At 75.0% G+C, this 57,247-nt stretch carries 47 protein-coding genes and 2 tRNA genes (2 of these 49 running past the window's edge); 32 read left to right on the top strand and 17 right to left on the bottom strand.

What is annotated here, in order from left to right; genetic code table 11:
- The 3 genes from ACH4SE_RS27305 to ACH4SE_RS27295 form a co-directional block, all read right to left on the bottom strand.
- On the bottom strand, nt 1-68 hold the start of the coding sequence (locus ACH4SE_RS27305) for a hypothetical protein (protein ID WP_398183456.1). The gene continues 70 nt to the left of window position 1, outside the view; the window shows 68 of its 138 coding nt (coding positions 1-68); the start codon lies at nt 66-68; the stop codon falls past the left edge of the window.
- A 114-nt stretch (nt 69-182) separates the two neighbouring features.
- A complete protein-coding gene (locus ACH4SE_RS27300; protein WP_398546128.1) occupies nt 183-1,106 on the bottom strand; it encodes an alpha/beta fold hydrolase in 924 nt (307 codons plus the stop codon).
- 104 nt (nt 1,107-1,210) lie between these two features.
- Nucleotides 1,211-3,424 carry a DEAD/DEAH box helicase gene (locus tag ACH4SE_RS27295; protein ID WP_398546127.1) on the bottom strand — a complete coding sequence of 738 codons (2,214 nt, stop codon included), beginning with the start codon at nt 3,422-3,424 and terminating at the stop codon, nt 1,211-1,213.
- Nucleotides 3,425-3,811: 387 nt separating this feature from the next.
- Between ACH4SE_RS27295 and ACH4SE_RS27290 the strand changes: the two genes are divergently transcribed.
- Nucleotides 3,812-4,603: a ferritin-like fold-containing protein gene (locus ACH4SE_RS27290; RefSeq protein WP_398546126.1), complete on the top strand. Its 792-nt coding sequence runs from the start codon at nt 3,812-3,814 to the stop codon at nt 4,601-4,603.
- A 106-nt stretch (nt 4,604-4,709) separates the two neighbouring features.
- On the opposite strand, the gene ACH4SE_RS27285 is transcribed toward ACH4SE_RS27290, so the two are convergent.
- The 4 genes from ACH4SE_RS27285 to ACH4SE_RS27270 form a co-directional block, all read right to left on the bottom strand.
- Entirely contained in the window at nt 4,710-4,991 is a 282-nt protein-coding gene (locus ACH4SE_RS27285) for a hypothetical protein (protein WP_398546125.1), read from the bottom strand.
- Between the two features lie 124 nt (nt 4,992-5,115).
- Complete coding sequence (locus tag ACH4SE_RS27280) at nt 5,116-5,346, bottom strand: DUF3107 domain-containing protein (protein ID WP_398546124.1); 231 nt, start codon at nt 5,344-5,346, stop codon at nt 5,116-5,118.
- A gap of 164 nt (nt 5,347-5,510) precedes the next feature.
- Nucleotides 5,511-6,176, bottom strand: a complete 666-nt coding sequence (locus ACH4SE_RS27275; protein ID WP_398546123.1) for a TetR/AcrR family transcriptional regulator — start codon at nt 6,174-6,176, stop codon at nt 5,511-5,513.
- A 155-nt stretch (nt 6,177-6,331) separates the two neighbouring features.
- On the bottom strand, nt 6,332-6,598 hold the full coding sequence (locus tag ACH4SE_RS27270; RefSeq protein WP_398546122.1) for a hypothetical protein: 267 nt from the start codon (nt 6,596-6,598) through the stop codon (nt 6,332-6,334).
- Between the two features lie 286 nt (nt 6,599-6,884).
- On the opposite strand from ACH4SE_RS27270, the gene ACH4SE_RS27265 reads away from it, so the two are divergent.
- The 7 genes from ACH4SE_RS27265 (at nt 6,885) to moeZ (ending at nt 16,845) form a co-directional block, all read left to right on the top strand.
- Complete coding sequence (locus ACH4SE_RS27265; RefSeq protein ID WP_398546121.1) at nt 6,885-8,063, top strand: alpha/beta fold hydrolase; 1,179 nt, start codon at nt 6,885-6,887, stop codon at nt 8,061-8,063.
- 8 nt (nt 8,064-8,071) lie between these two features.
- Entirely contained in the window at nt 8,072-9,685 is a 1,614-nt protein-coding gene (locus ACH4SE_RS27260) for a DUF3152 domain-containing protein (protein ID WP_398546120.1), read from the top strand.
- A 1,097-nt stretch (nt 9,686-10,782) separates the two neighbouring features.
- Nucleotides 10,783-12,486 (top strand): DUF3492 domain-containing protein, encoded by a 1,704-nt coding sequence (locus tag ACH4SE_RS27255; protein WP_398546202.1) that lies wholly within the window; start codon nt 10,783-10,785, stop codon nt 12,484-12,486.
- Nucleotides 12,487-12,731: 245 nt separating this feature from the next.
- Nucleotides 12,732-13,688: a hypothetical protein gene (locus ACH4SE_RS27250; protein ID WP_398546119.1), complete on the top strand. Its 957-nt coding sequence runs from the start codon at nt 12,732-12,734 to the stop codon at nt 13,686-13,688.
- Between the two features lie 158 nt (nt 13,689-13,846).
- Nucleotides 13,847-14,761 carry an NAD-dependent epimerase/dehydratase family protein gene (locus ACH4SE_RS27245; RefSeq protein ID WP_398546118.1) on the top strand — a complete coding sequence of 305 codons (915 nt, stop codon included), beginning with the start codon at nt 13,847-13,849 and terminating at the stop codon, nt 14,759-14,761.
- Entirely contained in the window at nt 14,749-15,537 is a 789-nt protein-coding gene (locus ACH4SE_RS27240) for a spherulation-specific family 4 protein (RefSeq protein ID WP_398546117.1), read from the top strand. The genes ACH4SE_RS27245 and ACH4SE_RS27240 overlap by 13 nt, the downstream gene beginning before the upstream one ends.
- A 129-nt stretch (nt 15,538-15,666) precedes the next feature.
- Nucleotides 15,667-16,845 (top strand): adenylyltransferase/sulfurtransferase MoeZ, encoded by a 1,179-nt coding sequence (gene moeZ / locus ACH4SE_RS27235; RefSeq protein ID WP_398546116.1) that lies wholly within the window; start codon nt 15,667-15,669, stop codon nt 16,843-16,845.
- 93 nt (nt 16,846-16,938) lie between these two features.
- Here moeZ and ACH4SE_RS27230 read toward each other — a convergent pair whose 3' ends face one another.
- The 3 genes from ACH4SE_RS27230 to ACH4SE_RS27220 all read right to left on the bottom strand — a co-directional run bounded on the left by ACH4SE_RS27230 (nt 16,939) and on the right by ACH4SE_RS27220 (nt 21,996).
- Complete coding sequence (locus ACH4SE_RS27230; protein ID WP_398546115.1) at nt 16,939-18,006, bottom strand: hypothetical protein; 1,068 nt, start codon at nt 18,004-18,006, stop codon at nt 16,939-16,941.
- Complete coding sequence (locus tag ACH4SE_RS27225; protein ID WP_398546114.1) at nt 18,003-18,698, bottom strand: hypothetical protein; 696 nt, start codon at nt 18,696-18,698, stop codon at nt 18,003-18,005. Before ACH4SE_RS27225 ends, ACH4SE_RS27230 begins: the two co-directional genes overlap by 4 nt.
- Before the next feature lie 187 nt (nt 18,699-18,885).
- A complete protein-coding gene (locus tag ACH4SE_RS27220; RefSeq protein ID WP_398546113.1) occupies nt 18,886-21,996 on the bottom strand; it encodes a lysylphosphatidylglycerol synthase domain-containing protein in 3,111 nt (1,036 codons plus the stop codon).
- Nucleotides 21,997-22,085: 89 nt separating this feature from the next.
- Here ACH4SE_RS27220 and ACH4SE_RS27215 point away from each other — a divergent pair, with 89 nt between their 5' ends.
- The 5 genes from ACH4SE_RS27215 (at nt 22,086) to nudC (ending at nt 32,232) form a co-directional block, all read left to right on the top strand.
- Nucleotides 22,086-22,466: an MGMT family protein gene (locus tag ACH4SE_RS27215; RefSeq protein ID WP_398546112.1), complete on the top strand. Its 381-nt coding sequence runs from the start codon at nt 22,086-22,088 to the stop codon at nt 22,464-22,466.
- A 447-nt stretch (nt 22,467-22,913) separates the two neighbouring features.
- Complete coding sequence (locus tag ACH4SE_RS27210) at nt 22,914-26,621, top strand: UvrD-helicase domain-containing protein (RefSeq protein ID WP_398546111.1); 3,708 nt, start codon at nt 22,914-22,916, stop codon at nt 26,619-26,621.
- A 194-nt stretch (nt 26,622-26,815) separates the two neighbouring features.
- On the top strand, nt 26,816-27,622 hold the full coding sequence (locus tag ACH4SE_RS27205) for a hypothetical protein (RefSeq protein ID WP_398546110.1): 807 nt from the start codon (nt 26,816-26,818) through the stop codon (nt 27,620-27,622).
- A gap of 84 nt (nt 27,623-27,706) precedes the next feature.
- Entirely contained in the window at nt 27,707-31,093 is a 3,387-nt protein-coding gene (locus ACH4SE_RS27200) for an ATP-dependent DNA helicase (RefSeq protein WP_398546109.1), read from the top strand.
- A 197-nt stretch (nt 31,094-31,290) separates the two neighbouring features.
- A complete protein-coding gene (nudC, locus tag ACH4SE_RS27195; protein WP_398546201.1) occupies nt 31,291-32,232 on the top strand; it encodes an NAD(+) diphosphatase in 942 nt (313 codons plus the stop codon).
- A gap of 45 nt (nt 32,233-32,277) precedes the next feature.
- Here the strand turns inward: nudC and ACH4SE_RS27190 are convergent, their stop codons facing one another.
- Nucleotides 32,278-32,535, bottom strand: a complete 258-nt coding sequence (locus tag ACH4SE_RS27190; RefSeq protein ID WP_398546108.1) for a mycoredoxin — start codon at nt 32,533-32,535, stop codon at nt 32,278-32,280.
- A gap of 135 nt (nt 32,536-32,670) precedes the next feature.
- Here ACH4SE_RS27190 and ACH4SE_RS27185 point away from each other — a divergent pair, with 135 nt between their 5' ends.
- The 5 genes from ACH4SE_RS27185 to ACH4SE_RS27165 all read left to right on the top strand — a co-directional run bounded on the left by ACH4SE_RS27185 (nt 32,671) and on the right by ACH4SE_RS27165 (nt 36,566).
- On the top strand, nt 32,671-34,902 hold the full coding sequence (locus ACH4SE_RS27185) for an ATP-dependent DNA helicase UvrD2 (RefSeq protein ID WP_398546107.1): 2,232 nt from the start codon (nt 32,671-32,673) through the stop codon (nt 34,900-34,902).
- A gap of 137 nt (nt 34,903-35,039) precedes the next feature.
- Nucleotides 35,040-35,381 (top strand): hypothetical protein, encoded by a 342-nt coding sequence (locus ACH4SE_RS27180; protein WP_398546106.1) that lies wholly within the window; start codon nt 35,040-35,042, stop codon nt 35,379-35,381.
- A gap of 160 nt (nt 35,382-35,541) precedes the next feature.
- Nucleotides 35,542-35,901, top strand: coding sequence for a WhiB family transcriptional regulator (locus ACH4SE_RS27175; RefSeq protein ID WP_398546105.1), 360 nt, complete (start codon nt 35,542-35,544; stop codon nt 35,899-35,901).
- On the top strand, nt 35,898-36,218 hold the full coding sequence (locus tag ACH4SE_RS27170; RefSeq protein ID WP_398546104.1) for a hypothetical protein: 321 nt from the start codon (nt 35,898-35,900) through the stop codon (nt 36,216-36,218). Before ACH4SE_RS27175 ends, ACH4SE_RS27170 begins: the two co-directional genes overlap by 4 nt.
- Nucleotides 36,219-36,389: 171 nt before the next feature.
- On the top strand, nt 36,390-36,566 hold the full coding sequence (locus ACH4SE_RS27165) for a hypothetical protein (protein ID WP_398546103.1): 177 nt from the start codon (nt 36,390-36,392) through the stop codon (nt 36,564-36,566).
- Nucleotides 36,567-36,602: 36 nt separating this feature from the next.
- On the opposite strand, the gene ACH4SE_RS27160 is transcribed toward ACH4SE_RS27165, so the two are convergent.
- The gene (locus ACH4SE_RS27160; RefSeq protein WP_398546102.1) at nt 36,603-37,976 is read right to left on the bottom strand and encodes an ABC1 kinase family protein; all 1,374 of its coding nucleotides are present in this window, start codon (nt 37,974-37,976) and stop codon (nt 36,603-36,605) included.
- A gap of 259 nt (nt 37,977-38,235) precedes the next feature.
- On the opposite strand from ACH4SE_RS27160, the gene ACH4SE_RS27155 reads away from it, so the two are divergent.
- The 4 genes from ACH4SE_RS27155 (at nt 38,236) to ACH4SE_RS27140 (ending at nt 42,049) form a co-directional block, all read left to right on the top strand.
- A complete protein-coding gene (locus ACH4SE_RS27155) occupies nt 38,236-38,838 on the top strand; it encodes a M48 family metallopeptidase (protein ID WP_398546101.1) in 603 nt (200 codons plus the stop codon).
- A 72-nt stretch (nt 38,839-38,910) separates the two neighbouring features.
- Nucleotides 38,911-40,578 carry a TerD family protein gene (locus tag ACH4SE_RS27150; protein WP_398546100.1) on the top strand — a complete coding sequence of 556 codons (1,668 nt, stop codon included), beginning with the start codon at nt 38,911-38,913 and terminating at the stop codon, nt 40,576-40,578.
- Between the two features lie 6 nt (nt 40,579-40,584).
- Nucleotides 40,585-41,268 (top strand): AIM24 family protein, encoded by a 684-nt coding sequence (locus ACH4SE_RS27145; RefSeq protein ID WP_398546099.1) that lies wholly within the window; start codon nt 40,585-40,587, stop codon nt 41,266-41,268.
- 16 nt (nt 41,269-41,284) lie between these two features.
- Nucleotides 41,285-42,049, top strand: coding sequence for an AIM24 family protein (locus tag ACH4SE_RS27140; RefSeq protein WP_398546098.1), 765 nt, complete (start codon nt 41,285-41,287; stop codon nt 42,047-42,049).
- 71 nt (nt 42,050-42,120) lie between these two features.
- On the opposite strand, the gene ACH4SE_RS27135 is transcribed toward ACH4SE_RS27140, so the two are convergent.
- Together ACH4SE_RS27135 and ACH4SE_RS27130 are read right to left on the bottom strand one after the other, a co-directional pair.
- A complete protein-coding gene (locus tag ACH4SE_RS27135) occupies nt 42,121-42,654 on the bottom strand; it encodes an NUDIX hydrolase (RefSeq protein ID WP_398546097.1) in 534 nt (177 codons plus the stop codon).
- Nucleotides 42,651-44,201 carry a zinc-dependent metalloprotease gene (locus ACH4SE_RS27130; protein ID WP_398546096.1) on the bottom strand — a complete coding sequence of 517 codons (1,551 nt, stop codon included), beginning with the start codon at nt 44,199-44,201 and terminating at the stop codon, nt 42,651-42,653. The genes ACH4SE_RS27135 and ACH4SE_RS27130 overlap by 4 nt, the downstream gene beginning before the upstream one ends.
- Before the next feature lie 167 nt (nt 44,202-44,368).
- On the opposite strand from ACH4SE_RS27130, the gene ACH4SE_RS27125 reads away from it, so the two are divergent.
- The 4 genes from ACH4SE_RS27125 to ACH4SE_RS27110 all read left to right on the top strand — a co-directional run bounded on the left by ACH4SE_RS27125 (nt 44,369) and on the right by ACH4SE_RS27110 (nt 47,595).
- Nucleotides 44,369-45,472 carry an SDR family oxidoreductase gene (locus tag ACH4SE_RS27125; protein ID WP_398546095.1) on the top strand — a complete coding sequence of 368 codons (1,104 nt, stop codon included), beginning with the start codon at nt 44,369-44,371 and terminating at the stop codon, nt 45,470-45,472.
- Nucleotides 45,473-45,561: 89 nt separating this feature from the next.
- Nucleotides 45,562-46,005, top strand: a complete 444-nt coding sequence (locus ACH4SE_RS27120) for a molybdenum cofactor biosynthesis protein MoaE (RefSeq protein ID WP_398546094.1) — start codon at nt 45,562-45,564, stop codon at nt 46,003-46,005.
- A gap of 155 nt (nt 46,006-46,160) precedes the next feature.
- A complete protein-coding gene (locus ACH4SE_RS27115) occupies nt 46,161-46,370 on the top strand; it encodes a hypothetical protein (RefSeq protein WP_398546093.1) in 210 nt (69 codons plus the stop codon).
- Nucleotides 46,371-46,509: 139 nt separating this feature from the next.
- Nucleotides 46,510-47,595 carry a PDZ domain-containing protein gene (locus tag ACH4SE_RS27110; RefSeq protein ID WP_398546092.1) on the top strand — a complete coding sequence of 362 codons (1,086 nt, stop codon included), beginning with the start codon at nt 46,510-46,512 and terminating at the stop codon, nt 47,593-47,595.
- 25 nt (nt 47,596-47,620) lie between these two features.
- Here the strand turns inward: ACH4SE_RS27110 and ACH4SE_RS27105 are convergent, their stop codons facing one another.
- Entirely contained in the window at nt 47,621-48,187 is a 567-nt protein-coding gene (locus ACH4SE_RS27105; RefSeq protein WP_398546091.1) for a PPA1309 family protein, read from the bottom strand.
- 144 nt (nt 48,188-48,331) lie between these two features.
- On the opposite strand from ACH4SE_RS27105, the gene ACH4SE_RS27100 reads away from it, so the two are divergent.
- The 5 genes from ACH4SE_RS27100 to ACH4SE_RS27080 all read left to right on the top strand — a co-directional run bounded on the left by ACH4SE_RS27100 (nt 48,332) and on the right by ACH4SE_RS27080 (nt 55,562).
- Entirely contained in the window at nt 48,332-51,307 is a 2,976-nt protein-coding gene (locus ACH4SE_RS27100; protein WP_398546200.1) for a UPF0182 family protein, read from the top strand.
- A gap of 42 nt (nt 51,308-51,349) precedes the next feature.
- A tRNA-Met gene (locus tag ACH4SE_RS27095) sits at nt 51,350-51,423 on the top strand.
- 519 nt (nt 51,424-51,942) lie between these two features.
- A complete protein-coding gene (locus ACH4SE_RS27090; RefSeq protein ID WP_398546090.1) occupies nt 51,943-53,862 on the top strand; it encodes a tetratricopeptide repeat protein in 1,920 nt (639 codons plus the stop codon).
- 196 nt (nt 53,863-54,058) lie between these two features.
- A tRNA-Met gene (locus ACH4SE_RS27085) sits at nt 54,059-54,135 on the top strand.
- A 230-nt stretch (nt 54,136-54,365) separates the two neighbouring features.
- On the top strand, nt 54,366-55,562 hold the full coding sequence (locus tag ACH4SE_RS27080; RefSeq protein WP_398546089.1) for a hypothetical protein: 1,197 nt from the start codon (nt 54,366-54,368) through the stop codon (nt 55,560-55,562).
- A 113-nt stretch (nt 55,563-55,675) separates the two neighbouring features.
- On the opposite strand, the gene ACH4SE_RS27075 is transcribed toward ACH4SE_RS27080, so the two are convergent.
- Complete coding sequence (locus ACH4SE_RS27075) at nt 55,676-56,074, bottom strand: cyclic nucleotide-binding/CBS domain-containing protein (RefSeq protein WP_398546088.1); 399 nt, start codon at nt 56,072-56,074, stop codon at nt 55,676-55,678.
- Between the two features lie 204 nt (nt 56,075-56,278).
- Nucleotides 56,279-57,082 carry a histidinol-phosphatase gene (gene hisN / locus ACH4SE_RS27070; RefSeq protein WP_398546087.1) on the bottom strand — a complete coding sequence of 268 codons (804 nt, stop codon included), beginning with the start codon at nt 57,080-57,082 and terminating at the stop codon, nt 56,279-56,281.
- Nucleotides 57,083-57,241: 159 nt separating this feature from the next.
- Between hisN and ACH4SE_RS27065 the strand changes: the two genes are divergently transcribed.
- Nucleotides 57,242-57,247 carry the 5' end (the start) of a TetR/AcrR family transcriptional regulator gene (locus tag ACH4SE_RS27065; protein WP_398546086.1) on the top strand. The gene runs 561 nt beyond the window's last position, so the window shows 6 of its 567 coding nt (coding positions 1-6); the start codon lies at nt 57,242-57,244; its stop codon lies off the right edge, out of view.

Genomic DNA, 57,247 nt, shown 5'->3' with positions numbered 1-57,247 from the left:
TTGTTGACCGCGGAGGCGTCGACCACGGTGCTGTCCACTGCGTCGCCGTTCCGATCGTCAAGTCGCATGATCTCGAAGCGCATGGGGCTTCTCCCTTCGTCCCTCGTTACATGTGTGGTCAACGAACACCCCCTTCAAAACATTCCCTACCCTAAATAAAAACCTGCGCGGTGCCGACTGCTTTATCCGCGCGCGGCACCCTCGCCCGTCCAGAAGGCCGTGAGCGCGGCGGCCGTCTCGGCCGGCCGCTCGGCGTTGGGGGAGTGCTCCGCGCCCTTGACGACGACGCGCCGGGCGCCCAGCCGCTCCGCCATCGCGTCCAGCAGGGGGACCGGCCAGGCGTAGTCCACCTCTCCGGACAGTACGAGCTTCGGCAGGGGGACGGCGGCGAGTTCGGCCACCCGATCCCGTTCTGTCATCAACTGGCGTGCCGTGGCGATCAGCTGTTCGGGCACGGTGGCCACCCAGCGGCGGTGCAGGAAGTCGTCGAGCCATGACGTGCCGGGGTCCGCGGGGGTCTCGACGACGCTGCCGGCCTGCGCGCCGGAGCCCTCCGCGTCCAGCGAGCGCATCGCCCACCAGGCCGTCTCCATGTCCATCGACGGCAGGTGGTCGATCAGCAGCTGCGTCCTGACCTGCTGCGCCGCGGTGATCGCGGCCGGGCCCGAACTCATCAGGGTGAGCGACGAGAAGGGGCCGGGGCCGTCCGCCAGCAGCGCCGCCCGGACGATGTGGCCGCCGAGGGAGTGGCCCAGGACGTGCAGCGGGCCGCCGCCGGAGCCCTCGGCGAGCGCGGCGCCCTGCGCGGTGACGTCGGCCGCCAGCTCGGCCTGCGCGTACGCGGCCTCGTCGCGCGGGCCGCCCGACTCGTACTGGCCGCGCCCGTCCACCGCGACGACCCGGAACCCGGCCGCGGACAGCGGGGCGAGCAGGTCGAGGAAGTCCTCCTTGCTGCCCGTGAACCCGGGGACGAGCAGCGCCGTGCCGCGGTGCGCGGGAGCCTCCGGCGCGGGGGCCGCGTCGAGGGCGGCGAAGGAACCGCGGGAGGTCTCCAGCCGGCGCGCCGAGGCGTGCGCCGGCAGATCCAAGGTGGTCGGTCGGCTCATGCAGCGAGACTACGCGGTGCATATGTCCCACAGGTTGCCGCTCGGCACGAAAACACCCCCGGCCGGGTGGGGCCGGGGGTGCTCGGTGTTACGTGGCCGGGCCGTCAGGCGTCCTGCTCGGCGGCAGCCGCCGCCGTCTTGCGCGTCGTCCGGCGGCGCGGGGCTTTGGGAGCCGCCTCCTCGCCCTCCGGCGCCGCGGCGGGCGCGGGCACCTCCGCGACGGTCTCGGCGGCCTTGCGCGTCCGGCGGCGGGGGGCCTTGGGGGCCTCCGCGTCGGGCGCCTCCGCCGGGGCGGGGACCTCGGCGGCGGCCTTGCGCGTCCGGCGCCGGGGAGCGGCGGGCGCCTCCTCGGCGGCGGGCGTGACCGGCTCGGCCACGGTCTCGGCGACGGTCTCGGCGGCCTTCCGCGTCCGGCGGCGGGGGGCCTTCGGCGCGGCGTCGCCCTCGGGTGCCTCCCCGGCGGCGGGCGTGACCGGCTCGGGGGCGACCTCGGCGGCCTTGCGCGTCCGGCGCCGCTTCGGAGCCTCCTCCGTCGCGGGCTCGACCGGCGTCACCGGAGCGGCGGCCACGGCCTCGGCCTCGGCGACCGGTGCGGCGGCCTTGCGCGTCCGGCGGCGCGGAGCCTTCGGCGCCTCGTCGGGAGCGGGAGCCGGAGCGGCGGGCGCCTCCTCGGCGGCCGGCGCCGCGGGCACCTCGACCGTCTCGGCCGCGGGCGCCACCGGCGTCACGGCCGACCCGGCGGCACCGCTGCGGGTACGGCGCCGGCGGCGCGGAGTACGCACTCCTCCGGCAGCCTGCTCGGCGGCTTCGGCGGGCGCCTCCGGCGCGGCGACGGCGTTGTCGGTGCCTTCCGGCACGGACTGGCCGCCACGCGTCCGGCGGCGCTGCCGCGGGGTGCGGGGGGCGCGGGGCTGGCGCTCCTCGGCGGCGGGCGCGGGGCCCGTACGTCCGCCGCGGCCCCGGCCGCCGCTGCGGCCACCGCCGCGGCCGCCGGTCTCGCCCAGGTCCTCGACCTCCTCGGCGTCCAGACCCGCCCGGGTGCGTTCGGCCCGGGGCAGTATGCCCTTGGTGCCGGCCGGGATGCCCAGCAGCTCGTAGAGGTGCGGCGACGTCGAGTAGGTCTCCTCCGGGTCGTTGAAGGAGAGGTCGAGCGCCTTGTTGATCAGCTGCCAGCGCGGGATGTCGTCCCAGTCGACGAGGGTGATCGCCGTACCCGAAGCGCCCGCGCGGCCGGTGCGGCCGATGCGGTGCAGATAGGTTTTCTCGTCCTCGGGCGTCTGGTAGTTGATGACGTGCGTGACGCCCTCGACGTCGATGCCGCGCGCGGCCACGTCGGTGCAGACCAGCACGTCGACCTTGCCGTTGCGGAAGGCCCGCAGCGCCTGCTCGCGGGCGCCCTGGCCGAGGTCGCCGTGCACGGCGCCGGAGGCGAAGCCGCGCGCCTCCAGCTGCTCGGCCACGTCGGCCGCGGTCCGCTTGGTGCGGCAGAAGATCATCGCCAGGCCGCGGCCCTCGGCCTGGAGGACCCGGGCGACGAGCTCGACCTTGTCCAGCGAGTGGGCGCGGAAGACGTGCTGCGTGGTGTTGGCCACCGTCGCGCCCTCGTCGTCCGGCGCGGTCGCGCTGATATGCGTGGGCTGCGACATGTAGCGGCGGGCCAGGTTGATGACCGCGCCCGGCATGGTGGCCGAGAACAGCATCGTCTGCCGCTTGGCGGGCAGCATCGCCATGATCTTCTCGACGTCCGGCAGGAAGCCGAGGTCCAGCATCTCGTCCGCCTCGTCCAGCACGAGGGTGCGGACCTGGCGCAGGCTGAGCTTCTTCTGGCCCGCGAGGTCGAGCAGCCGGCCCGGGGTGCCGACGATGACGTCGACGCCCTTCTTCAGGGCCTCGACCTGCGGCTCGTACGCGCGGCCGCCGTAGATCGCCTGCACGCGGACCGCGCGGACCTTGCCGGCGGTGAGCAGGTCGTTGGTCACCTGCTGGCACAGCTCACGGGTCGGGACGACGATGAGCGCCTGCGGCAGGTCGGTCAGCTGCTCGGGCGTGGCGCGGCCGGCCTCGACGTCGGCGGCGACGGTGACCCGCTCCAGCAGCGGGAGGCCGAAGCCGAGGGTCTTGCCCGTACCGGTCTTGGCCTGTCCGATGACGTCGCTGCCCGCGAGGGCGACCGGGAGCGTCATCTCCTGGATCGGGAAGGGTGTGGTGATGCCGACGGCTTCGAGGGCCTCGGCCGTCTCGGGGAGGATGCCGAGACTGCGGAACGTCGTGGGGGTCGTGGTGGTCAGGATGCTTGCCTCTTCTGTGAGACGCGGCACTGTCCGGCAAGGGGGGTCGAGTGGCCGGGCGCACCGGCGGAACCGGTGCGGGTCACTGACCGCGCAGATGTGTCGTACAGCCTGGGGCTGCGAAGCGCGGGACCGCTGCCCTCGCCGTGCCGCGAGTGGGCCCCTCCCGATGACGGGAGGGCGGTCGGGGCGGAGCCGATCGGGCCACCGACCGGGCATCCAGGTGTTGCACACGTCGCCCGCCGAGGAGAGATTCCGGACCGGAACCGGACAGGAACCAGGCCGGTGAACGGCGGGTGCATTACCACTCTACCCCGGAAACACGTAGCTGCACCCGTTCAAATGTTTCGTTCGGGACATCATCGGGTCACGCGGAGGGTGTCGGCCCGTGCCCGCGACTTGGTTATTGTGCCCCGCATGGAGACGCCTGACGACACCACCAAGCCCGCCGGCACCGCCGAGCCGGCCGAGCCCGCCACACCCGCAGAGCAGACCGGGCCGGAGGCGAAGCCGACCGGGGTCGCCGCGCAGGACTGGACCGCGGCCGCCGCGGACCCGCGCTACCGCGCCGCGGTCGTCGACCTGCTGGGGGCGCTGGCGTACGGCGAGCTGGCAGCGTTCGAACGGCTCGCGGAGGACGCGAAGCTCGCACCGACGCTGGAGGACAAGGCGGAACTGGCCGCGATGGCCGCCGCCGAGTTCCACCACTTCGCGCGGCTGCGCGACCGGCTCACCGAGATCGGCGAGGCCGCGCACGAGGCGATGGCCCCCTTCGCGACGGCGCTGGACGACTTCCACCGCCAGACCGCGCCGTCCGACTGGCTGGAGGGCCTGGTGAAGGCGTACGTCGGCGACTCGATCGCGTCCGACTTCTACCGCGAGGTCGCCGTCCGCCTCGACAGCGACACCCGCACCCTGGTCCTCGCCGTCCTCGACGACACCGGGCACGCCAGCTTCGCCGTGGAGAAGGTGCGCGCCGCGATCGACGCCGAGCCGCGCGTCGGCGGCCGGCTCGCGCTGTGGGCGCGGCGGCTGATGGGCGAGGCGCTGTCGCAGGCGCAGCGGGTGGTCGCCGACCGGGACGCACTGTCCACGATGCTGGTCGGCGGGGTCGCCGACGGCTTCGACCTGGCGGAGGTCGGCCGGATGTTCTCCCGCATCACCGAGGCGCACACCAAGCGCATGGCGGCGCTGGGCCTGGCCGCCTGACCGCCCCTCGGCTGACGGACGCACCGCGACTGCGGGCCCGGGCGGACCTCGGCCCCGTCACCTCCCGGACCCCGGGGCGGTCCGGTGGTGTTCCGGCGTCGGGGGCTCACGCCCCCGGCGACGTGACCTTCGCGTGCCGCCCGCGCCTGGCGGGGTGGGCGAGCACGCTCAGGCCCGCGGCGGCCGTCGCGAAGGCAGCCGTGAAGCTCGCCTCGGGGTGGCCGCCCCCGAAGACCGTGTAGCCCACCAGGCCGCCGGTCAGGGCCGCGACCACGCCGGTGAGCAGCAGCAGGCCGGCGTCGGGGAGCCGGGCGGGGAAGAGCCGGGCGGCGGCCAGGGCCGCGAGCAGCCCGAGCACGGCATAGCCGGTGATCTGCAGGATGATCACAATCCCCTCCAGCGGCGCGGTGAGACGGACCTGCGTGCACACAGGTCCTACCCGGTGGGGTGGCCGCGCGAAACGGCGGGGCGGCAACCGGACACCCGGTTGCCGCCCCGCCGTTGACCGCTCGTCAGAGCGCGGCGCCGAATCCCACCCTGCGGGCGGCAGGCTCGCCGATCTCGACATAGGCCAGCCGGTCCGAGGGAACGAGCACCTTGCGCCCGTGCTCGTCGACCAGGCTGAGCAGCTTCGCGTCACCCGTCAGCGCACCGGCGACGGCCTGCTCGACCTCGTCCACCGACTGCGCGCTCTCGATGACGATCTCGCGCGGCGCGTGCAGCACGCCGATCTTGACCTCCACGGCTTGGTTACCTCCGATGGTCTGGCGGTGTGCGCGTTGGCCGCGCCGTTACGCTGCTCAGCGTAGCCCGGCCGGACGGTGCGCGATCCGCGCCCCGTGCACGCCGTGAGCGAACACCCGCCGCGGAGGCCGGGCGGTGCCGCCCGGCGCCGGACGGCCGGGGCTCAGGAGTGCGCCCCGCCCTCGGGGGCGTGGTGGCCCTCCGCGCCGTGCAGCGGGAAGCCGGCGATGCCGCGCCAGGCCAGCGACGTCAGGAGCTGCACCGCGGTGTCCCGCGGCACCTCGCTGCGGCTGGCCAGCCAGTAGCGCGCCACCACCTGGGAGACCCCGCCGAGCCCGACGGCCAGCAGCATCGACTGCTCGCGCGCCAGCCCGGTGTCCTCCGCGATGACCTCGCTGATCGCCTCCGCGCACTGCAGCGAGACCTTGTCCACCCGCTCCCGGACCGCCGGCTCGTTCGTCAGGTCGGACTCGAAGACCAGCCGGAAGGCACCGCCCTCGTCCTCGACGTAGGCGAAGTACGCGTCCATCGTCGCCTCGACGCGCTTCTTGTTGTCCGTCGTGGACTCCAGCGCCCCGCGCACCGACTGCAGCAGTGACTCGCAGTGCTGGTCCAGCAGTGCCAGATAGAGCTCCAGTTTGCCCGGGAAGTGCTGGTAGAGCACCGGTTTGCTGACGCCGGCCCGCTCGGCGATGTCATCCATCGCGGCCGAGTGGTAGCCCTGTGCGACGAAGACCTCCTGGGCGGCGCCCAGCAGCTGCTCGCGCCGGGCCCTGCGGGGCAGGCGGGTGCCGCGCGGCCGTGCCTGGGTCTGCTCGATGGCTGTCACGCCGCCTCCCAATTCTGCGGAACGAACGGATGAACGAAGGAACGTACGCTGCGCTGGCCATCGTACTTTTCGGTAACGAGACTGCGCGCCGTACGACGGCACATTCTCACGTACTGGAACCGCGCCGGTCGCGCCCGGTGACCGGACGCGCACGGTCACCGGCGGTCCTCGTCCTCGTCCTCGTCCATCGCGACCACCCGGCGCTGCTCGGCGGTGTCCGCGGGGTTGGCCTCGCCGTCCCGGTCCGCGGGCCGGGAGGTCACCGGCTCGTCGCGGTGCTGGAGCAGGTCGATGCGCTGCTCGGCGCCGTCGGCCTCCGGGACCTCAAGGTCCAGATCGCCGCGCGCGTCCTCCACCGCCTCGTTGTCGTCCGCGTCGGCCTCCTGCTCGATCCGGTCGATCTTCGGGATCTCGTCGGACATCACACCCACCTTCCTCGCCTCCGGCTCCCGCCGGCTCCGCCGGCCGTCCCCGGTACGTGCCCGGCGCGTCCCCGCGGCCCTCCGCGCGCCCCGCCCGGCTCTCTTCTGGAGCCTAGGAGCACAAGGGTGCGCGCGCAGCGCGGGCGCGCGCCCCCGCCGGGCGGCGGCGCGCTCACCCGTCGGCTACCCGCTCACAGCGTGGCAACCACCCCCCGTGGCCGGTTCTGCTCGGTTGTGTGCGGACGAACACACGACCGTTCACGTGATCGTCTCGTAACATCGGTCCATGGCCTCGACGGACTACTCCCGAACCGGCGCCCCTCCGGCGTCCGTACCCCCGGCGGGCCCCGTGCTCGCCGACGGGGAGACGTCCAGGACCGTGCGGCTCCCCGGTCTCAGCCTGCTCGTCCGCTCCCGCAGACCCGCCCCGGGCGGCCACGGCGACCGCGCCGCCGCCGAACCGGCGCTCTTCGTGCACGGCCTCGGCGGATCGTCGCAGAACTGGTCCGCGCTCATGGCCTCGCTGGACGACATCCTCGACGTGCAGGCACCGGACCTGCCGGGCTTCGGCCACTCCCCGCCACCCGACGACGGCAACTACTCCGTCGCCGCGCACGCCCGCGCCGTCGTACGGCTGCTGGACGCCGAGGGCCGCGGGCCCGTGCACCTGTTCGGCAACTCGATGGGCGGCGCCGTCGCCGTCAAGGTCGCCGCCGCCCGCCCCGACCTCGTCCGCACCCTCACACTCGTCTCGCCCGCGCTCCCCGAGCTGCGCGTGCAGCCCACCGCGCTGCCCACCGCGCTCGCGGCCCTGCCCGGCACCCCCGCGCTCTACCTGCGCGCCACCCGCCGCTGGTCCGCGGAGCGCCGCACGCAGGCGCTGCTGTCGCTGTGCTACGCCGACCCCTCCGTCGTCGGGCCCGCCGAGCGCGCCGCCGCCGCGGCCGAGTACCAGCGCCGTGTCGACCTGCCGTACTTCTGGGACGTCACCATCCGCTCCACCCGCGGCATCGTCAACGCCTACACGCTCGGCGGCCAGCACGCCCTGTGGCGGCAGGCCGAACGCGTCCTCGCGCCGACGCTGCTGGTCTACGGCGTACGCGACAAGCTGGTGTCCTACCGCATGGCGCGCCGCGCCTACCGGGCCTTCCGCGACGCGCGGCTGCTGACCATCCCCGGCAGCGGGCACGTCGCCATGATGGAGCACCCCCTGCTCGTGGACCGCGCCTTCCGCGATCTGCGCCGGGAAACCGCCGCCCGGCCCCACGGCGCCACCGCCGCGGGTAGCGTCTCGGCGACGGCGGACACGAGGGAAGACGATCCGGACGGCGTTCACGGGGCGGACGGCGTTCCGGGCGCGGACGGTGCTTCGGGCGCGGACCGCGTCTCCGGGGCGGACGGCGCTTCGGGCGCCGGGGCGCCGGACACGGCGACGGGCATGAGCACTGCGGCAAGCGGGAGCTGATCGAGGGCGTGGGCAAACACAGCGCACGGGACGGCCAGGACGGCCCCGGCAACGGCGCCGCGTACACCGGGGGTGTCCCGCGAGCGGGCCACGGCACCCCGCCGGCGGGCGGTGGCCCGCGCGGTGCCGGCTTCCCGCCGCAGGACGGCGACTTCCCGCCGCTGGGCGGGCTCCCGCACTCCGGGGAAGGGCTGCAGGACGGTACCGCCTTCCCGCCGGCGGGCGGTGGCCCGGCCGGCGGTGTGATCGGCGGCACGGTCGGCGGTGCGGGCGGTGGCCCGGCGGGCGGCACGGTCGGCGGGCGCGTCCCGCAGGCGGGCTCGGGGACCTTCGCGCCCCCCGGCACCGCGCTGGGCACCCCCGGCAGCGGCCGGCGCAGGCGCACGCCGGTCGGCCCGTACACCGAGCCGTTCGACCCCTTCGTCGACTCCGGGGCCTTCGCCGCCGTACGCCCGCGGCACCCGGAGAACCGCCCCCCGAACCACCCCGAGCACCGCGAGCACGGTGCCTGGGGTGCGCCCGACACATGGGCCGACGACACCGTACGGCGCCGCGACCTGCCCTTCGACCCCGTCGAGGAATGGGCCGAGGGCTGGGCCGCGCAGGACGCCGCCACCGCCGCCGAGCTGCGCGGGCCGCGCGTCCACCCGCCGGGCCGGACCGTGCCGCGGCCCCGGCAGGAGTTCCTCGACGCCTTCGAACCGCCCGCCCCCGCGGCCGGCCCCGCCGCCGGGGGGGAGGAGCCACCGGCCCCGCCCGCCGAGGCAGCCGCCCAGAGCGCGCCCCGCCGCAGACCCGGCCGGGTCTGGACCGTCACGGGCATCACCGGGATCGCCGCCGCGGCCGTCGTGACCGTCGCCGCCGTCACCACCGGCAGCCCGCTCGGCGGCCTCGGCCGCAAGCACCCCGGGCCCGACCCCGCCGGCCCGGACACCACCTCGACGACACCCGCGCCCTCGCACACCGCCGCACCCGGCGCCGCCCGCGCGCCCAAGGCGTCGGCCGCACCCGCCGCGCCCCTGCCCAGCTACGACCAGCAGATGGACCTGCAATACCCGCTGGCCGCCGACCTCCAGCTCTCCGGCGCCTTCGACACCGTCCCCGGCCACCAGGCCGCGCCCGGCAAGGGCAGGGTCATGACCTTCCGCGTCGACGTCGAACGCGGACTCCCGCTGGACGCGCAGCTCTTCAGCGACACCGTCTTCCGCACCCTCAACGACGACCGCAGCTGGGGCCACGGCGGCACCATGACCTTCGAACGCGTCGGCTCCGGCGACGCCGACATCGTCGTCACCCTTGCCAGCCCCGGCACGACGGCCAAGTGGTGCGCGAAGTCGGGGCTCGACACGACGATCGACAACGTGTCGTGCGATGCGGCTTCGACGCCGCGGACGATGATCAACGCGTACCGGTGGGCGCAGGGGGCGGACACGTTCGGGCCGGAGCTGATGCACGCGTATCGGCAGATGCTCATCAATCACGAGGTGGGGCACCGTTTGGGGCACCACCACGTGGGGTGCCCCACGGCCGGGGCGCCCGCGCCGGTGATGATGCAGCAGACGAAATTCCTGTCCCTCAACGGAGGGCCGGCCTGCAGGCCGAACGCCTGGCCCTACCCGTAGGGGCGTGCGCTGCGCGAGCTTTTGCCCCTGAGGGGGTGGGGGCCGCGTGCCTGCGGGGGCTTTTGCCCTGAGGGGGTGGGGCCGCGTGCCTGCGGGGGCTGTGCGCGGCGGGGGGTGTCTGTTGCGGTCGGCCGCGCGATCTTCTGTGGGTGGGTGATTGCTCGCGCCGTTCCCCGCGCCCCTGGGGGGGTGCCACTTGCGGTGGGTGGTTTGGCGTTCTGCCGGTGGGGGCTGGTCGCGCCGTTCCTCGCGCCCCTGAGGGGCTGCGGCTTGCGGTGGGGGTTCGCCGTTCCGCCGGTGGTGGGTTGCTCGCGCAGTTCCCCGCGCCCCTGAGGGGGTGCCACTTGCGGTGGGCGGTCCGCCCTCCGCCTGGTGGGGGCTGGTCGCGCAGTTCCTCGCGCCCCTGGGGTCATCCGGCGGGGCATCGCGCACTCCGTGCGGGGGTGGGGTCGGGCGCCACTCCGGGGGTACCTCCTCGGAATGCGCGTCTGGCGTCATGACGTGTTCGTGGGGCGGTGGGGTGCGCATTCCTGCGGGGGCACCCCCGGATCGTCCCCCTCCCGGGCCGGTGCGGCGGCTGCCTGCCGGTGGGGGTGAATGTGGTTCGGGGACTGCGGTTCGCCCCCGACGGCGGCGCACCCCCACAAGAAGGCCGTCAGCCGACGTCGAATCTGCACGGGTGGTGGGGGTGGGAACACCCCGCGCCGCCAGGCGCGGGAAACCCCCACGGCGGGTCAGCCGCCCACGCACCCCGGGCGGGCACCGCCCGAAGCGGCGCCGTCAGGCGCGGGGACCCCCGTGGCGGGTCAGCCGCCTCCGTACGCCAGGCGGCCGCCGGCCGAGCGCGGCACCCCCGCGGCGGGGCAGCCGGCCTCGTACGCCAGGCGGCCAGCGGCCGAGCACGGCACCCTGCGGCGGGGCAGCCGCGAGCCCCACTGCGCCCGCCGTCGCACCGCCGGAGGCGCCGGCGTCAACGCCCGGGGTTGGGAGAGGTTACGCGCGTTCACCCCTTTTGATGGCGTCGCGGACAACCGTCCGCCGCCATGACCGGACGGCGCAATACGGTCGTCGCGCCGGGCGGGACACGACCCCGCCGGGTGTGGCGGACGAGAAGGGCCGGATCCGTGCGGATTGGATTACTTACCGAGGGTGGTTACCCGTACGCGAGGAGTGAGGGAAGCGCCTGGTGCGAGCGCCTCGTGAGCGGCCTGCCCCGTCACGAATTCGACGTGTACGCCCTGAGCCGTTCCGCGCGGACCGAGGCGGCGGGCCTGGTCAGGACTCCGTCGCATGTGTGCCGGGTGCGGCAGGAGCGGTTGTGGGGTGCGCCTGCCGGGGAGCCGTTCCGGGGTGGGCGGGCGGCGCGGGGTGCCTTCCGTGAGGGGTTCCGCGAGTTCGCCGGGGCGCTGGCCGGCGGGGGGACGGAGCGGCGGGCGGACCGTTTCGCCTGCGGGCTGTACGCGCTGGCGGATCTCGCGCAGGAGTGTCCGGGGGCGCTCCCCGCGCTGTTGCGGGGGGACGAGGCGCTGGGGGAGCTGGAGGCGGCGTGCCGGGCGCCCGGTGTGCGTCCGGTGCTCGCGGACATCGTGGTGACGGAGCTGCTCGCCGTCGTCGACGAGCTGGAGCGTGTGCTGCGCCCGCTGTCCGCGCGGTGGTACGGGCCCGCGGAGCTGGGCGCCGTGGACGTGTGCCATGCGGTGTCCGGTGGGCCCGCCGCGCTGCCGGGTCTGCTGGCCAAACGGTTCTGCGGGACGCCGCTCATCGTCACCGAGTACACCGTGCGCGCGCGGGAGGCGCTGCTCGCGCACCGGGCCGCCGGGCTGCCCCCCGCCGTACGGGCGCTGCTCGGTGACCTGCACCGGCTGCTGTCCGGCGAGGCCTACCGCCGGGCCGCGCTCGTCACGCCCGGATCCGCGCACGTGCGCCGCTGGCAGGAGCGGTGCGGGGCGCCGAAGGAGCGGATGCGCACGATCCATCCCGGTATCGACGCGGGGCGCTTCGCGCGGGCCGGGGCGGCGGCGGAGGCCGCGGCCGACGCGGAGGAGCAGGCGGCGCACGCGGAACCCACCATCGCGTGGGTGGGCCGGGCCGATCCCGCGAAGGACCTCGTCGCGCTGCTGCACGCCTTCCACGCGATACGCCGTGAGGAGCCCCGGGCGCGGCTGCGGATCTTCCACGCCCGGCCCGCGGACGAGCGCGCCGCCGGCTACCTCGGCCACTGCCGGATGCTGGCCGCCCAGCTCTTCCCGGACGAGGCGGCGGACGCGCACGCGGTCGGCGAGAGCCCGGTGAGTTTCGAGGAGATCGGCTCGCCGGGTGCGCCGGAGGCCGCCGACGCCTACGCGGCGGGCGACGTCGTGGTGCTGTCGAGCTGCGCGGAGGGCTTTCCGCTGAGCCTGGTCGAGGCGATGTTCTGCGGGCGGCCGACCGTGTCGACGGACGTCGGCGCGGTGCGCGAGGTCATCGGCGGCACGGGGCTCGTGGTGCCGCCGCGCAATCCGAAGGCGCTCGCCGGGGCGGCCCTCGACCTGCTGCGCGGCCCCGGGCGTGCCGCCCGGCTCGGAGCCGCGGCGCGCGAGCGGGCACTCGCCCTCTTCACCGTCTCCGCGTCCGTGGACGCCTTCCGCGAGAGCTACCTCGGTGTGGTGGCCCACCACCCCGCCCGCCGCCCGGCCCTCCTCGACGCGCAGGGCGACCCGCGCCCGTTCACCACCCCCGCGGAATTCCTCGCTCCCGGCCGCCTGGCCCCCACCCCGGCCCACCCCGTGTGGGCCCCCGTCCCCGAAACGGCCCGCCCATGACCACGCACCCCACCCCGATACCGCCCCGCGGCACCGCCGAGGAGGTCCCCGGCTCCGGAGGGGCGCGCGGACGTCCCGCTTCGGCCGCGCCGGTCTCCGGCGAGGGGGCCGCCGGGGGAGACGCTCCGGGCGGGAGCGGGGGGCGCCCGGCCGGGGCGCGGGCGGCGCGCGGGGGCGGCGAATCGATTACGCACGCCCCGCGCGGTGTGCGGAGGCGGGGGCCCGCGGATCCGGTGCGGGCGGTGATGCACCGGTACCGGGGCATGCTCGCCGGGGCCGTCGACGCGTGGGAGATCGCCGCGGGGCTGGAGGCGTACGGCGTCGGCGACGGGGAGGCCCGGCGGCTGCGGCACCGGGACGTCTTCGGCCTCGCCGAGGAGCTGTACGCCCGGGTGCCGCGTGCGGCGCGGGTGGCGGCCGCGCCGCAGCGCCCTGCGGCGGGCAGTGTGCGGCTGGGCGGGCGGGCCGTCGCGGCGCACCTGCTGCCGGGCGCGGGCTGCGTCCTGGCCGCGGGGCTGCCCGCGGCGGCCGGACCGGTCGCGGCGCTGGTCGCCGTCGCGCTGTGGGCGGCGCTGCGCCGCGGCCCGCTGCGGGTGGCGTACGGGGCCGGCGCGGCCCTCTGGACGTACGGCCTGTTCGCCTTCGCGCTGTACGGGCCGCAGGCCGTCGCCGTCCTGGCCGGGCGCGGGCGGTTCGACGCGGGCGCGGGCACGGCGGCTTTCGCGGCGCTGGCGCTGAGCGTGCTGCCGGCGGCGCTGCTGGCCCGCTGGTTCGCGGTCGCCGCCCGCGCCCAGCTCGCCCCGAGCCACGGCCTCGCCGAGTTCGCCGACGCCGTACGGCCCCGGCTCGCGGCCGCCCTCGCCGGGTACGGCGCCGCGCTCGCGGGGCTGCTGCTGCTCGCCGCCGCGATGGCCGGGTCGGCCCCGCTCGCCGGGCCTGCGGCGCTCGGCGCGCTGCTCTTCACCGCCCGGCTGCTGGCCGTCCACGGCCACCCGGGGCCCGCGGCGGCGGGCCTTGCCGCGGCGTGCGCGGCCGAGGCACTGGCCCTCGCGCTCGCCGCCGCCCCCGGCCACGCCGTGCCCGCGGGCGGCACGGCGGAAGCCGCGGTGTGCGGCGCCGCTGCCCTCGTCCTGGCCGTCCAGGCCTTCCGTCTCCTCGGCCGCGCGGCCGCACACCGCCCGCTGCCGTACGCCCGCGACTGACCCTGTCACAACCCACCAGGAGAACGACCCGTGACCACGCACACCGCCCGACCGGCCCCCCCGTCCCCCCTGCCTCCGCCCCGTCCCTTCGCCGACCGCGAGCCGTCCGCGTGCCCGCCCCGCGCCACCGCCCGGCGGGGCGAGCGGGGAGGTGCCCGATGAGAGCGCTCCTGCTCGGGGCCGACGGTTTCCTGGGGCGGCATGTCGCGGAGCGGCTGCTGGCGGATCCGGCGGTGCAGCTCACGGCGTTGGGGCGCAGCGACGACGCCGACGTGCGCTTCGACCTGTCCAGCGGGGCGCCGGGGGTGCTCGCGCGCTTTCTGGACGCGGTGCATCCGGGGGTGGTGGTCAACTGCGCCGGGACGACGCGGGGAGGCGCGCGGGAGCTGACGCGGCAGAACACCGTCGCCGTCGCGACCGTGTGCGAGGCGATGCGGCGCAGCGGGACCGGGGCGCGGCTGGTGCAGGTCGGGTGCGGCTCGGAGTACGGGCCGTCGCCCGCCGGGTCGTCGACCGGGGAGGACGCCGTACCCCGGCCCGGCGGGCCGTACGGGGTGAGCAAGCTCGCCGCGACGGAGCTGGTGCTCGGCTCGGGGCTGGACGCCGTGGTGCTGCGGGTGTTCAGCCCGGTGGGGCCGGGTACGCCGACCGGGGCGCCGCTCGGGCGGATCGCGGAGGCGCTGCGGCGCGCGATGCAGAACGGCGAGCCCGAGCTGCGGCTCGGCGGGCTCGCGGTGCAGCGCGACTTCGTCGACGCGCGGGACGTCGCCCGGGCGGTGCACGCCGCGTCGCTGTCGGCCGCGCAGGGCGTGGTCAACATCGGCAGCGGCCGCGCGGTGCGGATGCGCGACATGGCCGCGGCCCTCGCGCACGTCGCGGGCTACGAGGGCGCGGTGCGGGAGCTGGACGAGCCGCCGGGGGGCGGCGCGGTGGCGCCGCCGTACCCGGACGGCTGCGGCCTGTGGCAGCAGGCGGACGTCCGCACCGCCCGCGACCGGCTCGGCTGGCGGCCGCGGATCGGGCTGGAGGAGTCGCTGGCCGACGTGTGGATGGAGGCGGCATGCCGCGTGTGACCGGGTCGCCCCGCGCCAGGAGTACGGGGACCGGGCTCGCCGTGCCGGGGCTGGCGCATCCGCTCATGGCCCCGGCGGAGTGGGCCGAGCTGGGCCGGCCGGGGGCCGGCCTGCGGTGGGCGGCGTTCGACGTGGGCCGCGGGCCGGGGAGCCGGCCGGACCCGCTGTACGCGGAGGTGACCGCGCGCGTGCGTGAGAACGGCGTCCCACTGCTCGGGACGCTGGATGCCGCGTACGGCGACCGGCCCTTCGGGGAGCTGGTCTCCGACGCCTCCCGCTACCTCGACTGGTACCGGGTCGACGGCTTCTACCTGCACCGCGCGCCCGCCGGCCGCGACCAGGCCGCCGACTGCCACTGGGCGGTGACGACGCTGCGGGCGCTGCTGGAGCGCGAGCCGGGAGCGGGCGGGGGGAGCCGGGGGAGCGGGCTCGTCGTGCTCGGGCACGGCGTCCACCCGCACCCCCGCTACGCCGAACTCGCCGACCAGCTCGTCACCTTCGCCGGCCCCTGGGACCGCTACCGCTGGTCGGAGGCCCCGCAGTGGACCGCGGCGCACCCGCCGTCCATGTTCGTCCACCTCGTCCACTCCGTGCCCGGACTGCATCTGGACGGCGCCCTGCGCATCGCCCGCTGGCAGGGCGCGGGCACGGTGTGCCTGACCGACCGGGGCGACCGCGGTGGGACCGACCCGTGGTCCGGCCTGCCCGGATACTGGGACCGGCTGGTGCGCGCGGCCGCGCAGGGGGCCGCGGACCGGCCACCGCCCAGCATGTGACCGCGGGATGTCTCGGCCCTCGGACCGGGTGTCTTGGAATGAAGACCGGCGTGGCAGTGTTGCAGGGATGCGTGTGCGAAGACGCGCCCGTACCGTCTGAGACCGACCAACCGTATTGCTGAGGTCCCTGTGTCGCTGCCACCCCTGGTCGAGCCGGCCGCCGAGCTCACCGTTGACGAGGTCCGCAGATATTCGCGTCACCTGATCATCCCCGATGTGGGCATGGACGGGCAGAAGCGCCTCAAGAACGCCAAGGTGCTGATCGTAGGCGCCGGCGGTCTCGGGTCGCCCGCCCTGATGTACCTCGCCGCCGCCGGTGTCGGCACGCTCGGCATCGTGGAGTTCGACGAGGTCGACGAGTCGAACCTGCAACGCCAGATCATCCACAGCCAGTCCGACATCGGCCGCTCCAAGGCCGAGTCCGCCCGCGACTCCGTCCTGGGCATCAACCCGTACGTGAACGTCGTGCTGCACGAGACCCGGCTCGAGTCGGACAACGTGATGGAGATCTTCTCCCAGTACGACCTGATCGTCGACGGCACCGACAACTTCGCGACCCGCTACCTGGTCAACGACGCCTGCGTGCTGCTCGGCAAGCCGTACGTGTGGGGCTCGATCTACCGCTTCGACGGCCAGGCCTCCGTGTTCTGGTCCGAGCACGGCCCCTGCTACCGCTGCCTGTACCCGGAGCCCCCGCCGCCCGGCATGGTCCCCTCGTGCGCCGAGGGCGGCGTCCTCGGCGTGCTGTGCGCCTCGATCGGCTCGATCCAGGTCAACGAGGCCATCAAGCTGCTCGCGGGCATCGGCGAGCCGCTGGTCGGCCGGCTGATGATCTACGACGCCCTGGAGATGACCTACCGCACGGTCAAGGTCCGCAAGGACCCGGACTGCGCGGTGTGCGGCACCAACCCCACGGTGACCGAGCTCATCGACTACGAGGCCTTCTGCGGTGTCGTCTCCGAGGAGGCGCAGGCGGCGGCGGCCGGTTCGACGATCACTCCCAAGCAGCTCAAGGAGTGGATCGACGACGGCGAGAACATCGAGATCATCGACGTGCGCGAGCCGAACGAGTACGAGATCGTCTCGATCCCGGGCGCGAAGCTGATCCCGAAGAACGAGTTCCTGATGGGCAGCGCGCTGGAGACGCTGCCGCAGGACAAGCGCATCGTGCTGCACTGCAAGACGGGCGTGCGCAGCGCCGAGGTGCTGGCCGTGCTGAAGTCCGCGGGCTTCTCCGACGCCGTGCACGTCGGCGGCGGCGTGGTCGGCTGGGTCAACACGGTGGAGCCGCACAAGCCGATCTACTGACCGGCGCACGGGCGGCACACCGCGGACGGACGGCGGGGCCGGCACCCTTCGGGGGTGCCGGCCCCGCCGTCGTCGCGCCGGGTGGTGCCCCGGTCAGCGGTTGACCGCCTGGATCTCCCGGACGGTCACCTGCGGCACCGGGTCGTTGGTGACGACGCCGTCCGGCAGGCCGCCGCCCGCGCCGCCGGAACCCGTCCAGCTCACCTTCCAGTGGACGGTGACCCGCAGCGGGTACGGGGCGCTGCCGACCGTCGAGCGGCGGTAGGTCATGCCGCACGGCGGGGTGGCCTGCGGGTTGCCGCTGTAGGCCTTGCCGACGGAGCCGTCCGCCGAGACGGGGCACAGGCCGGACGCGGGGTAGCGGGTGGCGTCCGACTCGCCCGGGTCGATCTCGACGGGCTGCGGCACCGCCTTCGTCTCGGCCCACAGCTGCGCTCCGCCGCCGAGGTCGACGTAGGCGCGCACGCGCACGGTGCTGTAGTTCTGCGTGAGGCGCACCCACGTCGGCAGGTTGACGGTCTGCGTCTGCGCGGGGCTCGTCACCACGGTGACGCCCGGCACCCGGGTGTTGGCGTACGCCAGCCGGGACAGCATCTCGACGGTGATGACGTTCGGGGTGCCGGGAGGGGGCGTCTTGCCGTTGTCGACCCAGAAGGGCAGCGTGCCGTTGCAGTCCATGGTGCGCGGGTCGTTCCCCATGTCCGGGTTCGAGATCGGGCCCCAGAACTGGCCCTTGCCCTGCTTGTCGAGGTTGAAGTCCTTGTAGCCCTCACCCCCGCCGTCCCAGGTGTAGCCCTCCTCGTAGTGCCGCTGGAGTTCGTTCATGGCCTCCAGCGCGTAGTTCGCCTGGCCGGGCACGTTGGTGTCCGCGACCTGCTTGAGGATGTTCGCCTTGAACGTCTTCGGGTCGCCGATCGGGCCGATCCAGCACGGCGGCGGCGACCACGTCACGTTCGACGAGCCCATCGGCCTGCTGCCGGCCTCCTCGTGCTTGCCCGAGGGGTACGTGATGTGCACCCCCGCCGCCAGCAGGCCGCTGCCGTCGCTGTCGCCGGAGGTGGACTTGGACGGGCTGGTGTACGCGTACCCCGGGCCCGCGGCGGCCAGCACCAGCGCCCCGGCGACCACCAGTCCGCGGCATATCGTGCCGGGAGTCCTCACTGCATGCACTGCTTCGCCCCTTCCTTCACGGCGAGTCCCTGGACCTGCCAGAACGGGTGTGCCGTCGCGACCTTGACCACGACCAGGGAGTAGCCCAGGTAGTTGCGGGGGTCGTCACCGGTCACGCGCACCTTCCCGGTGGCGATCTCCTTGCTGTAGAGCTTCGACTGGTCCTCGCACAGCGTGATGCCCACCGACGTGGCCTGCGCGCCGCCGCTGCCCTCGGTGAAGGCCGGCTGGTAGAAGCGGTCGGTGCCGCTGAGCGTGAGCTTGCCGCTGATGTTGGCCTGCACGAAGTCCTTGCCGTGCGCCAGCGCGGTGTTCGCGGAGTGCGCGTACAGCGGCGGGTCCTGGAGTTTCTGCTTCACCACGGCGTGGTCGACGGCCTGGAGGTAGTTCGCGGCGGCCGTCAGTGCGGCGTTCTGCGCCGGGTCGGCGGGCATCGTCCAGTCGAAGACGACCTTCACACCGGCGGGCATCGCCACCGCCGGGTCGAGCTTCAGCGGCGCCCCCGCCTTCGCCGCGGACGACGTGGGCGACGCCGGGGCCGAGGCCGTGGGCGTGGCCGACGGCAGGTCGATGGTCTTGTCCTTGTCCGACCCCGAGCTGCCACCGCATCCGGCCGTCACCACCGCGGCGGCCGCGCTCGTCACCGCCACCGCACAGGCTGTCAGCGCCCTATGGGCTCGCATACGTTCGGCTCCCCGTCCGGCCGTCCCGACACGGGACCGCGGGGGGCGCCGCAGACACGTACCACCCAACTGGTCCCCGATTCCAGGGAACTCACCGTACAGAAAGCGGAAGCGGCACACGAGTGCCCTGGTGTGCGGATTCGGTCACGGCCGTGTCTCGAAACCCGGCACCGGCGCGCGGCCGGCCTCACAACTCCCCGCGCCGGGAGAGCTGCGTGAAGGACAGCCAGCCCGGCAGCACCGGCAGCCAGAACGTCAGCAGCCGGAAGAACAGCACCGCGGGGGTGGCCACCTCCTTGGGCAGCCCCGCCGCGATCAGACCCCCCGTCAGGGCCAGTTCGACCGCGCCCACGCCGCCCGGCGTCGGGGCGGCGGAGCCCAGCGCGTTGCCCGCGAGGAAGACCACCGCGATCGCCGCGTAGCTCAGGCTTCCGCCGAAGGCGCGTACGCAGCCGTCCAGGCAGACCACGAAGGTCACGGTCACCATCAGCGTGCCGCCCAGGCCCGTCGCGAGCTTGCCGGGGCGCTGGAGGACGTCCAGCATGCGCGGCACCACACCCGCGAAGAGCGCCCGTACGCGCGTCGAGACGAACTTGCGCAGCGCCGGCACCGCCGTGACGACCAGCACCAGCACGCCCGCCGTCAGCAGCCCCGCCATGACCGTGCGGGACGGCGACAGCGACGGTGTCTTCTCGGTGCCCGTGATGAAGCCGAAGGTCATCAGCAGCACCACGTGCATGCCCAGGCCCACCAGCTGCGAGGCGCCCACGCTCGCCACCGCCAGGCCCGGGCGCACCCCGGCCTTCTGCAGGTAGCGGGTGTTGAGCGCCACGCCGCCGACCGCGGCCGGCGCCACCAGCTTCACGAACGACCCGGCGATCTGCGCCTGCACCGTCCGCACCAGCGACAGCCGCTCCGGGACGAAGCCGGCCAGCGCGCACGCGGCCGCCACATAGCTCGCCGCCGAGCCCGCCACCGCCACCAGCGCCCAGCGCCAGTCCGCGTGCGCGACGGCCTGGCCGATCGGCACCGAGCTGAGCTGCGACAGCAGGAAGTACGCGGCGAAGGCGCCGGCGATCACGGTGATCAGGGTGCGCGGCTTGATGCGCTCCAGCCGCGCCGGCTCCACCGGGGCCTGCGGGCGGATCAGCAGCACCTGCTGCCGGATCCGCGACAGCAGGTCCTCCTCGCGGGCCTCCTCCAGCGCGATCTCTATCGCCCGCTTCTCCGCCTTGCGCTCCGCCTTCGAGACCGCCTTGCCGTCCTTGCCGTCCCGCTCCTCGGCCTCGGCGTCGGCCCGCACCGCGCCCCGGCGGCCCGCCGCCGCCTCCTGTGCACGCCGCTGGTCGCGCGCCTCCTTCTCGCGGTCCGACGCCGCGAGCACCGCCTCCCGCTCGCGCTGCGCCCGCTCCCGGGCGAGCTGCTTGAGCTGGGCGCGGGTGGCGCGGCTCAGCGCGATCGGCTGGAGCAGCGGCAGCGCGCTGGCCACCGCGTCCGGGCCGAGCACGGCGACCGCGGAGGCCACCGCGCGCTCCGGGCCGACCCGCAGCGCCACCGTCGCCAGCAGCTGCGCCACGTCCATGCGCAGCACGATGTCGCCCGCCGCGATCTCGCCGCCCCGCAGGTCGGTCAGGAAGACCCGGCCCGACCGGTCCACGAGCAGCGACTCGCCGACCAGGCGGCGGTGCGCGATGCGCCGCGACTGGAGCGCCCGCACCTGCGTCCAGGCCTCGCGCAGCAGCGTGTCGGTGATCTCCTCGACGGCCAGTGCGTCCAGCCGGCGGCCGCCGATGTGCTCGTAGACCAGCATCACCGCGTCCGGCCCCAGCTCGGAGGTCGCGATGAGCTTCGGCGCGTTCGCGCCCGCGGCGATCGCCGCGTACGCGAGCAGGGCCTCCTGCTCCAGGGCCTGCCGCAGCGACAGCAGGCTGCGCCGCTCGTTGATGCCGCCGACCAGGGACAGGCGGCGCCAGGCGCGATAGAAGAAGCCCTGTGCCTGCTGCTCGCGGTCCACCACCGTGACGTCCAGCGGCGGGCCGTCCTCCAGCGTCACCAGGTAGCCGCGCCCGCGGTCGGTGTCCGCGGTGCCGGGCCCGTCCTGCCGCACCCGGCGGGCGGTCTGCGGGCTGAAGCCCACCCGGCGCAGCCCGGCCAGCAGCTGGCGGCCGGTCGGCCGGACGTTCGGGGAGCCGACCGCGTAGACGGTGCCGTAGCCGATCGTCCAGCCGATCAGCACCGTCACGGCGATCGAGAACGGTGTCGTGTAGCCGCCGACCAGCACCGCGAAGGCGTCCAGGAGCAGCACGAACCACAGCGCGACACGCCAGCGCGGGCGGCGCGCCATGCCGACCGCCGTCACGTAGGCGATGACCGGCGCGAGATACCCGTGCACGGGGTCGGTCATGCCCGTGCCGGACGGTGAGTTGTGCGTGAGCGCGTCGCGGATCGGGCCGGGCGCGGAATTCGTCACCCACAGGTCGGTGGCCAGCGCGGTGCCGTGCGCCAGCACCGCGGCGAGCACCCCGTCCGCGATCCGCAGGCCGTCCCGCTTGGCCAGCCGCTCGATCGCGAACGCCACCGGAACGATCAGGACGGCGATGCTCGCCGTCAGACCCGCGAACGACGACAGCACGTCGGGCGCGTGGTCCGTGCCCTTCGTGATGTCCGTCTCCAGGCCCGTCGTGGTCGCGTGCGCGAAGCCCGCGACGGCGAGCACGACGGCGATCCCCAGCAGCCCCAGCAGGAAGCGCACGAGGTCGGCGGGGCGGTGCACACGCGCGGCGAGCAGCGGCTCGTCGACGGCGACGGGCGCGGGGTAGGGCTCGGGCACGATGGTGTGGCCGTGCCCGCCCGGTCCGTCGCCGCCGCCGGGCCGGTGGCCGCCGGGCCCGTCCCCGCCGGGCGGCGGACCGCCGTCGCCGCCGCCGGTGGGGCGGGTGCCGTCGGCCCCGCGGGGGGTGCCGCCCTCGCCGCCGGGCCGACGGGGGGCGGTGCCGTCCGCGCCGTTGCCGTTCGGCGGGTGGGGGGCGCCGTCCGCGCCGTCCCCGCCCTCGCCGCCGTCTCCGCGGTCGTGGCCGTCGCCGGTCCCGCCGCGGGCCGGGAGGGGGGGAGGGTCCCCGGCGCCGGGCTGCTCGGCGGTGCCGTCGGAGCCCTCGCGGCCACCGGAGCCGGCGTGCGGGCGCGGCCGGGCGCCGCCCCCGTTCCCGGGCGCGGGCAGCGCTCTACGGGCGCGGGAGGCCGCTCCGGCCTCGTCCGCGCCCGGCTGATCCGCTTCGGTCTCTTCTTGATCTCGTATCACCAGTCACCGCCGGGACGATGGTGGCATGAGCACCGTACGGATGACACCGGAACCCCCCGGTGTCGGTGGTCTGCGGCAGGATTGGGCGGATGAGCGAGGAGAGCGCGGAGAACGGGGGGAACGCCCCGGACGGACCCGGTGAGTACGCGGACCGGGTGCTCGACACCGTCGACCTGATCCCGCCGGGGCGCGTGATGAGCTACGGCGACATCGCCGAGTGGCTCGGCGAGGGCGGCCCCCGGCAGGTCGGCCGGGTGCTCGCGCTGTACGGCAGCGGGGTGCCGTGGTGGCGCGTCGTCCGGTCCGACGGGGTGCTGCTCCCCGGCCACGAGCTGCGCGCCCTGGACGCCTACCGGGCCGAGGGCACCCCGCTGCGCGCCGCGGGCCCCGCGACGGAGGGCCACATACCGCGCATCGACATGCGCCGGGCGCGCTGGGACGGGCGCACGCCGGGCGCGGACGGCGGCTGAGGGCCGGAAGCTCATGCCCCCCAGCTTCGGCCATCCGGGGCCCGACCACCGCATCGCCACCCCGCGCGTGTCCCGCCGCGCCCCCGCCCGGCAGCCCCCGCGCCCGCCGCCGTGCGCGGGCCGGGCGCCCTCAGGGGCGCGCGGCAGTGTGCGCGCGGCCCGCCGGGCCCGGGCGGTCCGCAGCGCACCGCACCGCCCCCGCGCCGCGGCCGGGGCCGGCGGACGGGCTCCGGCGGGCACCCGCCCCGCGCGCGGCGGCGTGTCCCCGCGGCGGGCGGCGTAGCGTCGGGGGACCGCAGCGGACGGCGGCGGCCCGGGCGCGCACCGCCCGTCCCGTACGGCGACCGCACCGGCGTACGGGCGTGCGCGCCGTCGTACGATCCGGCGCACCCACCGGTGCGCCCGCGCGCCACCGCACCACCGACCACCACGAAACCGGCGAACCACGTGATCCTGTCTCCTCCCCCCGCCCCCGCTGCCTCCGCGGCGACCGGCTACCGGCTGCTGCGGACCCCGCCGGAGCCCGTACGGCCCCCTGTGCTGGACGCGGACCAGCGGGCGGTGGTTGAGCACCGGGACGGCCCGCTGCTGGTGCTCGCCGGGCCCGGGACGGGCAAGACCACGACACTCGTGGAATCCGTGCTCGCCCGGGTGCGGGCCGGGACGGCGCCCGACCGCGTCCTCGTCCTGACCTTCAGCCGCCGCGCCGCGGTCGACCTGCGCGACCGGATGGCCGCGCGGGGCCTGGCCGGGCTGCACGCCTCCACCTTCCACTCCTTCTGCTACGCCCTGGTCCGCGAGGAGCAGAGCCCCGAGGCCTTCGAGGAGCCGGTGCGGCTGCTGTCCGGGCCCGAGCAGGACCTGCTGGTCCGCGAGCTGCTCGCCGGGCAGCCCGCACTGGAGAAGGAGGGCCTCGGCCGGGTCCGCTGGCCCGCGGACCTGCGGGCGGCACTCACCACGCGGGGCTTCGCCGACGAGGTGCGCGCGGTGCTGGCCCGCACCCGCGAGCTGGGCCTCGGGCCGGACGCGCTCGCCGCCTTCGCCGCCCGCATCGGGCGTCCCGACTGGACGGCGGCGGCGGCCTTCCTGGACGAGTACCTGGAGGTCACGGAGCTGGGCGGGATGGTCGACTACGCCGAGCTCGTCCACCGCGCCGTGCTGCTGGCCCGGCGCCCCGAGGTGCACGAGCGGCTGTCGCGGCGCTACGACGCCGTCTACGTCGACGAGTACCAGGACACCGACCCGGCGCAGGTGCGGCTGCTGCGGGCGCTCGCCGGACAGGGCCGCACGCTGGTCGCCTTCGGCGACCCGGACCAGTCCGTCTACGCCTTCCGCGGCGCCGACGTGAACGGCATCCTCGGCTTCCCCGAACAGTTCCCGCGGCGCGACGGGCACCCGGCGCCGGTGCGCGTGCTGCGCGCCTCGCGGCGGGCGCGCGCCGGGCTGCTGGCGGCCACCCGGCAGATCGCCGCCCGCATGCCGCTGCCCCGGCTGCCCGCCGCCGCCGTCCGCGCCCACCGCGCGCCGTCCGCGACCGCGCCCGGCGGCACGGTGGCCGTGCGCACCTACCCGACGCCGGGCGCCGAGGTCGAGTCCGTCGCGGACACGCTGCGGCGCGCCCACCTGGAGGACGGCCTGCCGTGGCACGACATGGCCGTCCTGACCCGCTCCACCGCCGCCCTCGCCCCCCTCCGCCGCGCCCTCACCTCGGCCGGCGTCCCCATCGACCTCCCTCCCTCCACCACCCCCCTCCACACCGACCCCGCCCTGACCCCCCTCCTCCTGGCCCTCCGCGTCGCCGCCACCTCCCTCCTCCCGGCTTCCGGCGACGCCCCGGCGGGCGGTGACGCCCCGGCCTCCGGTGACGCCCCGGCTTCCGGTGACGCCCCGGCCTCCGGTGACGCCCCGGTCTCCGGTGACGCCCCGGCGGGCGGTGATTCCCCGGCGGGCGGTGACGCCCCCGCTTCCGGCGACGCCCAGGCTTCCGGCGACTCCCCGGCTTCCGGCGATTCCCCGGCGGGCGGTGACGCCCCCGCTTCCGGTGACACCCCGGCTTCCGGTGACGCCCCGGCGGGCGGTGATGCCCCCGCTTCCGGTGACACCCCGGCTTCCGGTGACACCCCGGCTTCCGGTGATGCCCCTGCTGCCGGCGACGCCCCCGCGCCCCCCGGGGAAGCCGCCGGGAGCCGTGCGCGGGCAGCCGCCGGGGAACCGGCGGGAACGGCGCCGGGCACCGCACCCGGGCCCGCCCCGGCGCCCGTACCTCCGCGCGCGGCGGCGAACGGCGTACGGGTGGGGGTGGAGGACGCCCTCACGCTGCTGGGGTCCCCGCTCGGCGGCATGGACGCCGGGGATCTGCGGCGGTTGGGGCGGGCCCTGCGCGAGGAGGAGCGGGCGGCGGGGGCCGCCGTGCCCCGCCCCTCCGACGAGCTGATCGCTGAGGCGCTGAGCCGGCCGGAGCTGCTCGTGGCGCACGACGCCTCCTACGCCCGCGCCCCGCGGCGCCTGGCCGCGCTGCTGGCGCGTGCGCGCGCCGCGCTCGCGGCGGGCGGCACCGCCGAGGACGCCCTGTGGGCGCTGTGGGACGGCACCCCGTGGGCGGCCCGCCTGGAGCGGGCCGCCCTGCGCGGCGGCGCGGCGGGCCGCAACGCCGACCGCGACCTGGACGCGGTGTGCGCGCTGTTCGAGTCGGCGGCCCGCGCGGAGGAGCGCACGGGCGGCCGCGGCGCCCTGAACTTCCTGGAGGAGCTGTCCCACCACGACATCGCCGCCGACACACTGAGCGGCCGGACCGTCCGCCCGGACGCGGTGCAGCTCATGACCGCGCACCGCGCGAAGGGCCTGGAGTGGCGGCTCGTGGTGGTCGCGGGCGTGCAGGAGGGTGTGTGGCCCGACCTGCGCCGCCGCGGCTCGCTGCTGGAGGCCGACCGGATCGGCCGCGACGGCATCGCCCCGCCGCTGAGCCAGGGCGCGCTGCTCGCGGAGGAGCGCCGGCTGTTCTACGTGGCGGCGACCCGCGCGTCGGAGCGCCTGCTCGTGACGGCGGTGAGGTCCGCCGCGGACGACGGCGACCAGCCCTCGCGCTTCCTCGCCGAGCTGGGAGTGCCGCCGCAGGACGTGACGCACCGGCCGCGCCGCCCGCTCGCGGTGGCCGCGCTGGTCGCCGAGCTGCGCGCGACCGCCGTCGACCCGGCGGCCTCGCCCGCGCTGCGGGACGCCGCCGCCCGCCGCCTGGCCCGGCTCGCGGCGCTGAACGACGACGGCCACCCGCTGGTCCCGTCGGCGCACCCGGACCGCTGGTGGGGCCTGTACGAGCCGACGGCCTCGGCCGTGCCGCTGCGGGACCGCGACCAGCCGGTCGTCCTGTCCGGCAGCGCGCTGGACCAGCTCGCCGGCACGTGCGCCCTGCAGTGGTTCCTGGGCCGCGAGGTCAGGGCGGAACCGCCCGCGACGGCCGCGCAGGGCTTCGGCAACGTGGTGCACGTGCTGGCCGACGAGGTCGCGTCCGGCCGCGCGCCCGCGGATCTGGACGTGCTGATGGCCCGGCTGGACGACGTCTGGGACGCCCTGGCCTTCGACGCGCCGTGGAAGTCCCGGCAGGAGAAGGACAACGCCCGCGCGGCCCTGGAGCGCTTCCTGCGCTGGCACGTGACGGAGCGCGGCCGCACCCCGGTCGCGTCCGAGCACGACTTCGACGTGACCCTGGCCGCGGGCGACGCGAGGGTGCGGATCCGCGGCAGCATGGACCGGGTCGAGACGGACGCCCAGGGCGCGGCCTACGTCGTCGACTTCAAGACCGGCAGGTCCAGGCCGACCGCCGCCGAGGTGGCACGCCACCCGCAGCTGGCGGTCTACCAGCTGGCCGTGCGCGAGGGCGCCGTCGACACGCTGTTCGGCGGCGCCACCCCGCCCGCGGGCGGCGCCGAACTCGTGCAGCTGCGGATCGGCGCGGCCCGCCGCGACGGCGGCGAGGCCGTACCGGCGGTGCAGCGGCAGGAGCCGCTCGCGGGGGAGTGGGCCGAGGAGCTGCTGGCCACGGCCGCCGCCCGGGTGCTGGACGAGCGCTTCACCCCGGCCGCCGGCCAGCACTGCACGCACTGCGCCTTCCGGGCCTCCTGCTCCGCCCGGCCGGAGGGACGGCACGTCGTCGAGTGACGTGACGGCGGCCTCCGGGTGGCTGCGAGGAGGCCGCGCGGTGTCCCGCCGGGCGGCCCTCCGTGCGGCCGGCGTGCGCGAACGGGCGCGGCACGGGCTGTCGGTACCGCCCGCTATGGTTTTCCTGTGCCACCCGGGGTGGGGAAGCGCGCCCACGCGGGCGTTGCCGGCACTGGATCGAGGGGGTACGGGCCATGCCGGCCACACGAACGTTCATCGCGGCGCTCTGCGCGGTCGCGGCCGGAGGCGCCGCGCTCACCGGATGCGGCGGCGACGACAAGGGCGACGACGCGGCTCCCCTGATGAAGCCCGTCGTGACGACGTCGGCGAAGGCCGCCGAGCCGTTCGCGGACCTGACGGCGGACGAGGTCCTCGACCGCGCCGAGCAGGGCATGCGCGACTCGGGCGCCATGACCTACGAGCTGTCCGGAACGGACGACGACGGCACGAAGATGCACGTCAAGGGCACCCTGACGACGACGGACAAGTGCGCGCTCGCGGTGGACATGGGCCAGGGCAAGGCCCAGCTGATCTTCACCGGCGGCGCCTACACGTACATGAAGGGCGACCGCACCTTCTGGACGACGAACGCCGACGCCGACGCCGCCGTCGTGATCGGCGACAAGTGGGTGAAGATCCCCTCGTCCGAGTTCGACTCGGACGACCAGGACAACTTCAAGACCATGTGCGACCTCAACGGCATGATGGACACGCTGAGCGAGGACGACGGGTCGGAGAGCACCCTCGACAAGGGCCAGTCGGCCACGGTCGACGGGCAGCAGGTGTTCCAGCTCATCGAGACCGAGGGTGAGGACAAGACCACCATATCCGTCACCACGGGCGACAAGCCGGTCATCGTGCGGGCGCAGGGCACGGACCAGGGCCAGCCGATGCTCATGGTCTTCTCCGACTTCGGCAAGCAGCCGAACGTGTCGGCGCCCCCTCCCTCGCTGACGATCGACCCGAGCAAGGTCGGCGGTCCGGGCGGCCTGCACATCTGACCGCCGGCCGGCTGCGGTGCCCGCGCGGGGTATCGCAGCAGGCCAGCGGCGCCCGGTGTCGGCGGCTCCGGATAGCCTCCATGGGTGGCGACCCGCATCGAATCGCCCGAGCAGCTGAAGGCGCTGCTGGGCATCCCGTTCACCCCGGAGCAGACGGCGTGCATCGTCGCGCCGCTCGCCCCGGGCGTGATCGTGGCCGGTGCGGGCTCCGGCAAGACGACGGTGATGGCCGCCCGGGTGGTGTGGCTCGTCGGCACCGGCCAGGTCGCGCCCGAGCAGGTGCTGGGCCTGACCTTCACCAACAAGGCGGCCGGCGAGCTGGCCGAGCGCGTCCGCAGGGCGCTGGTCCGGGCGGGCGTGACGGACGGCGGCACGGACGGCAGGGACCCCGGCGGGCGCGAGCCGTACGACGCCGGGACGGAGGCGGCCGCCGAGCACCCCGGCGAGCCGCAGATCTCGACCTACCACGCCTTCGCCGGGCAGCTGCTCAAGGACCACGGCATGCGCATCGGCCTGGAGCCGACCGCCCGGCTGCTCGCCGACGCCACCCGCTACCAGCTGGCCGCGCAGGTGCTGCGGGCCGCCCCCGGACCCTACCCGGCGCTCACCAAGGGCCTGCCCACGCTCGTGGGGGATCTGCTGGCACTCGCCGGCGAGCTGTCCGAGCACCTGGTGCCGCCCGAGCGGCTGCGCGCGTACGACGAACAGCTCGCGGAGGAGCTGGCCGGCCTCGACCCGGAACGCCGCGGCTACGCCTGGGTCAGGGACGTCCGCCAGGCGGTGGCCGCCCGCCGTGACCTCGCCGGGCTGGCCGCCGCCTACCGCGAGGGCAAGCGGCAGCGCGACCTGCTGGACTTCGGCGACCAGATCGCCCTGTCGGCGACCCTCGCGCAGAGCCGCCCCGAGGTCGGCGCCGCGCTGCGCGAGCAGTACCGGGTGGTGCTGCTGGACGAGTACCAGGACACCTCCGTCGCCCAGCGGCTGCTGCTCGCCGGGCTCTTCGGCGGCGGCACCGGCCACGCCGTCACCGCGGTCGGCGACCCCTGCCAGGCCATCTACGGCTGGCGCGGTGCCAGTGTCGCCAACCTCGACGACTTCCCGGAGCACTTCCCGTACGCGGACGGGCGCCCCGCCGACCGCTACTCGCTCAGCGAGAACCGCCGCTCCGGCGGCCGGCTGCTGGACCTGGCCAACACCCTCGCCGCGGAGCTGCGCGCCCGCCACGAGGGCGTCGAGGCGCTGCGGCCCGCGCCCGGCGCCGAGCACGACGGGCTGGTGCGCTGCGCCCTGCTGCCCACCCAGGCGGACGAGACGGCCTGGGTCGCCGACTCCGTCGCCCATCTGGTGCGCACCGGCACGCCGCCCGGCGGCATCGCGGTGCTGTGCCGTACGGCCGCGCACTTCCCGCAGCTCCACGCGGCGCTGGTGGCCCGGGACGTGCCGGTCGAGGTCGTGGGCCTGTCCGGGCTGCTGCACCTGCCGGAGGTCGCCGACCTGGTGGCGGTGTGCGAGGTGCTGCACGACCCGACCGCCAACGCGTCGCTGGTGCGGCTGCTGACCGGCCCGCGCTGGCGGATCGGCCCGCGCGACCTGGCACTGCTCGGCCGCCGCGCCCGGCTGCTCGTCCGCCACGGCAGGGACACCGGGGACGGGCGGGACCGGCTGGCCGCCGCCGTGGAGGGCGTCGACCCGGCGGAGGTCGTGTCGCTCGCCGACGCGCTGGAGACCTTCGCCGACCTGTCCGGCACCGACGACGGCCTGCCCTTCTCCGCCGAGGCCCGGGTGCGCTTCGCGCGGCTCGCCGGCGAGATCCGCGAGCTGCGCCGCTCCCTCGCCGACCCGCTGATGGACGTGCTGCACCGGGTGCTGACCGTCACCGGCCTGGAGGTCGAGCTGTCGGCCTCCCCGCACGCCCTCGCCGCCCGCCGCCGCGAGACGCTCACCGGCTTCCTGGACGTCGCGGCGGGTTTCGCGGCCCTGGACGGCGAGGCCACGCTGCTGGCCTTCCTGGGCTTCCTGCACACCGCCGCCGAGTACGAGAAGGGCCTCGACAGCTCGCTGCCCGGCGGCGAGAACACCGTCAAGGTGCTGACGGCGCACAAGTCCAAGGGCCTGGAATGGGACGTGGTGGTGGTGCCGGGGCTCGTCGAGCGGGGCTTCCCGAGCACCCGGGGGCGCGAGCTGTGGCCGGTCAACGCCAAGGTGCTGCCGCACGCGCTGCGCGGCGACGCCGCCACGCTGCCCGACGTCACCGAGTGGACGCGTGCCGGGCTCGACGGCTTCCGGGAGGCCATGAAGGAGCACCAGCGCGTCGAGGAGCTGCGGCTCGGCTACGTCACCTTCACCCGGCCCCGGTCCCTGCTGCTCGGCTCGGGCCACTGGTGGGGGCCCACGCAGAAGTCCCCCTTCGGGCCCTCCGCCTTCCTCGACGCCCTGCGCGCGCACTGCGAGGCCGGGTACGGGGAGATCGAGGCCTGGGCCGACGAACCGGAGGAGGGCGCCGCCAACCCCGCCCTGGAGCAGACCGCCGAGCCCGCCTGGCCGCTGCCCCTGGACCCGCAGGCGCTGGAACGCCGCCGCCGCGCCGCCCGCCGGGTGCTCGCCTACGCGGCGCAGGAGGAGGCCGCGGAGCCGTACGGGCCGGGGGCCGCGTATCCGGGTGCGATCCCGGGCGCGCGCGCCGCGGACGGCTCCGGCGGCCCGGAGGACGGCGGCGGCGCGGACCGGGCGGACGGCGGGGACCCCGCGGAAGGGCTGGATCCGGCCGAGGCCCGGCTCGTCGCCTCCTGGGACCGCGACCTGGAGGCGCTCGCCGACGAGCTGCGCCGCTCCCGCGCCACCGTGCGGGACGTGCCGCTGCCCGCCACGCTCACCGCGAGCCAGCTCATGCTGCTGGCCACCGACCCCGACGAGCTGGCCCGCGAGCTGGCCCGCCCGCTGCCGCACCCGCCCGCGCCCGCGGCCCGCAGGGGCACGCGCTTCCACGCCTGGGTCGAGTCCCGCTTCGACGCCCGCCCGCTCTTCGGGCCCGAGGACCTGCCCGGCATCGAGTCAGGCGACGAGATCGCCGACGAGGCCGATCTGACGGCGCTCAAGGAGGCCTTCCTGCGCAGCCCCTACGCCGACCGCACCCCTTACCGCGTCGAGGCCCCGGTGCACCTCACGCTGGGCGGCCGGATCGTGCGCGGCCGGATCGACGCGGTGTACCGCGAGCCGGTGGAAGGCGGCGCGGCGGATCCGGAGCCGGACGCGTACACGTACGAGATCGTCGACTGGAAGACCGGCCGCGACCCGGCCGCGACCGCGGATCCGCTGCAGCTGGCGATCTACCGGCTGGCCTGGGCGGAGATGCTGGGAGTGCCGCCCGAGCGGGTGACGGCGGCGTTCCTGTTCGTGCGCAGCGGCCAGGTCGTGCGCCCGGCGGACCTGCCGGGCCGCACCGAGCTGGAGCGGCTGCTGGCCGGGGGCTGACCCGGGGGCGGGAGGCCGCCGGGAGGTCCCGTTCCGCGGACGCACGCCGAGCCGGGCTACGCTGCATGAGGCGCGCTCCGCCTCGGACGACGTGGCGTATCCGTACCGTCACCGGGAATTTCCCCCGCCGCCGGTGCTTGGCACCTGCGGGACGACAAGGTGGTGCGCCGGTGTACGTACCCACGCTCGACGGGGAGATGGAAACGACCTTGACCGGACTTGACGCGAAGGACCGCCCGCTCGCCCTCACCTACACGGGGGTGGACCGCGCGGCCCACCACCGCACGGACGAGGCCTGGCTCGCCGCGGCGTGGAGCCACCCGACGACCCGGGTCTTCGTGGTCTCCGGCGGGCAGGTGCTGGTCGAGGACGGCCCAGACGGCCGCACCGAACTGGTCATGACGCCGGCGTTCGACGCGCCGGAGACCGAGATGCACCGCTACTTCCTCGGTATCGACCCGGAGGGCGTGCGCTACTTCGCCCTCCAGAAGGACGCCCTGCCCGGCCGCATGGACGGCGCGGCACGGCCCGCCGGGCTGCGCGAGGTCGGCGGGCTGCTCTCGCCGCTGGAGGCCGGCCTCATGGTGCACGCCGTGGCGCTGGAGAACTGGCAGCGCATGCACCGTTTCTGCTCCCGCTGCGGCGAACGCACCGTCATCGCCGCCGCGGGCCACATCCGGCGCTGCCCCGCGTGCCTGACCGAGCACTACCCGCGCACCGACCCCGCCGTGATCATGCTCGTCACGGACGACCGGGACCGCGCGCTGCTGGGCCGCCAGCTGCACTGGCCGGAGGGCCGCTTCTCGACGCTGGCGGGCTTCGTGGAGCCCGGTGAGTCCATCGAGCAGGCGGTGCGGCGCGAGGTCGCCGAGGAGGTCGGCGTCACGGTGGGGGACGACGTCACCTACATGGCCAGCCAGCCGTGGCCCTTCCCGTCCAGCCTGATGCTCGGCTTCTTCGCGCGCGCCGTCTCCTCGGAGATCAATGTCGACGGCGAGGAGATCCACGAGGCCCGCTGGTTCTCCCGGGACGAGCTGCGCGCGGCCTTCGCCTCCGGCGAGGTGCTGCCGCCGTTCGGCATCTCGATCGCCGCCCGGCTCATCGAGCAGTGGTACGGCGCCCCGCTGCCCCGCCCGTGAGGGCGGGGGCGGGGCGGGCGGCAGCCGTGCCGGACGGGTGCCGGGTCAGACGCCCAGCGCCTGCTTGACCTGCGCCAGGCTCGGGTTCGTCATGACGACCTCGGCGGCGCCGGAGGCGGGGACGACCTGGACGGTCGGCACGGTCTGGTTGCCGCCGTTCGCCTCCTCGACGAATTTCGCCGACTCCGGGTGCTCCTCGATGTTGATCTCGGTGTAGGAGATGCCCTCGCGGTCCAGCTGCGACTTCAGGCGGCGGCAGTAGCCGCACCAGCTGGTGCTGTACATGGTCACGGTGCCCGGCATCGGTGTCGCTCCTCGTCGCGAGAGAATCTGGCACTCGGCTAACGCCCGGCGCCGGGCGGGCATTCCGGACCCGGCCCGGGCGGGACCTGTGGACAACTTTCCCGGGCTGTCCGCCGGACCTGGCACAGTGGCGGTGTGACTGCGACAACCCACGACACGCTCTTTCCCCCGGCGCCCGAGTCGGCGGACGCGGTGCTCGACGGCCTCGACCCCGAGCAGCGCGCCGTGGCGACGGCGCTGCGCGGCCCCGTGTGCGTGCTGGCCGGTGCCGGCACGGGCAAGACCCGGGCGATCACCCACCGGATCGCCTACGGGGTACGGGCCGGCATCCTCCAGCCGGCGAGCGTGCTCGCGGTCACCTTCACCGCGCGGGCGGCCGGCGAGATGCGCGGCCGGCTGCGGCAGCTCGGCGCGGGCGGCGTGCAGGCCCGCACCTTCCACTCCGCCGCCCTGCGCCAGCTCCAGTACTTCTGGCCGCGTGCGATCGGCGGCGAGATGCCCCGGCTGCTGGAGCGCAAGGTGCAGCTGGTCGCCGAGGCCGGCGCGCGCAGCCGCATCCGGCTGGATCGCAACGAGCTGCGTGACGTCACCAGCGAGATCGAGTGGTGCAAGGTCACCCAGACGGTGCCCGAGGACTACCCGGCGGTCGCCGCCAAGACGGGGCGGGACGTGCCGCGCGACCCGGCCGAGGTCGCCCGCATCTACGCCACGTACGAGCAGCTCAAGCGCGATCGCGGCATGATCGACTTCGAGGACGTGCTGCTGCTGACGGTCGGGGTGCTCCAGGACCGGCCGGACGTCGCCGACACCGTCCGGTCCCAGTACCAGCACTTCGTGGTGGACGAGTACCAGGACGTCAGCCCCCTCCAGCAGCGCCTGCTGGACCTGTGGCTCGGCGGCCGGGAGAACCTGTGCGTGGTCGGCGACGCCTCGCAGACCATCTACTCCTTCACCGGCGCCACCCCGGAGTATCTGCTCGGCTTCCGCTCCCGCTACCCGGACGCCACCGTCGTCAAGCTGGTGCGGGACTACCGCTCCACGCCCCAGGTCGTCGCCCTGGCCAACGGGCTGCTCGGCCAGGCCCGCGGCCAGGCGGCGGCGCACCGCCTGGAACTGGTCTCGCAGCGCGAGGCAGGCCCCGAGCCCGTCTACACCGAGTACGCCGACGAGCCCGCCGAGGCCGCGGGGGCCGCCCGGCGGATCCGCGAGCTGATGGACTCCGGGGTGCGGGCCAGCGAGATCGCGGTGCTCTTCCGGATCAACGCCCAGTCCGAGGTCTACGAGCAGGCGCTCGCCGACGCGGGGGTGCCCTACCAGCTGCGCGGCGCCGAGCGCTTCTTCGAGCGGCCCGAGGTGCGCGAGGCCGGCATGCTGCTGCGCGGCGCCGCCCGCGCGTCCGCCGACCCGGAGGAGGCCGCGGCGGGCGTGGCGGACCAGGTGCGGGCGGTGCTCAGCTCCCGCGGCTGGGCCTCGGAGCCGCCCGCCGGCTCGGGCGCGGTGCGGGACCGGTGGGAGTCGCTGGCCGCGCTGGTGCGGCTCGCGGAGGACTTCGCGGCCGCCCGCCCGGAAGCGGTGCTCGCCGACTTCGTGGCCGAGCTGGACGAGCGGGCGGGCGCGCAGCACGCCCCGACGGTGGAGGGCGTCACGCTCGCCTCGCTGCACGCGGCCAAGGGCCTGGAGTGGGACGCCGTCTTCGTCGTGGGCCTGACGGAGGGCACCCTGCCCATCACCTACGCCAAGACCGACGAGCAGGTCGAGGAGGAACGCCGGCTGCTGTACGTCGGCGTCACCCGGGCCCGCGAGCACCTGTCGCTGTCCTGGGCGCTGTCCCGCTCGCCCGGCGGCCGCGGCACCCGCAAACCTTCCCGCTTCCTGGACGGGCTGCGGCCCGGCTCCGCGCCGCGCGGCGCGCGGACCGCGGCCGCCGGAGCCGGAGGGGTGGAGCGCGGCTCCGGCGGGCGCAAGCGGCGCGGCCCGGTGCTGTGCCGGGTGTGCGGCCGGACGCTGTCGGACGCCCGCGAGATCAAGCTGATGCGCTGCGAGGACTGCCCGTCGGATCTCGACGAGGAGCTGTTCGAGCGGCTGCGCGCCTGGCGTTCGGAGCAGGCCAGGACGCTCGGCCAGCCGGCCTACTGCGTCTTCACCGACCGCACGCTGCTGGCGATCGCCGAGGTCAGGCCGGAGGACGCCGGGGCCCTCGCGGTGATTCCCGGGGTCGGCGCCCGCAAGCTCGACAGGTTCGGGGCGGACGTGCTCGCCCTGTGCGCGGGCCAGGCCCCGGAGCAGGTCGCCGCGCCGGCCCAGGAGCAGGTCACAGGGGTCCCGCAGGAATCTTCCGAGGAATCCGAAGAAGGAGCCGAAAAATAGTTTGCGCATCCCGCGGAGGTCCCCATAGCCTTCACGAGCGCGGTTGAGAACGGCTCTTCCAAGAGCCGGTCCGATCGTGATGTAATACGCAAGAACGGTCCATCAGCCTTACGAGACGCCGAGAGGAGGCGAGCCAGATGTCCACGCAGATTCTGATCACGAAACTGACCGATCGTCCGGTCGCCGCCAACGTTCTCGGCATGCCCTCGGTTGCCACGGGTCTGATGTGCTCCGCGCTCCTCGCGGCCGTTCCGGCTGCCCGGCTGCGCAGCGAGCGACCGACCGAGGCGTCCGCGGTAGCGGCAGCGCAGGCGAAGGCGTATGCCTTCGGCTTCGCGGCGGCAGCAGCGGGCGCCGGCACCCGGACCGTCATCGGCGCAGCAGCAGGCGCCCATGGCTTCGGCAACGGACAGCAGAAGACGCAGCAGAACGGCAAGTGGGCCTTCCGCGGGCTCGAACCCTGGAGTGATCCAGCCTGACATCGCATCAGGTCGGCACCTTCAGGGCCGCGGAATCCCAGACCGGGATCCGCGGCCCTTCTGTTTTCCGCCCGCGGACGGACGATTCCGGCCGCGGACAGACAGACACAACAGCACACCGGCCGACCGGCCGGCCCGAAAGACGAGGAACGAACACACCGTGCACACCGCCCAGCACGCACCGTCCGGACCCGCCCCCGACCTGAGCCGCCCGCCCGCACACCCCCCGGAGACCACCTTGCTGCCCCTGACCGAGCTCGACGACGAGATCGAGCGCCTCGGCGTCCCCGTCCCGTGCCGCACCTACGACCCGGAGGTCTTCTTCGCCGAGTCGCCGGCCGACGTGGAGTACGCGAAGTCCCTCTGCCAGACCTGTCCGGTCCGCGAGGCCTGTCTCGCCGGTGCCAAGGACCGCCGCGAGCCCTGGGGTGTCTGGGGCGGCGAGCTGTTCATCCAGGGCATCGTCGTGCCCCGCAAGCGTCCGCGCGGCCGTCCGCGCAAGAACGCGGTTGCGGCATGAACACGCGCAGGCTCACCACTCCGGGGACGATCGACCGTCCCGCCACCCACGACCCGATGAATCAGGCCCCGATGACACCCAGCCGCCTCAAACAGACCGCTCGTACCTCCGACGCGATGGCGTCGCACCAGAACAGGAACCACCACATGCAACTCATGCCCGAAGCCCTGGCCCGTGCCCATATGCAACAGAGGATGTCGGAGGCCGAGCAAGAACGCAGGGCCTCCCACGTGCTGGCCGCCCGGCGGCTCCAGCGGCGCGCCGAGCGCGCCTCGCTGCGGGCCCGGCGGGCGCTGGCCCTGGCCGTGATGCAGTAACGGCCGCACCGCCCGGCACACCGGCGGGCGGCGCCGCGCTGCGGCGCCGCCCGGGCACGACCAGCAGGAACGCAACCGACACCTGACGACCCCGCGGGGCCGGTCCAAAAGGACCGGCCCCGCGGTGCGTTATACCGACGAACAGCACGCGGGCGGAGGTATCGTCGCCCGGTGGATCACACGAACGACCGGACCACCACCTGCGCGCGCTGCGGGGCCACGCGCGAGGGCCTTCCGCTGACCTGGACCTGCTCCGTCGAGAACGGCCGCCGCGTCTACTTCTGCGACGACTGCGCCCGCCGCCATCTGCGCAGCATCGAGAGCCGGCTCGACTCCTCCTGGTGGTGAGGGGACCCCTGGAAAGCACCCGCCGCCCGCGGGCCCTCACCCGGAGGCGGTGTCCCCGTCCGCGCCGGCATCCCCGTCCTCCCCGGGGTCGAAGCCCGGCAGCCACTCCCGGAGCTCCTCCCGCAGCCGCACCGTGGCACCCAGCTGGCACAGCACGCCCACGGTGCTCAGCGTCACCCGGTGGATCAGCAGATACGACGGCGGCAGGTTCAGCTGCTTGCCCAACTGGTGTGCGGGGGAGCGGGGATCGGCGATCCTGGCCGCCTGCGCGCGCATCCACGCCCGGTCGAAGGAGAACTCCTCGCGGCCGGCGGGCTCGATGATCGGCTTGAGGTAGTCCAGCACCGCGTCCGAGTCGAGCGTGATCGTCGGCTTGACGAAGCCCTCCTCGCGCAGCATCGCGTGCACCTGCTCCGCCTCGCCCTCCAGGGCGAGCCGCAGCGCGGTCCCGATCGGCAGCGGCAGGCCGTCCGGCAGCCGGTCGACCGTGCCGAAGTCCAGCACGCCCAGCCGCCAGCCCGACACCGGGCCCTCGTCCGTGAGCAGCCGGAAGTTGCCCGGGTGCGGATCGGCGTGCAGCAGTCCCGTGCGGGCCGGGCCCGCGAAGAGGAAGTGCGCCAGCAGCTGGCCCGCCCGGTCGCGCATCTCCGGGCTGCCCCCGGAGATCACCTCGGACAGCGGCACCCCGTCCATCCACTCGGTGACCAGCACCTGATCGGCCTGGTGCACCACGTCCGGCACCACCACGTCCGGATCCCCCGCGAACTCCACCGCGTGGGTGTGCTGCGCCTGCGCCTCCAGGGCGTAGTCCAGCTCCTCCGCGACCCGCTCGCGCAGCTCGGCCAGCAGCGGCTTGACGTCCATACCCGGCACGAGCGGTCCGAACAGCCGCGCCACCCTGCCCAGTTGCGACAGGTCCGAGAGCAGGGCCACGCCCGCGCCCGGATACTGCACCTTCACGGCGACCTTGCGTCCGTCACCCCACACCGCGCGGTGCACCTGCCCGATGGAGGCGGCGGCGGCCGGGGTGTCCTCGAACTCGGCGAACAGCGACCGCCAGTCCGCTCCCATCCGCTCGGCCAGCACCCGGTGCACGGTGCGGGCCGGCAGCGGCGGGGCCGCCTCCTGGAGCTTGGTCAGTGCCGCGCGGTAGGGGCTCGCGACGTCCTCGGGAAGCGCCGACTCGAAGACCGACAGGGCCTGGCCGAACTTCATGGCCCCGCCCTTCAGCTCGCCCAGCACCTTGAACAACTGCTCCGCGGTGCGCTCCTGCAGCTCGACGGCCACCTCGTCGGCCGGCCTGCCCCCGAGCCGCTTTCCGAGCCCGAGCGTGGCCCGCCCGGCGAATCCCAGGGGCAGGGCAGCCAGCTTCGCGGTGCGGGTCACAGCCTTGCGCGGAAGATCGGACATGCGCGCCTCATTTCGCGTCGGTCACCTCGCCAATTGTGCCTGGCCGCGCCGCCTGCCCGGTCAAGAGCCGGTCAGGATACGTCCGCCGTCACTCTGCGTGCTCACTCGCCCAGACTGCCGTATCCGGCCGCCTCGCCGCACGGGTTATCCACAGGGTGTGGGGAATAGTCGTTCAATATGCGTAAGAAGCGAGGTGATTCCCTTGGCAACCGGCCTGGAGACGGGACTTCCCGGACGGGCAGCAGGTACGGTCGACAGCGTGTCCGCCGACCCAGCGCGCGATGATCTCGCCAGCCAGCCCGCCCGCGGCCACCGGACGAGCACGGTGGAAGTGCGCCGCAGCGCCCGGCGAAGGCGGACCGTGTCCGCCTACCGCGACGGCGACCGCACCGTCGTGCTGATCCCGGCCCGCATGTCGGCTGCCGAGGAGCAGCGCTGGGTGACGGTGATGCTGGAGAAGCTGGCCGCGCAGGAGAGCCGCCGCACCCCCGGGGACGCGGAGCTGGCCGCCCGCGCGGAGCGGCTCTCCGGACAGTACCTCAGCGGACGCGCCGTGCCCGACACGGTGCGCTGGGTCACCAACCAGAACTCCCGGTGGGGCTCGTGCACGCCGTCGGAGGGCACCATCCGGCTCTCGCACCGGCTGCGGGGCATGCCCGAGTACGTCATCGACTACGTGCTCCTGCACGAGCTGGCACATCTGCTCGTCCCCGGCCACGGCCCGGCCTTCTGGAAGCTGCTGGAGAGCTACCCGCGCACCGAGCGGGCCCGCGGCTTCCTGGAAGGGGTCGCGGACCGCGAGGCCAGGGGCGCCCGGGACGGGGAGGACGGCCTCCGGACGCCGAAGGCCATGGGGGAATAGCCGCTGCCGGTGCGACCGGTTAGCCTGTCGCAACGCACACGCACGCCAGACGGGATGGGGGCCGGTCGATCCATGGCCAGGGAATTCCAGCGCGGCCACAAGGCCAAGATCAGCGATCTGACCGCGGGTACGGACCTCTACGTCGGCGTCTCGATCGCCGCCCCGGGCCTGACCTTCGACATCAGCTGCTTCGGCCTGGACGCCAAGGAAGAGCTGTCGGACGACCGCTACTTCATCTTCTTCAACCAGCCGAAGTCGCCCGAGGAGTCGATCCAGCTGCTCGGCCCGCAGTCCGGCGACACCGAGTCCTTCCGGGTCACGCTCGACCGCATACCCCCCTCGGTGCACAGGCTCAGCTTCACCGCGACGATCGACGGCGACGGCCAGATGTCGCAGATCGGCCCCGGCTACCTGCGGCTCGTCGCGGGCGGCGAGGAGGTCGTGCGGTACTCGTTCACCGGCGCGGAGTTCTCCACCGAGCGCGCCGTGATGCTCGCCGACATCTACCTCAAGGACGTGTGGCGCTTCGCCGCGGTCGGCCAGGGCTTCGACGGCGGTCTCGCCGCGCTGCTGCAGAACTTCGGCGGCGAGGTCGCCGAGGAGCAGCCGGCCGCGCCCGCGCCCTCCGCGGCCCCCGGCTTCGCCCCGCCCGCCGCCGCGTCCGCCCCCGCCCCGGGCTTCGCCCCGCCCCCGGCGCCCCCCGCCCCGGCCCCGGCTCCGGCGCCCCCGGCCTTCGGTACTCCGCCGCCCGCCCCGGCTCCGGCGCCCCCGGCCTTCGGCACCCCGCCCGGCGACGTCCACCAGGCGCCCACCATGGTCGCCCCGCTCGGCCAGCCCGCCGCACCGCCCTTCGGCCAGGTGCCGCCCCCCGGCCCCACGCCCGGCATGCCCGGCGCCTTCCCGGGCCAGCCCGCGCCGCCCGGCCCCCCGGGGTACGCCCAGCCCCCCGGCCCGCCCGCCGGATACGGCCAGCAGCCCCCGCCCGGATACGCGCAGCCCCCCCTCGGCGGCCAGCCGCCCGCCTTCGGCCGGCCTCCGGCCGCCGGGTACGGCCAGCCGCCCGTCCCCGCGCAGGGCGCGGGCCTGGCGGTCGCCATGCAGAAGTACCGTGAGCTGCCCACGGGCCAGCGCTGGACGGCCCAGAACCCGAAGATGATGCGTGCCGACCTCGCCCAGAGCGGCGGTCAGGCCGTCCTCGCCCGGCAGGGCAGCATGGTGCTCTACCAGGGCAAGGTGGACTTCGCCTACAAGGGCGCGGGCTTCACCGGCCGGATCGTCGGCAACATGACGGGCCAGGAGATGCAGCTCATGCGCTGCACCGGCAACGGCCAGGTCTTCTTCGCCGAGAACGCCGCCTACCTGCACCCGATCGAGCTGCAGAACGACGCCATCTGCGTCTCCGCGGAGAACGTGCTGGCCTTCGACGAGGGCCTCCAGCACGAGGTGCGCCGGATCGAGGGCCACGGCATCCCCGGCGGCGCGCTGTTCACCATGCTCTTCCAGGGGACGGGCACGGTCGTCGTCAAGACCCACGGCACCCCGGTGGTGCTGCCCGTCACCCCGACCACCTACGCCGACAGCAACGCCATCGTGGCGTGGTCGGCGGGTGCCCAGGTGATCGTCTCCAGCCAGGTGCGGCTGCGCAGGAGCGCCTACCCCGGCCACAGCGGCGAGACCGTGAACCTCCAGTTCCGCGGCGCTCCCGGCAATTTCATCGTCGTCCAGCCCTACGAGGTGTGACCCGCCATGGACCAGCAGATGATCGCGGGCTTCGCACCCACCCCGGTCGCGGCCCGGATGGAGAACCACGGCTCCCACATGCTCAGGGTCGCCATGGTGACCGGCCAGGACCTCTTCGCGCGCACCGGCTCGATGGTCGCCTACGAGGGCTTCGTGCAGTACGAGCCGAATCCCCCGGCGGTGCGGCAGATGGCCTCGGCGTGGCTGACGGGTGAGGGCGCACCCCTCATGAAGTGCAGCGGCGACGGCCTGCTCTACCTGGCCGACTACGGCGCCGACGTGGTGTGCCTGAACCTGAACAACGAGTCGGTGTCGGTCAACGGCACCAACCTGCTCGCCTTCGACGCCCATCTGAGCTGGGGCGTCGAGCGGGTCAAGGGCCTGGCCAAATTCGCCGGGCAGGGCCTGTTCAACGTCGGCGTGTCCGGCAGCGGCTGGGTGGCGGTCACCTCCCGCGGCACCCCGATCGTGGTCGACTGCGGCCGCGGCGAGGACGAGACGTACGTGGACCCGGACGCGCTGGTGGCCTGGTCGTCCGGCCTGAAGATGAAGGCCAAGCGGAGCTTCAGGGCCGGCTCGCTCATCGGGCGGGGCAGCGGGGAGGCCTTCCAGATCGCCTTCTCCGGGCAGGGCTTCGTGGTGGTACAGCCGAGCGAGGACAGCACCGACCGCCTGCGGGCGCGGGGCTGAGGGGGAGCGACACGTCATGCAGAGTCCGCTGTTCGCGTACACCGAGGTCCAGAACCAGGACCACTACAGCCTGCAGAACCCGTACCTGCTGCGGGTGCGCCTCGACGGCAGCACCGGGCCCGACTGCCTGGCCCGCAAGGGCTCGATGGTCGCCTACCAGGGGATGATCGAGTTCGACGGCGAATACCAGTCGCACCAGCAGCGCGGCGCCCGCCACCGTACGGGCGAGGGGCTGGACCTGATGCGCTGCTCCGGACAGGGCACCGTCTACCTGGCCAACCTGGCGCAGCACATCCACATCCTCGACGTCGACCGCGACGGCCTGACGGTGGACAGCGCCTACGTCCTCGCCCTCGACTCCGGCCTGCACTGGGACGTCATCGCGGTGGACAGCCAGTTCGGCCTGTCCGGCACGGGCCAGTACAACCTCAACATCGCGGGCAGCGGCAAGGTCGCCCTCATGACCTCGGGCAAGCCGCTGCTGATGCAGGTCACCCCGGACACGTACGTGTCGTGCGACGCGGACGCCGTCGTCGCCTGGTCCAGCAGCCTGCGGGTCCAGATGCAGGCCCAGACGAGCAGCAGTTCGGTGTGGCGGCGCCGCGGCAGCACGGGCGAGGGCTGGGAGCTCAACTTCGTCGGGCAGGGCTACGTCCTGGTGCAGCCCAGCGAGCAGATGCCGCCGCAGCACGCCGAGATCGGCAGCGGGCTGCGCGCCCAGTACGGCGTGGGCCAGCAGGGCGCCCGCGGGCAGAACGCCGGCAACATCTGGTCGAACTGAGGGCCCGGTTAGAGCTCAGGAAAGGCCGGGAGGGCCGGGGGCGCATGTCGTCCCCCGGCCCTCCGGCACGCTCACAGCAGCGCGCGGGTCTCCGCCAGCAGTGTCCGCACCGAGGTGTCGGCGACGTCCGCCACCTCGTCGTAGCCGAACCACCGCAGGTCGAGCGACTCGTCGCTCATGACCGGCAGGGCGTCCTCCGGGGCGAGCGCCGCGTACTGCACGTCCAGGTGCCACGCGCAGGGCGTCAGGTGCCGGTCCAGCCGCACGGGCTGCGGTGCCAGCAGCCGCAGGCCGGGGAGTCCCGACTCCTCGGTGGCCTCGCGCAGCGCGGCCTGCGCGAGCGCGGTGTCCTCGGGCTCGCAGTGGCCGCCCATCTGGAGCCACATCCGGAGCGTGGCGTGCAGCGTCAGCAGCACCCGCTCCCGCGGCGGGTCCACGACGAGCGCGCTCGCGGTGATGTGCCCGGCCGAGCACGGCTTCCACAGTCCCTCGTCGCCGCGCGCCGCCAGATGCGCCAGGTAGTCCTTGCGCAGCACGTCCTGCTCGGCGGAGGGCGCCTGCCAGCCCTCCAGGACGCCGACGGCGTCCGCGTACAGTGCGCTCACTTGCTGCTGTCGCCCTTCGCCGGGCCGTCCGCGGGACCGCCGCCGTCCCCGCCGTCGTCCTCGGCGCTGTCGGCGCTTTCTTCGTCGCCGGTGCTGCCGGTGCTGCCGGTGCTGCCGGTGTCGCCGGAGGCCTGCGGGCCCGCGGCCTCGCCCAGCATCCGGTCCAGCTCGGAGAAGTCGATGTCGAGGTTCTCGCGGTGCACGAAGCCGTCGGGGTCGTCGAGGTCCCCGGCCGTCGGCAGCATGTCCGGGTGCGCCCACAGGCCGTCCCGCCCGTCGACCCCGCGCGCGTCCGTGAGCGACGCCCACAGCCGGGAGGCGTCCCGCAGCCGGCGCGGCCGCAGCTCCAGGCCGATCAGCGTCGCGAAGGTCTGCTCGGCGGGCCCGCCGGTCGCCCGGCGGCGGCGCAGCGTCTCGCGCAGCGCGCCCGCGGACGGCAGGTGCGGGGCCGCGGCGGCGTGCACCACCGCGTCCACCCAGCCCTCGACGAGCGCGAGCGCCGTCTCCAGCCGGGCGAGCGCCGCCTTCTGCTCCGGGGTGTCCTCGGGCTGCAGCATGCCGCCCTGCAGGGCCTCCTGGAGCTGCTCGGGCTGCGTCGGGTCGAGCTGGCCGATCGCCTCCTCCAGCCGCGCGGTGTCGACCTTGATGCCCCGCGCGTAGCCCTCGACGGCGCCGAACAGATGGGCCCGGAGCCACGGCACGTGTGCGAAGAGCCGCTGGTGGGCGGCCTCGCGCAGGGCGAGGTAGAGCCGCACCTCCTCCATCGGCACGCCGAGCCCGGCGCCGAACGCCGCCGCGTTGGCCGGCAGCAGCGCGGCCTTGCCCGCGGGGCCGAGCGGCAGCCCGATGTCGGTGGAGCCGACGACCTCGCCGGCCAGCGTGCCGAGCGCCTGCCCGATCTGGGAGCCGAACATCGCGCCGCCCATCGAGCGCATCATGCCGAGCAGCGGCCCGGTCATGGCCTGCATCTCCTCGGGCATCACGTCGCCCATGGCGCCCGCGACGCGCTCGGCGACCGGGTCCACCAGGTCCTTCCACACCGGGAGCGTGGCCTCGACCCACTCCGCGCGGCTCCAGGCCACCGCGCTGCCGGCGCCCGAGGGAAGCGACGTCACCCCGTCCAGCCACAGATCCGCCAGCCGCACCGCCTCCTCGACCCACGCGCGGTCGGCGCGGCCCACCGAGGAGTCCTTGGTGCCGTCCGCCGTGCCCTGGGCGACGGTCTGCCGGGCGATGTCCCGCGCCATGTCCCAGTTCACCGGGCCGCCGTCGTAGGAGAGCATCTGGCCGAGCTGCTGGAAGGCGGCGCCCAGGTCGCCCGGGTTCATCGCGCCGAACCCCGGGAACATCGCCGCGAAGGGATTCTCGCCCCCGGCGCCGAAGGGACCGCCCCCGAAGGGGCCGCCGCCTCCGAAACCGAACGGATTCGCCGCGCCGCCGCCGCCTCCGGCGGCACCGCCCTCCCCGCCGCCCTTGTGCTGCTTGCCTTCGTCGCCGTCCTCGGGCTCCTCCGGAGGGACGCCGAATCCGAATGGGATGTCGCTCACGGGATTCCTCGGATCTGTGTCGTGGTGGGCTGTCGTGGTCGGCCGGGTGTGATGGGCTGTACCTCCAAGCCTAGACACCTGTCCGGCAGGATGGCTGCGTGCGTGGCGGGTACGGGCCGCGTACGCAAGGCCGCGTACGTAACTGAGACAACCGTGGGAGACACCCGGTGAGTTCCCCAGATGGACACGTTCGCCCAGAGCGGAGCGCCGCCCGGAACGGCGCGGGGCCGGTGGTCGCGATCACCGGTGCCGCGTCCGGCGTCGGGCTGGCGCTGGCCCGCCGCCTGACCGAGTCCGACGAGGTCAGGAAGGTGGTGGCGATCGACGAGCGGCGCGGGGAGGTGCCGGAGGCGGTCTGGCGGGTGCTCGACGTGCGCGATCCGGCCGTCGCCGACCGGCTGCGCGGCGCGGACGTGGTGGTGCACCTCGCGGTGGACCTCGACCTCGAGTCCGACCCCAGGGCCCGCTCGGCCTTCAACGTGCGCGGTACCCAGACCGTGCTCACGGCCGCCGCGGCGGCCGGGGTGCGCCGGGTCGTGCTGTGCACCTCGGCGATGGTCTACGGGGCCCAGGCCGACAACGACGTGCCGCTCGCCGAGGACGCGCCGCTGCGGGCGACGTCCGAGGCCAGCTTCGTCGACGACCTGCTGGAGATCGAGCGGCTGGGCCGCCGCGCCCCCCGCGCGCACCCCGGCCTGAACGTCACGATCCTGCGCCCCGCGGTGCTCGTCGGCGGCACGGACACCGCCCTGACGCGGTATTTCGAGTCGCCGCGGCTGCTGGTCGTCGCGGGCAGCCGCCCCTGCTGGCAGTTCTGCCACGTCGAGGACCTGGTGTCGGCACTGGAGCACGCCGTGCTGGAGAAGGTCGAGGGGGAGATGGCCGTCGGCTGCGACGGCTGGCTGGAGCAGGAGGAGGTCGAGGAGCTGAGCGGCATCCGGCGCATGGAGCTGCCGCCGGCCATCGCCTTCGGCGCCGCCTCCCGGCTGCACCGGCTGGGGCTGACGCCCTCGCCCGCGGGCGACCTCGCCTACACCATGCACCCGTGGGTGGTCAGCGGCAGCCGGCTGCACGAGTCGGGCTGGCGGCCGCGGTGGACCAACGAGGAGGTGCTCGCCGAGCTGCTCAAGGAGGTCGCGGGCCGCAATTCCGTCGCCGGGCGGCGGCTGGGCCGCAAGGACGCCACCACGCTGGGAGCGGCGGGCGCCACGGTCGCGCTGGTCGGCACGGCGGCGCTGGTCCGCCGGGCGCGCAGGCGGCGCGGCATCTGAACGGGCCGGGGGCGGGCAGGAGGCGGGAGGCCGAGGACACACCGCAGGCGCCTTTCCGCGGCGCGGGAGGATGAGGAACTATGGCCCGTATGACCTCCACCGCCCCCACCGGGCCGATCCGGCTGCTGGCCGTCCGTGACACCCCGCTGTCGCTGGACGAGGTCTTCGCGGCGGTCGGCGACGACGCGGCGGGCGGCACGACGCTCTTCGTCGGGACGGTGCGCGACCACGACGGCGGCTCCCGCGCGGCCGTGACCGGCCTCGCGTACACCGCCCACCCCTCCGCCGAGGACGCGCTGCGGCAGGTCGCGGAGAAGGTCGCGGCGGACTTCCCGGTCACCGCGCTCGCGGCCGTCCACCGGGTGGGCGAGCTGCGGGTCGGCGACCTCGCGGTGATCGTGGCGGTGTCCTGCCCGCACCGCGGTGAGGCCTTCGCGGCCAGCCGCCGGCTCATCGACGACCTCAAGAGCCAGGTGCCCATCTGGAAGCGGCAGGTCTTCGCCGACGGCACCGAGGAGTGGGTCGGCGTCTGAGCCGCCCCCGCGCCGCCGTGCGGACGGGTGCGCTGCCAGGGGGAATTCCGGTTGCGTAACCCCGCGCCCCGGCCGAGCGTTGACCTGGCAGGTCGTTAATCTGCTCATAGGTCGGTTATGACGCTTTTCGTCATGCGTCGGGTCGGGAGTTCACCGTGGCGGCACTTGCGTGGTTGGTCATCCCCCTGTTCGGCGTGCTGGTCGCCGTGGTCTGGGCCCGCTGGGCCGCCCGCGGCCGTACCCACGCCGACGGTGCGTCGCTGGCCGGATACGAGCGCTTCCGCACGGCCATGCAGCCCGGTGAGCGGCCGCCGCTGAAGGTCAACAAGGGCGAGACGGACGAGACCGACGCCGAGCCCGTCTGAGGCCCGTACGGGCGTCGTGCCGGGGCGGTACGCGGCCTGCCGGCGCGCCGTGCGGGGCCTGGCCGGCGGCCGCCCGCCGGCTACCCTTCCGGGCTCACCCGGGGGGCCGGACCGCGCACCGGTCCCGTACTGTCGTTCCATGCCCAGTCGTACCGCGACGCTGATCACCTCGACGCTCACGCTGATAGCGCTGCTCGGCGTCGCGCTGCTCGTCCCGACGCCCTACTCCGAGATGTCCCCCGGCCCCACCGTGAACACCCTGGGGACGTACGGCGGCGACACCGTGATCCAGATCTCGGGGCGCAAGACCTATCCCGCGGACGGGCACCTGAACATGACCACGGTCCGGGTCACCGGTGCCGATTACCGCATGAACCTGGTCGAGTCGGTCTTCGGCTGGCTGCGGCACGACGACAAGGTCGTCGAGCACGACACGCTCTACCCCAAGGGCCAGACGGCCGAGCAGGCCGACCAGCAGAACGCCGAGGAGTTCACGCAGTCGCAGGACAGCGCCAAGGTGGCGGCGCTGAAGCAGCTGCACATCCCGGTGCCCTCCCGTGTCGTGGTGGCCGCGGTGGTCAGCGGCGGCGCCTCGCAGGGTGTGCTGCACGCCGGCGACGTGATCAAGGCCGTCGACGGCACCGCGGTCGAGCAGCCCGACGACGTCGCGACGCTGGTCACCAGGCACAAGCCGGGCGAGCCGGTGGTCTTCACGGTCGTCCCCGCCGCGCAGGCCAAGGGCAAGAAGGTGGACGCCGTGCCCGGCAGGAAGATCACCATCACCACCCGGCAGTCGGCCGACACCGGTCCGAAGCGGGCCGTGGTCGGCATCCAGGCCGGTGTCGAGCACCTCTTCCCGTTCAGCATCGACATCAAGCTCGCGGACGTCGGCGGCCCGAGTGCGGGCACCATGTTCGCGCTGGGCATCATCGACAAGCTGACCCCGGGCAGCATGACCGGCGGCCACTTCGTGGCGGGCACGGGCACGATCGACGACGACGGCACCGTCGGGCCGATCGGCGGCATCAGCCTCAAGACGATCGGCGCCCGCAACAAGGGCGCCCAGTACTTCCTGACGCCCGCCGACAACTGCGGCGAGGCCGCCAAGGACATCCCCGGCGGCCTCACCCTGGTCAAGATCACGACCCTGGGCGACGCGGTGAAGGCGCTGGCGGACATCAAGTCCGGCGACACCGCGGCACTGCCCAGCTGCACGAAGGGCTGACGCCGCCCGGCGGCCGGCGCGCCCCCTACGCCTCGAAGGTCGCCGCCAGCGCGTCGGCCAGCCCCGGCACCAGTCCGCCGCCGGTCAGCACCTCGGACGGGGTGTCCTTGGACCGCAGCCGCACCGCCGACTCGCGGGCGCCGTCCCGCAGCACCGCGACCGTCATCCGCACCTCCTGCCGCTCCGGGTGCGCGGCCACCCAGGCGGACAGCGACGCGTCGTCCATGCCCTTCGGGATCGCCGCCTCGGCGGAGGGCGGCAGCATCAGCCGCTCCACCGTCAGGGCGCAGCCGGTGATCACGTCGGGCCAGGCGATGGTGGCGAGGAACTCGTCGAGGGGCGCGCCCTCCGGCAGCTCGTCCTGCTCGATCGGGGTGAGCGCCCCCGCCGCTGCGGCCTCCTCCTCGCCGGCCAGGCCGAGCTGTTCGGCGAGCGTGGGCTCCTGGGACCTCAGCCGGGCGGTGTCGACGAGGGCGAACAGCCGGGCGGGCTGGTCCCAGCCGAGCCCCGAGGCGTAGGCGTCGATCTCCAGGACGGCACGGGTCAGCGGGTTCGCCGCGAGCGGCGTTCCTTCGGTCGCGTTGTTGGACATGGTGCGTATCCTCCCCCTTCCCCTGCCGGAATCGGGAACCGGCCAAAGCGTGGTGAAGTTGCATGTGTGGGAGTCCGACCCGGGACCAGCGGACAAAAGCCGACATTCGCCACTATTCGAGGTGCGCAACCCTTGGTATTCCAGATGCCCGACCGCGGCGGCGCGGGGGCGGCAGGGCGCAGCAGAGGGCCCGGGCGCCATTCCCGCGCGGCCGTCGCGCTCATCCTCGTCCTCGGTGTCCTCGCCGTGCTGATGACCGGGCTCGTCGTCGTCTCGGGCCTGTGGACGGATCTGCTCTGGTACCGATCGGTGCACTACTCGTCGGTCTTCTCCACCATGACCCGCACCAAGGCCGCGCTCTTCGCCGGCTTCGGCCTGCTGATGGCCCTCGGTGTCGGCCTGAACATGTACCTGGCCCACCGGCTGCGCCCGCCGCTGAGCGCCATGTCCAGCGAGGAGCTGAGCCTGGACCGCTACCGGATGGGCCTGGCGCCCTACCGGGCGTGGGCGCTCGCCGGGATCTGCGGGGCGCTCGGGATCGTCGCGGGCAGCGCTGCGGCCGGCCAGTGGCGCTCCTGGCTGCTGATGGCGCACTCGACGCCCTTCCACACCAGGGACCCGCAGTTCCACAAGGACGTGTCCTTCTACACCTTCCAGCTGCCCTGCTACCGCTTCCTCGTCGGCTTCGGCTTCGCCCTCGTGGTGCTCTCCCTCGTCGGCGCCGTGGTCGTGCACTACCTGTACGGCGGGATCCGCTTCACCTCGCCCGGCGCGCGCGTGACCGGGGCGGCCACCGCGCACCTGGCGGTCCTGCTCGGCCTGTTCGTCTCCCTCAAGGCGGCCGCCTACTGGCTGGACCGCTACAGCCTCGCCGTGCGCTCCGGCGGCCACCGCGGCGTCCGCGGCTGGACGGGCCTGCGGTACGTCGACGCCAACGCCTACCTGCCCGCCAAGACGATCCTCTTCTTCATCGCGGTGATCTGCGCGCTGCTCTTCTTCGCCACCGCGTGGCGGCGCACCTGGACGCTGCCGGCGGTCGGCTTCGGCCTGATGGTGTTCTCGGCGATCCTGATCGGCGGGCTCTACCCGGCCGTCATGCAGAAGTTCCAGGTGCTGCCGCACGAAGCCGCCAAGGAGGCGCCGTACGTCCAGGAGAACCTGGACGCCACCCGCGCCGCGTACGGCCTGGCGGACGCCCGGGTCACGCAGTACCCCGGCACGTCCGCCGCCCCGCAGGCGCCCGGCGCGGACGGCAGCCTGCGCCAGGAGGCCGAGGACGCGGCGAGCCCCACGGTGCTGGACCCCACGGTCGTCTCGCCCGCCTTCCAGGCACTGCAGCGCGGCAGCTCCTCCTACGAGTTCCCCTCCACGCTGGACGTCGACCGCTACCGGGACGGCGGCACCAGCAAGGACACCGTCGTCGGCGTCCGGGAGCTGAACAGCGACGGCATACCGCACGGCGACTGGACCGACGACCACCTCGTCTACACCCACGGCTACGGCGTCGTCACCGCGGACGGCAGCACCACCAGCAGCGACGGCACCCCCGTCTTCGGCGGCCAGGACATGAGCACCCTCGGCCCGTCCGGCGACTACCAGCGGCGGATCTACTTCGGCGAGCAGACCCGGCAGTACGCCATCGTCGGCGGCGGCACCCCCGAGCACGACGGGACGGACGGCGCCAAGGGCGGCGGGACGACGTACCGGGGCAAGGGCGGTGTCAGTCTGAGCAATCCGCTGACCCGCGCCGCGTACGCGATCAGCCTCGGCGAGCCCCGCATCCTCTCCTCCGACGCCATCGGCAAGAAGTCGAGGATCCTCTACAACCGCACGCCCAAGGAGCGCGTCGCGGCGGTCGCGCCCTGGCTGACGATCGACGGCGACGCCTACCCGACGGTCGTGGGCGGCAAGGTGCTGTGGGTCGTGGACGGCTACACCACGAGCGACGACTACCCGTACGCCACCCGCACCACCCTCGGCGACGCGACGGCCGACTCGCTCACCGACAGCCGCCGCCAGGTCCTCACCGGCCAGGACCAGGTCAACTACATCCGCAACTCGGTCAAGGCCACGGTCGACGCCTACGACGGCACGGTCACCCTCTACCAGTGGGACGAGCAGGACCCGGTGCTGAGGACCTGGATGAAGGCCTTCCCGCACACCGTCAGGCCCAAAGCGGACATCCCCGCCGGCCTGCTGCCCCACCTGCGCTACCCGCAGGACCTGTTCAAGGTGCAGCGTGCGATGCTCACCACCTACCACGTCACCAGGGCCGCGGACTTCGGCGCGCCCGGCCAGGTGTGGGACGTGCCGGACGACCCGGCGGCCAAGGCCGGCAAGGCGGTGCCGCCGTACTACCTGGACCTGCGGATGCCCCGGCAGAGCGCCAAGACCTACTCGCTCACCAGCACCTTCACCCCCGCCGAGGGCGGGAGCACGAGCGCCTTCATGGCCGTCGACGCCGATGCCACCAGCTCCGGCTACGGCACGATCCGGCTGCTGCGGATATCCGCCGGCTCCGGCCCGGGCGGCCCGGCCGCCGTCCAGTCGGCGATCGACGCCGCGGGCCGCTCCGCCCCGGCCGCCAACGGGCTCGAACGCGCCGGCAAGGCCCCCACGGTCGTCCACGGCAACCTGCTGACCATCCCGCTGGACCGCGGGCTGCTGTACGTCGAGCCGGTCTACGCGCGTGCCGCCGGGGAGGACTTCCCGAAACTGAGCGGCGTCGCGGCGGTCTACGGCGACCGCACGAGCTACCGGCCGACGCTGGCCGAGGCCCTCGACGACCTGCTCGGCCCGGCCGCGGCCGGGAACGCGACGAAGGACGCCACCAGGAACGCCGCCAAGGAACCCGGCACGCCCGGCGCGGACCCCGACGCCTCCCTCGGCCAGGCGCTGGCCGACGCGCGGCAGGCCTACAGCGACCGGCAGGGCGCCGAGCGCAGGGGCGACCGGGCCGCCTACGACGCCGCGCAGCGGCGGCTGGACGCGGCGCTGGAGGCGGCGCGGACGGCGGAGAAGGCCACGGCGACCCCCCAGGCGTTGCCGTCCCCCGGCTCCCCGCCGGCGTCGGCGCCGCCCGCACCGGCCCCCGTGCCGACCGCCGGGGGCGGTGACTGAACCCGGCGGCGTCCGTACCGTGATACTGTGAACACACAACGACGCGGGGTGGAGCAGCTCGGTAGCTCGCTGGGCTCATAACCCAGAGGTCGCAGGTTCAAATCCTGTCCCCGCTACAAGACGAGACCCCTCCGGCTTCCGGCCGGAGGGGTCTCGGTGCGTGTGCGGCCGTACGTGGTCCCCGGTGCCGCCGGAGAAGGGGACGGGGCGGGTCTCGGGCCCGCCCGCAGGTCCCCCCTGGGGGTGAGCACGCAGCGTGACGCCCGGTCACGCGGAGGTCGTGCGCTCTGCTAGATTGCCGGGTGCCGATCGACGCGGGGCGGAGCTGCCCGGCGGCCCGCCGGGCCCGTGGGGCCTGGCAGCTGCGGGTTTGCCGCCGGTCCCTGCTGTGGAATCAAGTAGGCCCGAAGTCAAGCGACTTCGGGCCTCTTCGCTTGTTCGAGTGAATCCGGGGAAGGGGAGTTTTGTGTGACGTCATGTCGGGAAGTCGACAAAACGCTGTAGAGACCGGCGGGTTGGGGTATACCAGGTGTACGCCGTTAGCGGGTGGTGCGACGATGGAGCTCATGGGGGATGGTGCAAGACTGCTGAACACTCGTCAGAACCGTGGCCGCCACGGTCCGGCGGGGGAGCTCATGCTGCCCGCCACCACTGACCCGTCCGCCCCGGAGGCCCTGCTCCCGGGCGCGCCCGCCGGCCCGCACGCCACCACGTCCGCCGCCGCCCTGCTCCCCGCCCCCCGCGCCGCAGAACCGGTCACGCCGGGCGTCCCCGTCGCCCTCACCGCCGCCGACATCGCACGCGCTGCCGGGCTGCCCGCCGGAGCCGTGGACGACGAGGGCGCGCCCTTCGAGCTGCCCGACGAGGACACCCTCGCGCTGCGCGAGGAGGCGGAAATAGAGGCCCGCCACCGCCGTGCCGCCGACCACGGCGACCCGGGCGCCATGAGCGCGCTCGGCACCCTGCTGCTGCGCCGCGGCGACCTCGACGGCGCGGAGCCGTACCTGCGCGCCGCCGTCCAGCACGGCGACCGCCCCGCAGCCAACAACCTCGGCCTGCTGCTGCACCAGCGCGGCCGCGCCGACGAGGCCGCCGGGTGGTGGCGCATCGCCGCCGTCGCCGGCTCCGCCGCCGCCGCGCACGCCCTCGGGCGGCACTACCGCGAGCGCGGCGACGAGCCCGGCGCCGAGTACTGGCTGCGCCAGGCCGCCGAGTCCGGCCACGTGCTGGGCGCCTACGCGCTCGCCGACCTCCTCGACCACCGGCGGGACGGGGAGGCCGAGCGGTGGTTCCGCGCCGCCGCCGAACACGGCCACCGCGAGGCCGCCTACCGCCTGGCCCGCTTCTGCGCGGCCCGCGGCGAGAGCCACGAGGCCGAGCAGTGGTTCCGGCAGGCCGCCGCGCGCCGCCACCGCCGTGCCGCCCTCCGGCTGGGGAATCTGCTGGAGGAGCGCGGCGAGACCAAGGAGGCCACGCACTGGTACCTCACCGCCGCGCGCGACGGCGAGGCCAAGGCCGCCTGCGCGCTCGGCTTCCTGCTGCGCGACTCCGGCGATATCGACCAGGCCGCCACCTGGTGGCGCCGCGCCGCCCAGGCCGGGGACGGCAACGCCGCCAACGCGCTCGGCGCGCTGCACGCCCAGGAGGGCGAGCCGCAGACCGCCGAGCGCTGGTACCGCGCCGCCCTGGAGGCGGGCGACATCAACGGCGCCTACAACCTCGGCCTGCTGTGCGCCGGCCAGGACCGCGCCCCGCAGGCCGAGCAGTGGTACCGCAAGGCCGCCTACGCCGGGCACCGGGAGGCCGCCAACGCGCTCGCCGTCCTGCTGCTCCAGCACGGCGACGCCGAGGGGGCCGAGCCGTGGTTCTCCAAGGCCGCGGAGGCCGGCAGCATCGACGCCGCCTTCAACCTCGGCATCCTCTACGCCGGGCGCGACGAGCCGGCCGCCGCACGCGTCTGGTACGACCGCGCCGCCGCGGCCGGGCACGCCGGAGCCGCGCTCCAGGTGGCCATCGCCCTCCAGCGCGAGGGCGACCACCACGGAGCCGAACGCCACCTGCGCTGCGCCGCCGGCGGCGGCAGCCCCGAGGCCGCCTTCCGCCTCGGCGCGCTCCTCGACGCCCGCGCCCGCGAGTTCGAGGGCGCGGAGGCCTTCGGCGACGAGGCCGCGGAGTGGTACGAGCGGGCCGCGCGGCAGGGGCACAGCCGCGCGCAGGTGCGGCTCGGCATGACCGCCGCACAGCGCGGCGACATCGAGCTGGCCGCGCACTGGTACCGCCTGGCGGCGGAGGCCGGCTCCCGCAACGGGGCCTTCAACCTCGGCCTGCTGCTGGCCCGCGAGGGCAGCGAGCCCGAGGCCGCGCTGTGGTGGACCCGCGCCGCCGACGCGGGCCACGGCCGCGCGGCCCTGCGTCTCGCCCTCCTCTCCGCGCGCCACGGCCGCCTCGCCGACGCGCAGAACTGGTGCGCCCGCGCCATGGACTGCGGCCCGGCGGAGGTCGCCGAACGCGCCGGCCGCCTGACGGCTGCGCTGACGAGCGAGCTCACCGCGTAGCCCGCGGGGCCCGCCGCCACGGGCCCGCTCCAGGCTGCGCCCGCGCCGCCGGGTACGCCCCGGGGGCCGCCGTCTTCCCGGGGCGCAGCCCTGCGGGGGACTGCCGTGCGGGGGAGGCCCGTGCTGCTCCGCTGTCCCCCTCCGGGAAGGGATTTGCGCTGATCAAACGGCCTGGGCTAAGGTAAGGGCACAACGACGCGGGGTGGAGCAGCTCGGTAGCTCGCTGGGCTCATAACCCAGAGGTCGCAGGTTCAAATCCTGTCCCCGCTACCATGGACGAAGGCCCGGAGGCATTGCCTCCGGGCCTTCGTTTTTTGTTCTGGTTCGGGCAAAGTCCGGGCATACCCGGTGGAGGCGGGCACCGCGGAAGGGAATGCTGAAGAGAGGATGAACTGACGGATCCTCAGGAGGCGCGTGTGTGGCGGTGGCTGCGGAGGCGGAACCGGCGGGACCGAGGCGATGCGGCAGCCGAGGCCCGCGCACGCTGGGCCGCGTGGTGCGAAGTGGCGGAGCGCGGCGGGCCCGCGGCCGCGGACGCACTGCTCCGCCGCCTGCTCGGGCTGCCCGTCCAGGGCGCACCGGGCGAGCGCGAGGCCGCCCTCGCCGCGCTGGCCGCGGCCCCGCCGCGGCTGCTGCTCCGCCTCGACCTCGCCGCCCGCCGCACGGGCACCCCGCAGGCCGCGGGCGGGGACGGACTCGGCCTGCTCCTGCGGTCGTTCGCGTCCGACGGGCACGTCCGGGAGGCCGCCGTCACGGCACTCGCCGGGCGCGGCGGCCCCGTGGCCGCGGCCGGTCTCGCGCTGCGCAGCGCCGACTGGGTCGAGCCGGTCAGGGCCCGGGCGACGGCCGCGCTGCTCGCACGGACCGCCCCCGACGAGGTGGCCGCCGCCGTCCGCGTCCTGCTGCGGCTCGCGGGCCGCCGCCGTACGGCCTCCCTCCTCACCGACTACCGCAGGCTGCTGTGCCGCCCCCCGTACCGCCGCGCGCTGCGCGCGCTCGCCGCCGACCCGGACGGCCCCGCCCGCCGTTTCGGCCTCGCGCTCGCCCTGGAGGCGGGCGAGTACGGCTGCGGCGACCTGCTCGGCACGGCGCTGCACGACCACGACCAGGGATGCCGCACGCTGTGCGCGCAGCGGCTGCTCGACCTCGACCCCGGCCAGGCGGCCCGGCTCCTCCAGGCCCGCGACGCGGCCGTCCGCGAACTCGCCGTCGCCGCGCTGCCCCTCGACGTGCCCGCCACCCGGCTGGTCGCCCCGCTGGCGGACCGCGCGCGCGTGGTACGGGCGACGGCACGCTGGCTGCTGTACGGGCGCGGCGAGCCGCCGTCCGCCGTCTACCGGCGGCAGATCGCCCGCGCGGGGCGGACGACGCCGGCCCGGCATCTCGCGGGCCTCGCCGCCGGGCTGGGGGAGTGCGGTGACGCGGGTGACGTGCCCGTGCTCATGCGGCTGCTGGACCGGCGGCGGCCCGCACCCGCCGCGGTGCGGCGGGCCGCGGTGCACGCGGTGGGGCGGCTGGCGCCGCGGGCCGAACTCGTGGCCCTGCTCGGGCCGCTGGCCCGCGACTCCGATCCCGGGGTCGCCCGGGAGGTCTTCGCGGCGTTCGCCGCGCGGGCGGCGGGCGGGGTCCCGCCGGAGATCCGCCGGCTCGGCTCGGTGCGCCCCGAGCCCGCCGTCCGCCGCGCCGCCGCCCGTCTGTGAGCTCACCACCGTGCGGTGGGGCGGCCGCCGGGCGGCCGTGGAGGCCCCGGGCGCGGCTGCGGCGGAGCGCGTCCCCGCGTCCCTGAGGGCACCGCCCCCGCGGTGGCGAACCCCTACACCGGGGCCGGTGAGCCGGCGACGGCCCAGACGCGGAGGATGTCGCGGACGGAGACGACGCCGACCGGCGCGGCGCCGTCGAGGACGACGAGGTGGCGGAATCCGCCGCGGACCATCGCGGCGGCCGCCTCCTCCAGGGTCCACTGGGGTGCGGCGAAGACGACGTCGGTCGTGGTGTGGGCGTGGGCCGGTTCCTCGTCGGGGCTCATGCCCGCCCCGACCGCGTCGAGGACGTCGCGCTCGGTGAGGATGCCGAGCCCGCAGGCGTCGTTGTCGGTGTCGAGGACGATGGCCGCGCCGACCCGGCGGGCGGACATCAGCTGGGCGGCCTGGCGGAGTGTGTGTGCGGGGCCGATGGTGAGAACCACCGTGCTCATCGCGTCGCGGACCAGCATGGGCAGGCACCTCCTGGCGTGTGCGGCGGTCGTGCGTGCCGGGCCGGCTGCGTCCCTGTGGAGTGCCCGTGAAAGGCTTCACAAATTCACAAGCGGCGGCGCTTTCATCGTCACACGCGCTGGGGGCGGAGGGAAGGGGGCGCGCACCTCACTCGGCCCGCGCGCGGAGGTGCGTGCGGGCGGGGTGCGCGCCCGCACGCCGGGTCAGGAGTCGTCGCCCAGGTAGCCGAGCAGCTCGTCGTGCAGCAGGCCGTTGGAGGCCGCCGCGTTGCCGCCGAAGGGTCCCGGCGTGCCGGCCAGGGACGTGAAGCGGCCGCCGGCCTCGCGGACGATCACGTCGTTGGCCGCCATGTCCCACAGGCTCAGCTCGGGTTCTGCGCAGATGTCGACGGAGCCCTCGGCGACCATCATGTAGGGCCAGAAGTCGCCGTAGCCGCGGGTGCGCCAGCAGTTGCGCGAGAGGTGGAGGAAGTTGTCGAGGCGGCCCAGCTCCTCCCAGCCGCTGAGCGAGGAGTACGCGAAGGACGCGTCCTCCAGGCGGTTCACCTTCGAGACGTGGAGCCGGGTCGCGGAGGACAGGCTGCGCCCGGTGTACGCGCCGCTGCCCGCGGCGGCCCACCAGCGGCGGCCGAGGGCCGGCGCGGAGACCACGCCGACGACGCCCTCGTCGCCCTGCTCGCCGCGCACCACGAGCGCGATGAGGGTGGCCCACACGGGCACCCCGCGCACGTAGTTCTTGGTGCCGTCGATGGGGTCGACGATCCAGCGGCGCGAGCCGGCGCCCTCGCTGGTGCCGTACTCCTCGCCGAGCACCGCGTCGCGCGGCCGCGCCCGGCCGAGCTGGCCGCGGACCAGCTCCTCGGCCTCCTTGTCGGCCTCGCTGACGGGCGTCAGGTCCGGCTTGGTCTCGACCTTGAGGTCGAGTGCCCGGAAGCGGGCCATGGTCGCGGCGTCGGCGGCGTCGGCGAGTACGTGGGCGAGCCGCAGGTCGTCGTTGTAGTCGGGCATGTGCCGAACAGTAGCGCGGCGGTGAGCGCGGGCCCCGGCCGCCGGCCCGTGACGCGGGGCCTTGACAGGCCCTGGCGGCGCGTCAATTCTCCCCGTACGCCCTGTCCGTCCGACCCGCCGCCCGCCGTGGCGGCCCGGAGGCACCGCCTGGAGGCGCTGATGCCT

Source organism: Streptomyces sp. NPDC020983, assembly GCF_044333485.1.
Classification (GTDB): domain Bacteria; phylum Actinomycetota; class Actinomycetes; order Streptomycetales; family Streptomycetaceae; genus Actinacidiphila.
The sequence above is the reverse complement of the archived record's forward strand: the minus strand, read 5'-3'. Positions and strand labels throughout refer to the sequence as shown.

What these genes read in the sequence shown, in the direction of transcription:
- ACH4SE_RS27290 (WP_398546126.1), top strand. Translation starts at nt 3,812, where the DNA reads ATGGAGACGCCTGACGACACCACCAAGCCCGCCGGCACCGCCGAGCCG.
- ACH4SE_RS27300 (WP_398546128.1), bottom strand. Translation starts at nt 1,106, where the DNA reads ATGAGCCGACCGACCACCTTGGATCTGCCGGCGCACGCCTCGGCGCGC.
- ACH4SE_RS27225 (WP_398546114.1), bottom strand. Translation starts at nt 18,698, where the DNA reads ATGCGAGCCCATAGGGCGCTGACAGCCTGTGCGGTGGCGGTGACGAGC.
- ACH4SE_RS27075 (WP_398546088.1), bottom strand. Translation starts at nt 56,074, where the DNA reads ATGCTGGTCCGCGACGCGATGAGCACGGTGGTTCTCACCATCGGCCCC.
- ACH4SE_RS27090 (WP_398546090.1), top strand. Translation starts at nt 51,943, where the DNA reads ATGCTGCCCGCCACCACTGACCCGTCCGCCCCGGAGGCCCTGCTCCCG.
- ACH4SE_RS27180 (WP_398546106.1), top strand. Translation starts at nt 35,040, where the DNA reads ATGTCCACGCAGATTCTGATCACGAAACTGACCGATCGTCCGGTCGCC.
- ACH4SE_RS27170 (WP_398546104.1), top strand. Translation starts at nt 35,898, where the DNA reads ATGAACACGCGCAGGCTCACCACTCCGGGGACGATCGACCGTCCCGCC.
- ACH4SE_RS27120 (WP_398546094.1), top strand. Translation starts at nt 45,562, where the DNA reads ATGACCTCCACCGCCCCCACCGGGCCGATCCGGCTGCTGGCCGTCCGT.
- ACH4SE_RS27270 (WP_398546122.1), bottom strand. Translation starts at nt 6,598, where the DNA reads ATGTCCGACGAGATCCCGAAGATCGACCGGATCGAGCAGGAGGCCGAC.
- ACH4SE_RS27150 (WP_398546100.1), top strand. Translation starts at nt 38,911, where the DNA reads ATGGCCAGGGAATTCCAGCGCGGCCACAAGGCCAAGATCAGCGATCTG.
- ACH4SE_RS27250 (WP_398546119.1), top strand. Translation starts at nt 12,732, where the DNA reads ATGCACCGGTACCGGGGCATGCTCGCCGGGGCCGTCGACGCGTGGGAG.
- ACH4SE_RS27215 (WP_398546112.1), top strand. Translation starts at nt 22,086, where the DNA reads ATGAGCGAGGAGAGCGCGGAGAACGGGGGGAACGCCCCGGACGGACCC.
- ACH4SE_RS27160 (WP_398546102.1), bottom strand. Translation starts at nt 37,976, where the DNA reads ATGTCCGATCTTCCGCGCAAGGCTGTGACCCGCACCGCGAAGCTGGCT.
- ACH4SE_RS27190 (WP_398546108.1), bottom strand. Translation starts at nt 32,535, where the DNA reads ATGCCGGGCACCGTGACCATGTACAGCACCAGCTGGTGCGGCTACTGC.
- ACH4SE_RS27140 (WP_398546098.1), top strand. Translation starts at nt 41,285, where the DNA reads ATGCAGAGTCCGCTGTTCGCGTACACCGAGGTCCAGAACCAGGACCAC.
- nudC (WP_398546201.1), top strand. Translation starts at nt 31,291, where the DNA reads ATGGAAACGACCTTGACCGGACTTGACGCGAAGGACCGCCCGCTCGCC.
- hisN (WP_398546087.1), bottom strand. Translation starts at nt 57,082, where the DNA reads ATGCCCGACTACAACGACGACCTGCGGCTCGCCCACGTACTCGCCGAC.
- ACH4SE_RS27110 (WP_398546092.1), top strand. Translation starts at nt 46,510, where the DNA reads ATGCCCAGTCGTACCGCGACGCTGATCACCTCGACGCTCACGCTGATA.
- ACH4SE_RS27245 (WP_398546118.1), top strand. Translation starts at nt 13,847, where the DNA reads ATGAGAGCGCTCCTGCTCGGGGCCGACGGTTTCCTGGGGCGGCATGTC.
- ACH4SE_RS27265 (WP_398546121.1), top strand. Translation starts at nt 6,885, where the DNA reads ATGGCCTCGACGGACTACTCCCGAACCGGCGCCCCTCCGGCGTCCGTA.
- ACH4SE_RS27145 (WP_398546099.1), top strand. Translation starts at nt 40,585, where the DNA reads ATGGACCAGCAGATGATCGCGGGCTTCGCACCCACCCCGGTCGCGGCC.
- ACH4SE_RS27240 (WP_398546117.1), top strand. Translation starts at nt 14,749, where the DNA reads ATGCCGCGTGTGACCGGGTCGCCCCGCGCCAGGAGTACGGGGACCGGG.
- ACH4SE_RS27105 (WP_398546091.1), bottom strand. Translation starts at nt 48,187, where the DNA reads ATGTCCAACAACGCGACCGAAGGAACGCCGCTCGCGGCGAACCCGCTG.
- ACH4SE_RS27100 (WP_398546200.1), top strand. Translation starts at nt 48,332, where the DNA reads ATGCCCGACCGCGGCGGCGCGGGGGCGGCAGGGCGCAGCAGAGGGCCC.
- ACH4SE_RS27205 (WP_398546110.1), top strand. Translation starts at nt 26,816, where the DNA reads ATGCCGGCCACACGAACGTTCATCGCGGCGCTCTGCGCGGTCGCGGCC.